Consider the following 42,128-nt stretch of genomic DNA (forward strand, 5'->3'; position numbering starts at 1 on the left):
TCAGGGGCGCGGGGAACTGCGCGAGCAACCAACGACAACCCGCACCCGCCATACAAACCCCACCCCCCCCGAGCTCTCAGGCGAAGCGGGGTCGAAGGGGCAGCCACCCCTGGGGGACGGGAACGGGTAGGGGCGGCGGGGGCGAGGAAGCTGCCCGGGGGCTACGTGCGGAAGGAGTCGTCCGGGTCCGGCTGGGACTGGCCCGGAATCGTCGCCAAGGGGGCGGAGGGGCGGGCGGCCGCGGCCGACGGGACGGGGTGGCGGGCGGACAGGGGCACGATGGCCGGGGTGGAGGTGTCGCCCAGGACCACCCGCCGTACCACCCGCTCCGCCGCCCTCCCGTCATCGAAGGGGCAGAACCGTTCCCGGAAGGCGGCCCGGAGCTGCGCGGAACGCGACCCCCGCCAGTGGCCCGTCGCGAAGATGTCGATGAGCTCGTCCTCGCTGCGCGCCACCGCGCCCGGCGGGAAGGACCGCGGATCGAAGTACGTCCCGCGCGCCGCCTCGTACGCCTCCCAGTCCGGCGCGTGGATCACGATCGGCCGGTCGAGGTTGGCGTAGTCGAACATCAGGGACGAGTAGTCGGTGATCAGGGCGTCGGAGGCGAGGCAGAGGTTCTCCACGTTCGGGTACGCGGTGACGTCCAGGAGGCGCCCGTGGGCGAGGTCCGTGAGCGGGGCGTCGTACGCGTGGTGCGCGCGGGCCAGGATCACGAAGCGGGGGCCGAGTTCGCGCAGGACCCGTTCGAGGTCCAGGTGGGCGCACTGGGAGTGGCGGTAGTCGCGGTGGGTGGGGGCGTACAGGACGGCGACCGCGCCCTCGGGGATGCCGAGGTGCTCGCGCAGTCGGGCCACATCCGACGAAGTCGCCTTGAGGATCACGTCGTTGCGCGGCGAACCGTATTCGAGGGTGGTGTATGCGGACGGGTAGACCCGCTCCCAGACGAGGGTGGAGTGCCGGTTGGCGGACAAGACGTAGTCCCACTGGTCGCTGCCGCGCAGTACGGCGGTGAAGTCCGTGCCGCGCGCGGCCGCCGGGCGGTCCTTGAGGTCGAGGCCCATGTGCTTGAGCGGCGTGCCGTGCTGGGTCTGGAGGAGGACCTGACGGCGACGTTTGACCAGGCGCTGGTCGAAGTCCACGTTGCTCACCAGGTACTTGGAGCGGGCGAGCGCCGTCCAGTACGCCATCGAGCCGGGCAGCACACGGCGGGTCGCGACCGGGAGCGTGTGGTGGTGCTCGGGGCGCGCGACCCATGAGGTGCGCATTCCGGGGGCGTACGTGCGGAACGCGTTCTCGAGCGCGGCGGGGCTGCACACATAGCCCCGGCCGCCGTACGCGGAGAACACCGCCCGGTCGGCGCGCAGCGGGAGAAGGCGCTGGACGCGGTAGTGGACGCGGAGGGCGACGGCGCGCAGCAGTCCGGCCGGGCCGCGTAGCAGGCGTCCGGCGCCTCGGACCAGCCGTGTCGCGGCCCACAGCGCGCGGTAGACGCGGTGGCTGCCCAGTCGCAGGAGCGCGTGCCGCAGCCGGGCGCGGGCGCGGAGGGGGGCGCCGGGGGTGCGGTAGCGGACGCAGTGCGCGCGGAACGTGCGCAGGAACTCGGCGCGCGCCTCGCGGGGGAGCCGGTGGCGCTGGGAGAACACCGAGGTGAGGTGGTTGACCATGCGGCGGAAGAGGAAGGGGCGCCAGTGTGCCAGTTCCGGGCGTTCGTCGACGTACGCGAACACCCGGTCGTACTGCTCGAACACGTCGAAGTGTGCCCGTGTGGTCGCCCCGAGGAGGCTGCCGTGGCGGCGCCGGCGTCGGTGGACGCAGACCCGGTCGAGGGTGGCGATGGACTCGGCGGCCATCAGGACCGGGTACGTCCAGGGCATGTCCTCGTAGATGCCGGGCGGGAAGCGGAAGCGGTGGTGCTCGACGAACTCCCGCTTGTACGCCTTGTTCCACGCGACCGGGGTGACGTTCAGGAGGCCCGGGCGGTCGTCGAGGGGGAAGGGGGCGGGGCCCTGTTCGGTGAGTTGGAGGGCGGCGCGTTCGTTGCGGACGGGGTGGGTGGGGGTGCCCGACCAGGAGATGTGGGCGAAGTCGTGGACGAGGACGTCCGGTTCGCCGGTCTCCTTGATGCGGTCGGCGATCGCCTGGAGGGCGTCCGGGGTGAGGGTGTCGTCGGCGTCGAGGAAGAGGAGATAGTCGCCTGTGGCGTGTGCCATTCCCCTGTTGCGGGCGGCGCCCGGGCCCGTGTTCTCGGGCAGGCGGACCGGGGGGCGTACGCGGGGGTCGTGGGCCGTGAACTCGTCGGCGATCGCTCCGCAGTTGTCGGGGGAGGCGTCGTCTACGACGATCAGTTCTAGGTCGGTGAAGGACTGGGAGAGCACGGAATCCAGGCATTCGTGCAGGTACGCCTGGACCTTGTACGCGGGGACGATGACACTGAACCTGGGCAAGGGGGACATCCGTGGGTCGGCGTGGGCATACTGCCCGGAAACGGCCGATGGGATGATTTGGTTACGGTGCGTGTTCCATACGGGGGATTCGGCTGGGGGGAGGGGGCGTGTGGGGGTGAACTGGTGCGTGGGGGTGGCTTGTTCGCGCGGCTTTCTCGCCCCCGCCGCCCCTACCCGTCCCTCCCCCACTCTCGGCACCCCCTTCGCCTGATAGTTCGGGGGGATGGGGTAGTGGGGCGGGTGCGGGTTGTGTGTGGTTGATCGCGCAGTTCCCCGCGCCCCTGAAAGGCACGGCCCTTCGGGCCGAAAAGCACGGGGCGCAGCCCCTGCTTTTCAGGGGCGCGGGACTGTGTCGATGTGCGGCTCCGCCGCGTGGGCGCGACCAGCCCCCACTCACCCGCACCCGCCACACAACACACGCACCCGAGCTCTCACGCGCCCGGCCCCCTACTTCACCGCCCCCGCCATCACCCCGGACACGAACTGCCTCTGGAACGCGAAGAAGACGGCCAACGGGATCACCATCGAGATGAACGCGCCGGGCGCCAGGATTTCGATGTTGCTGCCGAACTGGCGTACCTGCTGCTGGAGGGCGACCGTCAGGGGCTGGGAGCCGGAGCTGGAGAAGACCAGGGCTACCAGCATGTCGTTCCAGACCCAGAGGAACTGGAAGATGCCCAGGGAGGCCAACGCCGGGGCGGCGAGGGGGAGTACGACCGTGGTGAACAGGCGTACCTCGCCGGCCCCGTCCAGGCGGGCCGCTTCCAGCAGCTCGCGGGGGATCTCCGCGAAGAAGTTGCGGAGGAGGAAGATCGCGAACGGGAGGCCGAAGCCGACGTGGAAGAGGACGACGCCGATGATGTCGCCGAAGATGCCGAGGTCGCGGAAGAGCCCGGACAGCGGGATCAGCGCCACCTGCACCGGCACCACCAGCAGCCCCACCACGACCATGAACCACCAGTCGCGGCCCTTGAAGTCCATCCAGGCGAAGGCGTATCCGGCCATGGCGCCGATGAGGACGACGAGCAGCGTCGCCGGGACCGTGATCCAGATCGTGTTGAAGAGGGCGTTCGTGATGTCGTCGTTTTCGAGGAGTGACTGGTAGCTCTGCGTGGTGAGTTGGGCCGGGGCCGAGAACACCTTCCACCATCCGGAGGTGGAGATGTCGGTCGGGTCGCGGAACGACGAGACCAGCAGGCCGAAGGTCGGGACCAGCCAGAACACTGCCACCAGGAGGAGGAAGACGCGCAGGGCGCCGCCCGCCGTGCGGCTCGCCACCCGAGCTGCCACGGAGCGCTTGGCGCGTACGGGTGTGTCGTCCACGGGGGGCTTCGGCGCGGGGGTTTCGACGGTGGTCACCGCTGGCGCTCCTTCCGCAGTCGCCGGATGTTGACCCACATCACCGGCAGCACGAGCAGCAGCAGGACCACACCGATCGCGCTGCCCAGCCCGAAGTCGCCCCCACCGCCGTACGACACGAGATAGAGCTGCAGGGCGAGGACGTTGGCCTCGTCCTGGGTGGGTTGTGGCGCGATGATGTAGACGAGGTCGAAGACCTTCATCACATTGATCATCAGCGTGACGAGGACGACGACCAGGACCGGTGCGAGAAGCGGCACCGTGACCTTGCGGAACACCTGCCACTCGTTCGCCCCGTCGACCCGGGCCGCTTCCAGCAGGTTCCGGTCCACACCGGCCAGTCCCGCCGCGATCAGCACCATCGCGAAGCCGGCCCACATCCACACGTACGAGCCGATCACGGCCGGGGTGACCAGGGTCGGGCCCAGCCAGTCGATGCCGTTGTACGGCGCCGCGAAGTTCGAGCCGGGGAGCCGCAGTCGGGCTCCCTCGGCCGACGTCGGCAGGCTGAACGTGCCGTCGGCGCCGCTGGTCGCGGTGGCGACCACCTCGCCGTCCTTCACCGCCTCGACCTTGACGCCCTCCAGCGCCTTCTCGCCCCGGTCGACGGCGCCCTTCTCACCGCCGCCCCCGAGCCGGAAGTCCAGCCAGACCGTGCCGGTGATGCCGCTGCCGCTGCCGCCGCCGGTGGCCGCCTCGGCGTCCTGCGGGTCGCCGGGCAGGCGGCCCGGGGCGATGCCGACGAGGGGGAGGAGGGCCGGGGTGCCGGCGCGCACGGTGCCCTCCGTGGTGAAGGAACCGCCGCCGGACGGCCGTAGGTCGCTGACCTGGGCGTTCGGACGGGCCTTCGGATAGACGGACTCGTCGGCGAACGTGTCGTGCACCGAGGTGACGATCGCGTTCGCGACCCCCTGGTTCGGGTCCTGCTCGTACACCAGCCGGAAGATGATGCCCGCGGCGAGCATCGAGATCGCCATCGGCATGAAGACGATCAGCTTGAACGCCGTTCCCCAGCGCACCCGTTCGGTCAGCACGGCGAAGATCAGACCGAGGGCGGTGACGAGCGCCGGGGCGACCGCGACCCAGATCGCGGTGTTGCGTACGGCGACGAGGGTGGAGTCGTCGGAGAAGATCTCCGCGTAGTTGTCGAAGCCGACGAAGCCCGAGCCGCTCGCGTCGAACAGGCTCCGCCAGATCGAGTACCCGATCGGGTAGACCACGAGCGCGCCGAGCAGCACCAGCGCGGGCAGCAGAAACAGCACCGCCACCCACAGCCGGGTACCCGTCACGCTCTTGCGCGGTGCGGCGGGGGGCGTCGGCGCGTCGCCGGAGCCCCCCGCCGTCTTCGTCACGGCAGCGGACGACATGGAGTCGCCGTCAGCCGTTCCCGTAGGCCTTCGCCGCGTCGGCCTCCAGCTTCCGCTGGGCGCCGGCCACGTCGTCGGGGTTCTTCAGGAAGTCCTGCAACTGCTTCCACTCGCCGACGCCCTGGGTGCCGCCGAACGCCGCCGGGGCCTGGTCGGACATGTCGAAGCGGAAGTCGTCGCCCGCCGCGAGCAGCGCCTTGGAGATCTCCCGGGTGACGTCGTCCTTGTAACTGCCCTCGTCCATCTCCTTGTTGGGGGAGAGGAAGCCGCCCTGCGCCGCCCAGATCTCCGCCGCGTCGGTCGAGGCGAAGAAGGTGAGCAGGGCCTGCGCGCCTTCGCCGTCCTTCAGCGCCACGGCCGCGTCTCCGCCGGTGACCACGGGGGACTCGTCGCCGACGGCCGGGAACGGGAAGACCTTGGCGTCGGTGCCGATCTTCGCGTCCGTGTCGCCGTTGATGGTGACGGCCACGAAGTCGCCCTCGAAGACCATGCCGGCCGGTGTGTCACCGCCGAACGTCTGCGTGATGGACTTCGGATACTCGGTCTGCAGCGCGCCGGAGGCTCCGCCGGCGAGCAGGTCGTCCTTGCCCCACAGCTCGGCGAGCGTGGTGAGGGCCTCCTTGACGGAGGGGTCGGTCCACTTGATCTCGTGCTTCGCCAACTGGTCGTACTTCTCCGGGCCCGCCTGCGACAGATAGACGTTCTCGAACCAGTCGGTGAGCGTCCAGCCGTCGGCGCCGCCGATCGAGACGGCCGGGGAACCGGCGTCGGACAGCGTCTGCGCGGTCTGGACGAACTCGTCCCAGGTCTTCGGCTCCTCCGCGATCCCCGCCGCCTCGAAGGACGCGGTGTTGTACCAGACGAGGGACTTGTTGGCGGCCTTCACATACACGCCGTACTGCTCGCCCTCGTACGCCCCCAGGTCCTGCCAGCCCTGCGAGAAGTTCTTCGCCAGCTGCGCCTGGGCCTCGCTGCCGAGCGGTTTGACCCAGCCCTTCTCGGCGAACTGGTGCAGTACGCCGACCTGGGGCAGGAACGCGACGTCCGGCGGCTTGCCGCCCTCGATCTTCGTCCCCAGGAAGGTCGACGTGTTGTTGCCGGTGGGTACGAAGGTCACCGTGGCGCCGGTGCGCTTCTCGAACTCGTCCAGCACCTTCTCGAAGTTCTCCAGCTCCGGGCCGGTGAAGACGGCCGCGACCTCCAGCTTCTGACCGTCGAGCTCGGGGAGCTGGACGGAGGGTGCCGATCCGTCGTTGTTACCGGTTCCGCCATCGCCGCCATCCCCGCCGTCGTCCCCGCCGCACGCGGTGAGGGAGAAGGCGAGGACGCCTGCGGCGAGGGCCGCGAGGGCTTTGGTGGACTTGGCATTGGGTTTGCGTGTACGAAGTGTGCTGCGCATCACTGACCCCGTTCTCCGTGCGTCGTCGAACGTTGGATCGCTGTCCCGTGCGCTCTGGTCTACGCCGCGTGCCTTTAAGCGGCAAGAGCGCCTGTCGTGTCAACTGGGTGATCGTGACCGCGTCGTGACCCGAATGGCCCAGCTGCGGGCAGTCGTGCCGCTGGGGCGATGGGGGAGGGTGGGCGCAGCGGCACCTCGTAGCGCCGAGGTGCGCAGCCGACCCCCGCTCAGCCCCGGCGCCGGGTGCCTTACACGCGGACGGTCACAACAGCGACGGCACCCTCACCGCCGACACCTCCCGCGCCGCCCGATCCAGCGCACTGGCCAGCAACGCCAGATCCGTAGGCCCGTTCCCCAGCTCCCGTACGGACCGCCGAGCCGGCGGATCCCCCATCCGCGCCCAGTCCAACGGCACGACCGTGGGCCGCAGGGTCGCCGTACGAGGAATCCGCCCCGTCACCCGCCCCGCCTGGAAGGCGGTCACCCGCCCCCCCTCGCCCCGCAACTCCCCCCGCCCGGGCGCTGGTTCGTCCGGCCCCGGCACCGGCGCGCTGAGCACGGCCCGCGCCCCGGCGGCCCGCCCCAGCTCGCTCCCGTCCACGCGCCCACCCGCACCGGCGGCGACGAGATGCACCCCGAGCCGCTCGCCGTCCCGGGCCACGGCTTCCAACGCCCGTACGACCGACCCGGCGGCCGGCCGCCCCGTGGAGCCGAGCGCGGGCGACAGCAGTGCGTCGAGGTCGTCGACGATCACGACGAGCCGAGGCAACTCCGATGCCTTCCCGGCGGCCCCCTTCCCATCCTGCTCGCCGCTCTTGCGCCCGGCGCCGGCGCCCGGCCGCAGCCGCAGCGTGGAGCTGGAGGACGAGTCGAGGTCGGCGGCGCCGGCGGCGGCCGAGCGCTGCGGAACGATACGGCCCGACAGCTCACGCCGGGTGTGCCACTCCACGAACCCGAGCCCGCCGAGCATCTCCGCACGCCGCTTGAGCTCGGCGCTCAACGACTGCGCGAACTCCCGCATCCGGACAGGATCGCTGGCCACGAGATAAGTACCGACATGGGGCAGGTCGGTACATACCGCCAGCCCCTCCTGGCCCCGCGCACCGGCCCCGCCCACGCCGTCCCGCCCGTCGACGAGCGCGATCCCCAGCCGGTCGGGCCGCTCGGCGGCGGCCAGCGACGCGGCGATGGACCGCAGCAACTCCGTACGACCGCTGCCCGGCGGCCCCTCGATGAGTAGGTGAGGGCCCTCGGAGACGAGGTCCACGGACACCGGCCCGCGCGGGCCGGCGCCGAGCACGGCCCAGGCCCGCCCGCCGAGCGCCGCCGTGTCGTCGGCCGCGTCCGCCCAACGCGCCATCAGCGACGCCGGGGTGGCCCGCGCCAGCCCCAACTCGTCCAGCAACCGGGCCGACTGCGGCAACGGCGCCGACACCCGCGCCGACCGGTCCCCGGCCGCCCCGTCCGTACGCAGCGGCGCGAGCGCCCGCGCGAACCGCTCCGCCCATGCCACGGATACGGCGTCCAACGTGGCCACCGTGCCGTGGTTCAGCAGTCCGGGCCGGTCCGGCGCGAGCGCGGCGAGGTCCTCGGTACCGGGGCGCGTACGCTCCTCGGCACTGGGCCTGGGCCGCGCGGCTCGGGCGAGGTTCGTGTGCGTACGACTCACGGAACCGGGGTCCGCCTCGGCAGGGTGCCCGGCGCGGGGCCGATCCGCCGCGACGCCGGGGGCGCTGACGCGCGCGTGCTCGGCGGAGCCGTCGCCGTACCCGGGTGCGACGCGCAACAGCCGTAGCGCCGTCGCCACATCACCGCTGAGCAGCGCCACGGCCCCGCACGCGCGGAACGCGGGCGAGACCTCGCAGGCCGCCGCGTACGTCTCCGTCACCGGCGAGGCGGGCGACGCGGCCTCCGCCTCGGCGAGGCACACGACATGGATACCGGCGGCGGGCCCGTCCTGCGCCAGCCGCACCACGGCCTCCCGCACATCCGCACCCCCGGGGTCCCCGTCCACGACCACCACGGTGTACGGCCCCTCGACGCCGTCGCCCGCTGTGTCGTCCTCGCGAGCCCAGGACGGCCGCCGCACGGCTCGCCCGCCGGGGGCGCCGCCGACTTGGCGCCCCCTCGGTTCCGCCGTGTCCGCCGCGTGGTCCTCCAGGCGGCGCAGCAGCTCGTCCAGGCGGGCCGTCGCCTGTTCGCGGTCGTAGGCGAGGAGGAGGCGGCAGTCCTGGCCGTGGGCGGGGCGGAGGTGGGGGAGCCAGCCGAGCCAGGACCAGTCGGCGGTGCGTTCCTCGGCGGGGCGGGAGCGGTCCGCGCTGATCAGGACCAGTTCCAGGGTGTCGGGGGAGTGCAGGGCGGCGAGCTGGGCCACGACCGCGCGGGTCAGCCCCATCAGCCGGGGGCGCGGCCCAGCAAGGCCCAGCGCGCCGACCTCCCGCAACCCCGTGGTCACCGGCACGGCCGGCAACAGCCCCGAACCGTCCGGCGCGGCCCGGTCGGCCGTGCCCAGCCGCACCGTCAGCGCCTCCGGGTGCCCCGGCCCCCGCTCCCACAGCCGGGCCCCGGGCCCCAGCGCGGTGAGCAGCAGCGCGGCCGGATCCGGCCAGGTCTCCGGCAGCCGCTCCCCGTCGGCCGGGAGCGCCGACGTCATCGCGCCGCGCTCGTCCTCGTCGTACTCGGAGTCGTACTCATACGGATCGTGCTCGGGGCCCGTCTGCCCCCGCGCCCCGGCCAACCGACGCGCCCACCGCCCGAGCCCACCCCGTTTACGCACCCCACGCGGCACATCCGTCCCCCGGAGGGGAGTGTTTTTCCGATTGCCGGAGTCACCGACCCCGGCCACGTCATCGCCGGCCCCCACGTCACCGGAATCCACCGCCCCGGCCCCGGCGCCGAAGGCCTCCGCCCCCATCTCGCCCGTCGCCATACGAACGCTGTCCCGCCCGGCCCCCTCGCCGGACGCGACCGCCCCCCTGGCCGTACCGGACACGGACCCGGCACTCCCCGTGGCCCTCGCATCCCGGGCCGTCCGCTCGATCCCCGGAGCCCCGCTCTGCCCCGGCACGATCCGCCGCTCCGCCCGACCGTGACCAGTAGTTCCTTCCGGCCCGGGCCCGAGCGCGCCCCCATGAGAGACGCTCCCCGAGCGGGATCCGGAGGCAGAGCCAGAGGTCGCGCTCGTGACGCCGCCACCAGAACCTGCATCGCCTCCCGAGCCCGTACCACCCCCCGACCCCGCCCGGACTCGCACCCGGACATGCCCTTCCCCGTCAGGCGTCGTCCCGACCCCCCGCGCCCCCGAGGAGGAGGCCAGCCGGAGGGCGGACTCGCCGATGCGGAGGAGCGCGCCCGGGGCCAGTCGCACCGGGCGGTCGCCCACGCGGGTGCCGTCGAGGGTCGTGCCGTTGGTGGAGCCCAGGTCGACGACCGAGACGCGGCCGTCGGCGGAGAGGGTGACCGCGCAGTGGAGGCGGGAGACGTCGGGGTCGTCCAGGGGGACGTCCGCGTCGGCGGAGCGGCCGATGTGGATCTTGCCGCCGTGCAGCAGGTGGACGCCGCCGGCGTCGGGGCCGGCCACCACGTGCAGCTGGGCGGCGGCCTCGTCGACCTCGGGGCCCGGCTCGGCGGGGGCGCCCAGACAGAGCACGGCGCCGTCGATGAGGGGCGGCTCGCCCAGGGTGCAGCGCTGGGCGTCGAGCCGCTCGGCACCGGCGTACAGCACGACCTGGCCGCCGCCGACCTCCCGGCCGCGCTCCAGCCGGTCGGCGCCGCCCTCGCCGACCGCGGAGGCCAGGCCCGAGGCCACCGCGGCGAGGGCCGTCCCGGCGGGCGCCGTGACCAGCACGTCGCAGGCCGTGGCGCGTCCTCGGGGCTCCGAGGCCGGTCCCAGCGGGTCTACGACGGTCAGCCGGATCTGCATCGCCGTCAGCGGTCCCTTCCGCGCGGGCACCCGGGACGACGAGGACGAGACTGCGCGGTCCCCACCGCAGACTTCCCCCACCGCTCACGGGCACGTCGGCCAGTACTGGAGGCATCCTCGCACCTGCCACTGACAACACGCCCGCCGCCCACCACCAAGTGATCTTGATTGGTCGGCTCTGCCCCCAAAAGTGCCTGACCAATGCCCGGCAGTTGATCACTTGAGATCGGTCACGTCCGTCTCATGTCCGCATTCGGGATCGGTCGCGTCCGCTTCGGCAACCAACAGCCCATGGGTGAGCGTCTTTCCATCGAACACACTTGGGTACGCGTACGTACTCGCGTGGACGGACGCCACAGGAAGACGACAGCCGGTCAACGCGGACGGCCCCACTACAGTGGGTCAGAACGTCCGAATGACGAGGACGGACCAGCCAAGCGAGCAGCAGGGAGCGCATGACGTGCGGCCGGTAGGGAGCAAGTACCTCCTTGAGGAGCCGCTTGGACGCGGCGCCACAGGCACTGTCTGGCGCGCTCGCCAGCGGGAGACCGCGGGGGCCGAGGCGGCGGTGCCGGGACAGCCCGGCGAGACCGTGGCGATCAAGGTGCTCAAGGAGGAGCTGGCCAACGACGCGGACGTCGTGATGCGGTTCCTGCGGGAGCGCTCCGTGCTGCTCCGGCTCACCCACCCGAACATCGTGCGGGTACGGGACCTGGTGGTCGAGGGCGATCTGCTCGCCCTGGTCATGGACCTGGTCGACGGCCCCGACCTGCACCGCTATCTCCGTGAGAACGGCCCGTTCACGCCGGTCGGCGCCGCCCTGCTCACCGCCCAGGTCGCCGACGCGCTCGCCGCCAGCCACGCAGACGGTGTCGTCCACCGCGACCTGAAGCCCGCCAACGTCCTGCTCAAGCAGGACGGCGGCGAGATGCACCCGATGCTGACCGACTTCGGTATCGCCCGCCTCGCCGACTCCCCGGGCCTGACCCGGACCAGCGAGTTCGTCGGCACGCCCGCGTACGTCGCCCCCGAGTCCGCCGAGGGGCAGCCGCAGACCTCCGCCGTCGACATCTACGGCGCCGGCATCCTGATGTACGAACTGGTCACCGGGCGCCCGCCGTTCAGCGGCGGCTCCTCCCTCGAAGTGCTGCACCAGCACCTCAGCGCCGAGCCGCGCCGCCCGTCCACCGTCCCCGACCCGCTGTGGACGGTCATCGAGCGCTGTCTGCGCAAGAACCCGATGGAACGGCCCAGCGCCGTCAACCTCGCACGCGCGCTCCGCATCGTCGCCGAGGGCATCGGCGTGCACTCCAACTCGATGCAGATCGCCGCCGCCGAGGGCGTGGGCCACCTCCTCGCCCCCGACCCGGCGCCCGCACAGGTGCCCGGCGCCCCGGAGCCGTTCGGTTCGGCCGACCCGACGCAGGTACTGCCGCAGGGCGCCGGCTCGTACGACCCGAATGCCGCGACCAGCGTGCTCCCGCACACCTCGGGCCCGGGCAACCAGCCCGCGGGCGCGGCCGACCCCACCGCCGTACTCCCGCAGACCGGCGGCCGGCCCGGCGGCGGGCCGGGTGGCGCCGACCCGACCTCCGTCATGCCGCCCGTGCCGCAGCACGACCCGGGCGAGCAGCCGCACCCCTGGCAGAACCAGCTCCGCGCCGCCCGCGACCGCAACGAGCAGACCCAGGTCCAGTACCTCGACCCCAGCGAGGACCCGCTGCGCCGCCGCCCCCAGCGGCAGGCAGGGCGACCGCCCCAGCAGCCCCAGCAGCAGCCCCGCCGCCAGCAGCGCCCGCCGCAGGGTGCCCCCGCCGGCTACGGCCAGCCGCAGCAGCAACAGGGCTACGCGCCCCCGCAGCCCCAGCGTCAGCAACCGCAGCGTCAGCAGCCCCAGCGCTACGCCCCCGCCCCGCAGCCCCAGCAGCCCGCCCCGCGCCCGCAGCGCGAGCCCCGGCCGCCCCGCGAGCCGCGTCAGCGCAGCGCCAACCCGATGAAGATCCCGGGCCTCGGCTGCCTCAAGGGCTGCCTCTTCATGATCGTCCTGCTCTTCGTCGGCGGCTGGCTGATCTGGGAGTTCACGCCCCTGCAGGAGTGGGTCGGCACCACCAAGAGCTGGTGGGCCCAGCTCACGGACTGGTTCAACACCGCGAGCGACTGGATCGGCGACCTGGGCAACGACCCGGGCACGGGCACCGGCGGCACGGGCCAGTAACCCCCCCAACCCCCCGCGCCCCAATGTCTTTCAGGGGCGCGGGTCCGCCTTTTAGGGCGCGGGTCCGACGGGGCCGAGGTTGGGGACTTGTCGACATCTGAGGGGTGATTTCCGCCTCGGCGGTGAACGTCGGCTCCTCGGGCGCGTAGCTTTGTCGCCAACACGCGGCCTGTAGGAGCAGTCTTGGGACGGAAGATCGGAAGCCGGTACACCGCGAACCAGATTCTGGGGCGGGGCAGCGCCGGCACGGTGTGGCTGGGTGAGGGCCCGGAGGGCCCCGTCGCCATCAAGCTGCTGCGCGAGGACCTCTCGTCCGACCAGGAACTCGTCAGCCGCTTCGTCCAGGAGCGCACGGCACTCCTGGGCCTCGATCACCCGAACGTGGTGTCCGTACGCGACCTCGTCGTCGACGGCAACGATCTCGCCCTCGTCATGGACCTCGTCCGGGGCACCGATCTGCGTACCCGCCTCGACCGGGAGCGGCGCATGGCCCCCGAGGCGGCGGTCGCCATAGTGGCCGACATCGCCGACGGCCTGGCGGCGGCGCACGCGGTCGGGGTCGTGCACCGGGACGTCAAGCCGGAGAACGTGCTGCTGGACATGCAGGGGCCGCTGGGCCCCGGCGGCGCGCACCCGGCCCTGCTGACCGATTTCGGTGTCGCCAAGCTGATCGATTCTCCGCGCCGGACGCGCGCGACGAAGATCATCGGGACGCCGGACTATCTCGCCCCCGAGATCGTGGAGGGTCTGCCGCCGCGGGCGGCCGTCGACATCTACGCCCTCGCGACCGTGCTGTACGAGCTGCTCGCGGGGTTCACGCCGTTCGGCGGGGGCCATCCCGGGGCGGTATTGCGCAGACATGTCACCGAGACTGTCGTCCCTCTCCCCGGTATCCCCGAGGAGCTCTGGCAGCTTCTCGTGCAGTGTCTGGCCAAGGCGCCGGCCTCGCGGTTGCGGGCGTCCGAGCTGGCGGCGCGGTTGCGGGAGCAGTTGCCGTTGCTGGCGGGGATGCCGCCGCTGGATGTCGATGAGCCGGGGGCGGAGGGCGGGGACGGGTACGAGGAGGCTCCAGTTTCCCCTTCCGCTTCCGGTGAGGCCGCCGTTCCGCCGGAGCGGGTGCGGCGGGGGGCCGTGCCGCTTGTGCCAGGGGCGAAGCCGGACTCCAACCGGGATACGCATACGTCGATGCGGGTGCCGGGGCCGGATGAGCTGGCCGGGGGGGCGCGGGGGACCGCTCGGGTGCCTCGGGCGGCGGGGGCGCCTCGGCCGGGGTCCGCGCGGAATCGGGCGATGGCCCGTCGGCGGCGGATCACGTTGAGCGCGGCCGCCGTCGCGCTGGCTGCCGCGGTGGGGGTGGGGGCGTGGGCGGTCACCTCGGGTGACGATGGTGGTACGGCGCCGTCCGACACGAAGAATTCTGCGCCGGGTTCGCCCTGATTATTCTCGCCCCCGCCGCCCCTACCCGTTCCCGTCCCCCAGGGGTGGCTGCCCCTTCGACCCCGCTTCGCGTGAGAGCTCGGGGGGTGGGGTTTGTATGGCGGGTGCGGGTTGTCGTTGGTTGCTCGCGCAGTTCCCCGCGCCCCTGAAGGCACGGCCCTGCGGGCCGCTTTTCAGGGGCGCGGGGCTGTGTCGATTTGCGGCTCCGCCGCGTGGGCGCGACAAGCCCCCACAACCCGCGCGTACAAACGAACCGCAGGCACCCCGTCTCCCCCCAGTAGGGGTCTGGGGGCGGCAGCCCCCAGTGGCGGACCGGCGCCGGGTGCCTCGCCCGACTGCGGTCACCCCTCCTTGGCCACTCGGCGGAGCCGTTACGCTGGGGGCGTGGCAGTCGTCGATGTATCCGAAGAGCTGAAGTCCCTCTCCTCGACCATGGAGTCGATCGAGGCCGTTTTGGACCTCGACAAGCTGAGGGCAGAGATCGCCGTGCTCGAGGAGCAGGCGGCCGCGCCGTCGCTGTGGGACAACCCCGACGAGGCGCAGAAGATCACGAGCAAGCTGTCCCACCTCCAGGCGGAGGTGCGGAAGGCGGAGACGCTCCGCGGTCGTATCGACGACCTCGGTGTCCTCTTCGAGATGGCCGAGGAGGAGGACGACCCGGACACCCGGGCCGAGGCCGAGACGGAGCTCGCCTCCGTCAGGAAGGCGCTGGACGAGATGGAGGTCCGGACACTCCTCAGCGGTGAGTACGACGCCCGTGAGGCCCTCGTCAACATCCGCGCGGAGGCCGGTGGCGTCGACGCCGCCGACTTCGCCGAGAAGCTCCAGCGGATGTACCTCCGCTGGGCGGAGCAGCACGGCTACAAGACCGAGGTGTACGAGACGTCGTACGCGGAGGAGGCCGGCATCAAGTCGACCACCTTCGCCGTGCAGATCCCGTACGCGTACGGCACGCTCTCCGTGGAGCAGGGCACCCACCGGCTCGTCCGGATCTCGCCCTTCGACAACCAGGGCCGCCGCCAGACCTCCTTCGCCGGTGTCGAGGTGCTGCCCGTCGTGGAGCAGACCGACCACATCGAGATCGACGAGTCCGAGCTGCGCGTGGATGTGTACCGGTCGTCCGGGCCGGGTGGTCAGGGCGTCAACACCACCGACTCCGCGGTGCGGCTGACCCACCTCCCCACCGGCATCGTCGTCTCCTGTCAGAACGAGCGGTCGCAGATCCAGAACAAGGCCACCGCCATGAACGTCCTCCAGGCGAAGCTCCTTGAGCGGCGCCGGCAGGAGGAGCAGGCCAGGATGGACGCGCTCAAGGGCGACGGCGGCAACTCCTGGGGCAACCAGATGCGTTCGTACGTCCTGCACCCGTACCAGATGGTCAAGGATCTCCGCACCGAGCACGAAGTCGGTAACCCCGAGGCTGTGTTCAATGGCGAGATCGATGGCTTCCTGGAGGCCGGAATTCGCTGGCGCAAGCAGCAGGAGAAGTAGTAATTCAGCGCTTTGTCGACAAGGCAACTGCCGTCCATCGGGCGGCAGTTGCCTTTTCTGTATGAGGATGTCTGGGTTTTACGTCACACTCACATGGCCTTGCCGAGGTCAAAAGCGGTGAACGGGACATCGCGCACGCAACGACCTTGACGTTGCTGCAAAAAGTGGGAAGGCTGGCGTGTGGCATGCGCATTACTGGGGCGCATGTGAACCGGGGAACTTCGAGAACAGGCGACTGCCCCCGTTGATCGCGGCCCCGGGCGCTGCACCATCTACTGATCAGCTACTGGGGGTAGCAGCCATATGACGAAGAAGACGCGGATCCGCGTGGCGCGTATAGCCGCGGGTGCCGTGATCGCCGCCGGCGCGTCACTGACCGCCGCGGGTGTCGCTTCCGCGCTGGACCTCGACGCCGGTATCGGTGTCGGTACCGGCGACGGCGCCTCCGCCAACGTCGGTGTCTCGGTCCAGACCGGGGGTGACAACGAGGGCAACACCATTATCGGTGCGAGCACGACCACCGTCGGCGGGAGCACGGCCGATGGTGGTGCGACCACGGATGGCGGCGCCACGACCGATGGTGGTGCGACCACGGACGGTGGTGCGACCACCGATGGCGGGGCCACGGCTGACGGTGGCGCCACGACCGACGGTGGTGCGACCACGGACGGTGGCGCCACGACCGATGGTGGTGCGACCACGGACGGTGGTGCGACCACCGATGGCGGGGCCACGACTGACGGTGGCGCCACGACCGACGGTGGCACCACCACCGATGGCGGGACCACGACCAGCGGCGGCTCGACCTCGAACGGCACGTCCAACGGGACCTCCAACGGCACGTCCAACGGCACGTCCGAGGGCAGCTCGTCCAACGGCGCCTCCGGGGGCAACTCCTCCAACGGCACCTCCGGCGACCAGAGCACCGGCGGCGGTTCCTCGACCACCACCGGCGGCGGCGAATCCACCTCCGGTGGCACCGACCCCGACGGCGGCAACGACGAGGTCGTTCAGGAAGAGGGCTCCTCGGCGCTGACCGACACCGGCTCGGAGACCGAGGCCCAGGGCACCGGCGGCGGCGAGCTCGCCGAGACCGGTGCCGCCGAGACCACGTTCCTGCTGGTCGGAGCCGCCACGATGATCGCCGGCGGTATCGGCTTCCGCATGCTGCCGCGCCTCATGGCCGGCCGCGGCGCCGCGGCCGCCTGACGCATCCGCGTACAGCCGCAGAGACAGACGTGAGGCCCGGGGCAGCCAGCCCCGGGCCTTCGTCGTCGTACGTCTGGCCCGTTCTATGCCGTCTGGTGGGCCAGTAGCGCCAGTGCCGTTATCAGGATCGCCAGCAGGGCGATCAGGGTCATGGGGCTCAGGTTCGCGAACAGGTTCTCCTGCTGGAGTCGCTCGCGACTGGCCCGGCACACGTGGCAGCGGCCCTCGGCGACGGGCGACGCGCAGTTCGCGCACACCAACCGGTCGTACGTCATGCGCCTCGCCCTCCTTGCAGTGGCCTCACACACACCTCAACGCTTCGCGGAACCTGGACGTTCCTCTACCCACTGTGCCAGGTTCCCCCGGAGGTTGCGCGGGCGCCTACGAAAACCCGTGCCCCTTGCGGGGCGCGGGTACCGGTACAGTCACCGTCATCCATTCCCGACGGCCTGTGGTGCATCCGTGATCCGATTCGACAACGTGTCCAAGGTCTACCCGAAGCAGACCCGCCCCGCACTCAGGGATGTGTCCCTGGAGGTCGCGAAGGGCGAGTTCGTGTTCCTCGTGGGGTCCTCCGGCTCCGGAAAGTCGACCTTTCTGCGGCTGATCCTCCGGGAGGAGCGGTGCAGTCAGGGGCAGGTGCATGTCCTGGGCAAGGATCTCGCGCGCCTGTCCAACTGGAAGGTGCCGCAGATGCGCCGCCAGCTGGGGACGGTGTTCCAGGACTTCCGGCTGCTGCCGAACAAGACGGTCGGCGAGAACGTCGCCTTCGCGCAGGAGGTCATCGGCAAGTCGCGCGGTGAGATCCGCAAGTCCGTACCGCAGGTGCTGGAGCTGGTCGGGCTCGGCGGCAAGGAGGAGCGGATGCCCGGCGAGCTGTCCGGCGGTGAACAGCAACGTGTGGCGATCGCGCGGGCCTTCGTGAACCGGCCCAAGCTGCTGATCGCGGACGAGCCCACCGGCAACCTCGACCCGCAGACCTCCGTCGGCATCATGAAGCTGCTCGACCGGATCAACCGGACGGGCACCACCGTGGTGATGGCGACCCACGACCAGAACATCGTGGACCAGATGCGCAAGCGCGTCATCGAGCTGGAGAAGGGCCGCCTCGTCCGCGACCAGGCGCGCGGCGTCTACGGCTACCAGCACTGACCGCGTCTGATGACGACTGTCCACGGAAAGGCTTGACCAGACGCCATGCGCGCCCAGTTCGTACTGTCGGAGATCGGAGTCGGTCTCCGCCGCAACCTCACCATGACCTTCGCGGTCATCGTCTCCGTAGCCCTGTCCCTCGCCCTGTTCGGCGGCTCGCTGTTGATGAGCGATCAGGTCAGCCAGATGAAGGGCTACTGGTACGACAAGGTCAACGTGTCGATCTTCCTGTGCAACAAGAGCGACGCGGAGTCCGACCCCAACTGCGCCAAGGGCGCGGTGACGACGGAGCAGAAGAACCAGATCAAGTCCGATCTGGGCAAGATGTCGGTCGTCGACAACGTCGCCTACGAGTCGCAGGACGAGGCGTACAAGCACTACAAGGAGCAGTTCGGCGACTCGCCGCTGGCCAGCAGCCTCACGCCGGACCAGATGCAGGAGTCGTACCGCATCAAGCTGAAGGACCCGGAGAAGTACCAGGTCATCGCGAGCGCGTTCAACGGGCGTGACGGGGTGCAGTCGGTGCAGGACCAGAAGGGCATCCTGGACAACCTCTTCAAGCTGCTCGGGTATCTGAACTGGGCGGCGCGCGGTGTGATGGCGGTCATGCTGGTGGTGGCGCTGCTGCTGATCGTCAACACGGTGCGTGTCTCGGCGTTCAGCCGTCGTCGTGAGACCGGGATCATGCGGCTGGTCGGCGCCTCCGGCTTCTACATCCAGGCGCCGTTCATCATGGAGGCCGCGGTCGCCGGCATCATCGGCGGCACGCTCGCCTGCGGCTTCCTGGTCCTCGGGCAGTACTTCGTGATCGACAACGGAGTGTCACTGTCCACGAACCTTCCGCTCATCAATTTCGTCGGCTGGGACGCGGTCCTCACCAAGCTGCCGCTCATCCTCGCGGCGAGCTTCCTGATGCCCGCCTTGGCCGCTTTCTTCGCGTTGCGCAAGTACCTGAAGGTGTGACGCACGCCAACAGGGCCGTACCGGCAAGCTCCGGTACGGCCCTTCGCCTTGTCCTAGACTCGCCGACATGTCAGGCCCGGACCTCTTCACCCGCCCGTCGCCCGCCACCGCCCCATCCGACGCGCTGCGCGCGACCCCTTCTGATTCAACCCGCCGCATCCGCCGCGGGGCGGCTCTGACGTTGGTCTTCGCGACCGTGCTCGGCACGGGTGCCGCTACCGGCTCCTTCGACGGCACGTACGGCCCGTACGGGGCGACGACCGCCGCAGCGGGTGCGCCGGCCCCCGGCGACCGGCGGCAGGACGTCGCCGACGCCGCCGCCGAGGCCATGGCCGAGGGCAAGTCCCCCATGGAGGCCGCCAAGAGCGCCGTCAGCCGCAGCGGCGACCGCTGGGGCGCGGTCTACTCCGAGGGCGAGTACGAGGAGTTCCAGGAGGCCCTCGACGGCGAGTACACCGGCGTAGGCCTGTGGGCCCGGCTGGAGCGCGACGGCCGTATCGAGGTGACCCGGGTCCAGGACGGCTCGCCCGCCGCCGAGGCCGGGATCCGCTCCGGCGACCGGCTGGTCAGCATCGACGGAGAGAAGGTCGACGGACGCCCCGTCACCGAGGTCGTCTCCTTACTGCGCGGCGACGCGCGCGGCGACGAGGCCGAGGACGCGAGCGCCGGCACGGAGGTGTCGCTGGGCCTGCGGCGCTCCACCCGGACTTGGACGGAGACCTTGCGCAGGGCCCGGCTGTCCACCGAGGATGTGACCGTCAGCAGGCTCGGCCACGGGGTCAGCGTGATCAAGGTCGACGCGTTCACCAAGGGCTCAGGCGACATGGTGCGGGCCGCCGTCGAGCAGGCCGCCGAGGCCTCCGGCTTCGTCCTCGACCTGCGGGGCAACTCCGGCGGCCTGGTCACCGAGGCCGTCACCACCGCCTCCGCCTTCCTCGACGGCGGCCTCGTCGCCACGTACGACGTCGACGGCGAGCAGCACGCCCTGCACGCCGACGCCGGCGGCGACACCACCAGACCCCTGGTCGCGCTCGTCGACGGCGGCACGATGAGCGCGGCCGAACTGCTCACCGGAGCCCTCCAGGACCGCGGCCGCGCGGTGGTCGTGGGCTCGCGCACCTTCGGCAAGGGCTCGGTCCAGATGCCGAGCCGCCTCCCCGACGGTTCCGTCGCCGAACTGACCGTCGGCCACTACAGCACCCCCTCCGGTCGCGGCGTCGACGGCCGCGGCATCACCCCCGACCTCGAAGCCGACGAGGACGCCGTGCAGCGGGCCGAGACCGTACTGAGCGGGCTGGGCGAGGCCGAGTAGCCCGTCCCGGGGCCCAGCCGGTTAATCGGCTTTCCGCCGACCCCCTCCGTAGTGCGAAAATGGACGGCACTATGAGCAAGGGAATGTACGTACCGAAGGAGTCCCAGCCCAAGCAGGGCGGGACGGCCGCCAAGGCCAGGGACGGCGAGAAGGGCGGCAAGAAGAAGATCGTCGCCCAGAACAAGAAGGCCCGGCACGACTACGCGATCATCGACACCTACGAGGCCGGCTTGGTGCTCATGGGCACCGAGGTCAAGTCGCTGCGCGAGGGACGGACCTCGCTGACCGACGGCTTCGTCCAGATCGACCGGGGTGAGGCGTGGCTGCACAACGCCCACATCCCCGAGTACCACCAGGGCAGCTGGACCAACCACTCCGCGCGCCGCAAGCGCAAGCTGCTGTTGCACCGCGAGGAGATCGACAAGCTGGAGGTCAAGGCCCAGGAGACGGGCCACACGATCGTGCCCCTCGCCCTGTACTTCAAGGACGGCCGCGCGAAGGCCGAGATCGCCCTCGCCCGAGGCAAGAAGGAGTACGACAAGCGGCAGACCCTGCGGGAGAAGCAGGACCGCCGGGAGTCGGACCGCGCGATCGCGGCGGCCAAGCGCAGGCAGCGCGGCTAGCCACAGGGAATACAGTGGCACGCGCTCGCGTTGGTCACGTACGATGGCACCAACACCGGGCAAGTACCGGTGTGAGCATTGATAAAACAACATGGGGATGATCGGTTTCGACAGCGGATGTCGAAGCAGGGGAAGCGTGTCGAGGAAGCGGCCATGATCTCGTAAACCACAGGCCGAAAAAAATAATCGCCACTGTTAAGAGCGATTCTCCTCAGCAGCAGTTCTCCCTCGCCGCCTGATCTCAGGTAGCGACGAGACTGCTCCTGGTTAAAAGGAGTGTCAGCCCGGGGGTGTTCCCGACCCGGATCCTGGCATCAGCTAGGGGACTAAACCTTGATCCCGGTCACGGGGTGAAGAGGGAAATCAAACAGTGACTGGGCCCGTCGGCGACTTGTTCGCGTGATCGCCGGGGCCGAGAAAAGCGCAGCGAACTGCACACGGAGAAGCCCTGATTCCGCACCGTTGGACGCGGGTTCGATTCCCGCCATCTCCACCATCACCATGTGGGCGAAGGCCCCGCTGCTCTCGGGCAGCGGGGCCTTCGTCATGTGTGCCTCAGCGCAGGGTGAACGTCGACAGGCGCAGGCCCTTCGGGAGTACGAGGTACACGTCCTGCCGGTTCTTTGCTGAACTGAGTCGCGCGGTCACCGTCTCGTACGTGTACGGCGATGACGTGCCGTCGAAGCGTGCCGTGCCGAGCAGGGTTCCGGTCGGCGAGCCCAGGCGGATCTGCACGTCACCGGCGGATCCGGCGAGCCGTGCCGTGAACTCCGCCCGGCCGGAGCCGAGTCGGGCGTCCTTGAACTTCAGCCAGGCGCCGTCGGCGGAGGCGCCGACCGCCGTGCCGTGGGTCTTCGACTCGTCGACCAGGCGTACGGAGTCGTAGTCGTCGAAGTTCTCGGCGCGGGTGACCTTCGACAGGTCCCGGGGCGGGATCGTCTCGCCGCGCGCCTTCAGGGTCGTACGGGCGCGGATGTCGGTGGACGAGGCGCCGGCCAGGACGTCGTACGTGCCGGTCTCGACGACCCACTTGGAGCGGGTGACGTCCCAGTGGGCGAGGTCCCGTTCGCGGAGGTCGAGTTTCACGGTCTTCGTCTCGCCGGGCTTCAGGGTCACCCGGTCGAAGGACTGGAGGCGTTTGAGGGGCTGTTTGTCGCGGGAGACGCGCTGGTGGGTGTAGAGCTGGACGACCTCGTCGCCGGTGCGGCGGCCGGTGTTGGTGACCGGGAGTTCGTAGCCGCCGGGGACGCGCTTCAGGGTGCCGTAGCGGAAGGTCGTGTAGGAGAGGCCGTAGCCGAACTCGTGGAGCGGGTCGCCCTTGAAGTACTGGTAGGTGCGGTCGTGCTTGATGTTGTCGTACTCCAGGATCGAGGGCAGGTCGGCCTCCGACCGGTACCAGGTCTGGGTGAGGCGGCCGGCCGGGTTGGCGTCGCCGAAGAGGAGGTCGGCGAGGGCGTTGCCGGTCTCCTGGCCCGCGTGGGTGGTCCACAGGACGGCCGGGACCTGTCGTTCGAGGGCGCCGAGGGTGGTCGGGTAGCTGTTCTCGACGATGACGACAGTGCGGGGGTTGGCCGCGCGGACCGCCTTGACCAGGGCCTCCTGGGCGGGGGCGAGGGCCAGGGACTCGCGGTCGTCGTTCTCGCGGCCGTTGATCGCGGGCATCGAGCCGACGACCACGACCGCCGTGTCCTTACCCTTCACCGCGGCCACGGCGTCCGCGACACCGCTGCGGACCACGTCCTTCGTGTAGTGGGCCGCCCGCTCCTTGGTGACCAGGCCGAGGGTGCCGTCGGGGCCGGTCGGGCCGAGGTAGACGGGGTTCGACCACCAGGGTTCGCGGGTCTCGTAACCGGCGTAACGGAGCAGGTACGTGCCGTCGGGCTGGTCCTCCAGCGCGAACTGCTGCTGGACGAACCAACCGCTGGGCTGTACCTGGTCGTTGACGAAGTTCGACCAGTTGTAGCCGACGTATTTGTCGTTGGCCGCCGACTTCAGGGTGACGATGCCGGCGCCCCAGTCGTAGACGTCGAACTGCGTGCTTGCTCCTTCGGCCGCTGTTTCTTTCAGGGGTTCGCCGTCCGCGTCCGTGCCGGCCGTCACGTAGGCGCCGGTATCCGTGTTGCGGAGGGTGATGCGGTCCACGCCCTCGCTGCTCGCGACGGTGGTGCCGAGCTTGGTCTCTATGCCGTCCTTGGGCGTGACGGCGTAGGGGAGGGTGCCGGAGTACCAGTCCGTGTAGAGGGTGTCGGAGAGGGGGCCGACGACGGCCACGTTCTTCTGGGAGGGCTTGAGCGGGAGCGACGTCTTGTCGTTCTTGAGGAGTACCGCCGCCTCGGTGGCCGCCTCGCGGGCCAGTCTCTGGTGGGCCGGGCTGTTGATGACCGACTTGTCGATCGCGCCGTACTTGCCGCCGCCCGGGTCGAACTCGCCCAGGCGGACGCGGAGGCTCAGGATGTGCCGGACCGCGGTGTCGACGTCCGACTCCTTCAACAGGCCGGTGGACAGGGCCGACTTGACGGCGTCCGTCGTCTTCGCGGAGTTGGTGTCGTCCGAGGTGAAGCTGTCGATACCGGCCTTCAGGGCGGCGGCGTCGCCCTCGGCGAGGGTCGCGTAGTAGTTCTGCTGGGCCGGGTCGGCCAGGTTGTTGGGCGCGTAGGCGTCGGTGACGTTGAGGAGGTCGTACGTCGACCAGGTGCGGACGTCGTTCAGGGCTGGGTTCACTGTGGCCGGGCGGCCGTTGACGAGGTTGTACGAGGACATGACGCCGGTGGCCGCGTTCGCCTCGATGGCCGGCTTGTACGCCGGCTCCTCGTACTCCTTGAGGACGCGGGGGCGGAGGTCGGAGGAGGTTGTCGTGCGGTTGACCTCGTTGTTGTTGCCGAGGAAGTGCTTCAGGGTGGGGGCCGTTCTGAGGTGGTCGGGGTCGCCGCCGGTCAGGCCTGTGCCGTATGCCGTCGCCATGGCGCCGGTGAGGAGGGGGTCCTCGGAGTAGCCCTCCTCGTTGCGGCCCCAGCGGGGGTCTCTGAGCGGGTTGACGACTGGGGCCCAGAGGTTCAGGCCCCAGCCGGGTGGGCGTTCTTGCTGGAAGCCGCGGGCTTCGTCTCCGACCGCTGAGCCGACGCGTTGGATCAGCTGTGGGTTCCAGGTTGAGGCCAGGCCTATTGCCTGGGGGAAGACCGTGGTTTCGCCGAGCCAGGCCACTCCGTGGAGGGCTTCCGTGCCGGTTTTGAAGGGGGCGATGTCGAGGCGGGGGATCGCGGGTTGGTGCTGGTGGAGGAGGGAGACCTTCTCGTCGAGGGTCAGGCGGGAGAGGAGGTCGTTTACGCGTTGGGTTGTTGGGAGTTGGGGGTTGCGGAAGGGGTACGTGGGGTCGGCTGCGGTTGAGGGGGCTGTTGCTGTGAGGCCTGTCAGCAGGGCCAGGGTGGTTATGAGTGTGGTTCTTCGCTTGCCTTTCATGTCAGGGCTCCTTTGGGCTTTGCCTAGTAGCTCGGGTGGACATGTTTCGTTGGCGGGTGCGGGTTTGTGGGGGCTTGCCGCGCCCACGCGGCGGAGCCGCAAATCGACACAGCCCCGCGCCCCTGAAAGGCGCCTCCGGCGCCCCTGGTACCAGCCCCGTTTACATCGTCCTCGGGGCCGTGCTCGCCCTCGCCGTCAAGCGGGGTCTCAGTAACGTCGCGCTCGGGACCGGGGTGTTGTCCAGCTTGGACATCAGGAGGTGTACCGCCTGTTCGCCCACCTCCCTCGACGGGATGGCGATGGACGTGACCGGGACCGGGAGGGTCTCGGCGAGTTCGTCGGGGCAGAGGGCGGTGAGGGAGAGGTCGGTGGGGATGCGCAGGCCGAGGTGTTCGAAGGCGTCGATCAGGGGTTCCAGGATGGCCTCGTTGTGGATGACGACGCCGGTGAGGGCGGGCTGTTCGCGCAGGAGGCGCTCGGCGACCGTGCGGGCGGCGGCGGGGGTGGCCTCGCAGGGGTGGACCGTGGACGACATGCCGAGGCGGGCGGCGGCCGCGGTGAAGCCCTGGACGACGCGTTGCGCGAAGGCGGTCTGGCGGACGTAGACCTCCGGGGGTGAGCCGATCAGGCCGATCACGCGGTGGCCGAGGCCGGCGAGGTGCTCCACGCACAGTTCGCCGGCCGCCTTGAAGTCGAGGTCGATGCAGGTCAGGCCGGCGGGGTCGGCGGGGAAGCCGATCAGTACCGAGGGGCGGTCCAGGGCGCGGAGCAACGGCAGGCGGGGGTCGTGGAGTTGGACGTCCATCACGATCAGGGCGTCCACCAGGGCGGTGTCCGCCACACGCCGCAGGCCCTCCTCGCCCTCCTCCTGGGTGAGGAGGAGGACGTCGTGGTCGTGCTCGCGAGCCGTCGTCACGACCGAGACCGCGAACTGCATGACCACCGGGACGTTGATGCCGGCCCGTAACGGCACCACCATCGCCAGGACGTTCGACTTGTTGCTGGCCAGGGCGCGGGCGCCCGCGTGCGGGCGGTAGCCGAGTTCGCGGATGGAAGCCTCGACCCGGGCCCGGGTCTCCGCCGAGATGGGGCGTTTGCCGCTGAGGGCGTAGGAGACGGTGCTGGGGGAGACGCCCGCGTGCCGGGCCACATCAGTGATCTTCACCATCAGGCTTCACCCACCGTTTCCAGATCCGGGTCGAGGTCCATGGTCAGGAAGCCGGTGCCGGCCTGGGCGCGGACCTCGCGGCCCTGCGCCGACAGGCCCCACGGTGCTCGCGGGTCGCCGCACGAGGCCCGCAGCACGTTTCCCTCCCGTACAACCGTGAACGTCGTGTCGCCCACCGGGACCGTGACCTGGGCGCCGCGTTCGAGGCCGTAGGCGTGCAGGGTGACGTCGTCGGCGTGGTCGTAGTCGGGGCGGTCCGCCGTCGCGCCCACGGGGATCACCGCCCCCGGCCGTACCAGCAGCGGCACGCTGAGGAAGTCGTGGCGCTCGCGGATCCAGCGGGGGCCGGTGACCGTCTCGCCGGTCAGGAAGTGGGTCCAGGTGCCCTCGGGGACGTAGTACGTGACGTCGCCCTCGTCGCTGAACACGGGGGCGACGAGGAGGTCAGGGCCGAGCATGTACTGGCGTTCCAGATGGGCGCAGCCGGGGTCGTCGGGGAACTCCAGGACCATCGCCCGCATCATCGGCAGGCCCTCGGTGTGGGCGGTGCGCGCGGCCTCGTAGAGGTAGGGCATGAGGCTGAGCTTCAGACGGGTGAACGTGCGCAGGACGTCCACCGACTCGTCGTCGAAGAGCCAGGGGACGCGGTACGAGGACGAGCCGTGCAGGCGACTGTGGGAGGAGAGCAGGCCGAAGGCGATCCAGCGCTTGAACAGGGCCGGTGTCGGGGTGCCCTCGAAGCCGCCGATGTCGTGGCTCCAGTAGCCGAAGCCGGACAGGCCGAGCGAGAGGCCGCCGCGCAGGGACTCGGCCATCGACTCGTAGGTGGCCTCGCAGTCGCCGCCCCAGTGCACGGGGAAGCGCTGGCTGCCGGTGGTGGCCGAGCGGGAGAAGAGTACGGCCTCGCCCTCGCCGCGGTGTTTGCGCAGGACGTCGAAGACGGTCCGGTTGTATAGGTACGTGTAGTAGTTGTGCATCCGCTCCGGGTCCGAGCCGTCGGCCCAGGCCACGTCCGTGGGCACCCGCTCGCCGAAGTCGGCCTTGAAGCAGTCGACGCCCTGGGCGAGGAGCGCTTCGAGCTTCGCCGCGTACCAGGCCCGGGCGGCCGGGTTGGTGAAGTCGACCAGGGCCATGCCCGGCTGCCACAGGTCCCACTGCCACACGCTGCCGTCCGGGCGCTTCAGCAGATATCCGGCGGCCTTGCCCTCCGCGAACAGCGGGGAGCGCTGGGCGATGTAGGGGTTGAGCCATACGCAGATCCGCAGCCCGCGTGCCTTCAGCCGCGCCAGCATGCCCTCCGGGTCGGGGAAGACGCGTGGATCCCACTGGAAGTCGCACCAGTGGTACTCGCGCATCCAGAAGCAGTCGAAGTGGAAGACGGACAGGGGCAGCGCGCGCTCCCGCATGCCGTCGATGAAGGAGGTCACCGTCTCCTCGTCGTAGGAGGTGGTGAAGGAGGTGGAGAGCCACAGGCCGAAGGACCAGGCGGGCGGGAGCGCCGGGCGGCCGGTGAGGGCCGTGTACTTGCGCAGGATGTCCTTCGGGGTCGGGCCGTAGATGACGTAGTACGTCAACTCCTGGGCCTCCGCGCTGAACTGGACCCTCGACACCACCTCCGACGCCACCTCGAACGACACCTTGCCGGGGTGGTCGACGAAGACGCCGTAGCCCGCGTCCGTCAGGAAGAACGGCACGTTCTTGTACGCCTGCTCGCTGCACGTGCCGCCGTCGGCCTGCCAGATGTCGACGACCTGACCGTTCTTGACCAGCGGGCCGAAGCGCTCGCCGAGGCCGTAGACGGACGTGCCCACCCTCAGATTCAGCTGTTCACGCAGGTAGTGCGCCCCCGTCGCGTCCCGCATGATGCCCATGTTCTTGGCGCCGCTGGTCGTGAGGGGGTGGCCGTGGGCGAGGAAGTCGACCTGCCAGGGGCCGCCGCGCGCGACCCGGACCGACAGCGCGCCCGAGGTGAGGGTCGCGTGCTCGTCGTCGTACGAGACCTGGGGGGTGGTCTCGTCCTCGGTGAGTTCGAACTCGGGACCGCGGGGCTGCTCGCCCGTGAGGTGGGTCAGGGTGAGGCCGATGACGTCGGGCATCGGGGTGTGCGCGTTGATCGTCACGACCGGTCCCTTCAGCAGGTCGCCGCGGCTGCGGACGGGTCTGGTCGGCGCGTGGATCTCCAGCACACCGTCCGACTCCGCGACGTCGAGGACCTCGGCCGGGTAGGCCGCGGTGACGCCCTCGCGGAGCAGCCAGTAACCATCGGTGAACTTCATGTGGGGGGTCCTTACTTCACGGCGCCCACGGCGATGCCGCGGGTGAGGGTGCGTTGGAAGACGAGGAAGAACACGAGGGCGGGCAGGACGCCGAGGAGGGCGGCCGCGTTGGTCATCGTCGCGTCCATCAGACGCTGGCCCTGGAGGACGCCGAGCGCCACCGACACCGTCTGGTTGTCGTTGGAGATCAGCATGACCAGGGGGAGCAGGAACTCGTTCCAGGTCCAGATGAAGAAGAAGACCAGCAGGACGCCGAGGGTGGGGCGGCTGACGGGGACGACGATCCGCCAGAGGACCTGCCATCGGCTCGCCCCGTCGATCCGGGCGGCCTCGATGATCTCGCGGGGGAACTGGCCGAGCACGGAGGCGAGGAGGTACGTGCCGAAGGCCGCCTGGATCACCGTGAAGACGATGATCACGCTCAACCTCGTGTCATACAGGCCGACTTCCTTGCTCAGGTAGTAGACCGGGTAGACCAGCGCCTCCTGCGGCAGCATGTTCGCCAGGACGAAGAACGCCAGCACCCAGGTACGGCCCCGGACGCGGCCGATGCCGATCGCGTACGCGTTGAGGATGGACAGGACGACGGCCAGGGCGGCGACGGAGCCGCTGATCAGGAGGGAGTTGAAGAGCTTCTGGCCGTAGTCGACGCGTTCCCAGAAGTCCTTCAGACCGTCGAGGTAGAGGCCGTCGGGGAGGCTGAGGGGGCCGTTCTGGGCGTACTCCGTCGGGGACTTGACCGCGTTGACGGCGACGATCAGGAACGGGACGACCATGAAGAGGGCGGCGATGACCAGGGCGATGAGCACCGGGTAGCGGCGTAGAGCGGTCGTCATGTGCGGAGCCCCTCCTCGGCGTCCTCGGCGCGGGTCTGGAGCTTGAGGCCGATGAGGGCCAGGGCGAGGATGATGATGGTCAGGACGGTGGAGATCGCGGCGCCGTAGCCGACCTGGGTCTTCTCGAAGAACGTGGTGAAGGAGAAGTACGACGGCACGTTGGTGGCGCCGCCGGGGCCGCCCTTCGTCAGGACGTACACCGCGCCGAACACCTTGAGCGCGGCGATCGTGCACCACAGCAGGACGACATAGATCTCGGGGCGGATCTGCGGCAGTGTGATGTGCCAGAAGCGGCGCCACCAGCCGGCGCCGTCCAGTTCGGCGGCCTCGTACAGCTGGGGGTCGACGCGCCCGAGCCCCGCCATGAAGACGACCAGCGGGAAGCCGAGCTGCACCCACACCATGACGCCCATGACGGACCACAGGGCGAGATCCGGGTCGCCGAGCCAGTCCTGCTGCCAGGAGCCGAGGCCGACGGCGTCGAGGAGTTCGTTGAGGGAGCCGTTCTCGGGGGCGAGGATCCAGCTCCAGACGATGCCGGCGACCGCGATCGGCAGCACCTGCGGCAGGTAGAAGCAGGCGCGCAGGACGGCGACGGCCTTCGAGCCGTGGTGCTTGTCGATGTAGTCGAACAGGGCGGCGGCGAGGACGAGTCCGACGGCCGTCGGTACGAGGGCCATGGCGACGACCATGAACAGGCTGTGCCGGAACGACGCCCAGAAGTCGGCGTCGTCCATCAGCTCCCGGTAGTTGGCGAGGCCCGACCACTCCGGCGTCCCCACGCCCTGCCACTCGGTGAAGCTCGCGCCCGTGTTCATCAGGAACGGGACGACGATCACGGCGAGGAAGGCGAGGACGCCGGGGAGGAGGAACAGGGCGTAGGAGTCGCGGGGGCGGTTACGGGGGCGGCGCGGGCCGCTGTGGTCGTGCTTGCCGACAGCCCGCGCGCCCCGGCTCCGGCCCCCGCCCCGCTCGGCGGTCACCGTCACTGTTCCGGTGCGTCCTTCTCGTACGCCTCCCCGATCGTGTCCAGGTAGGCGTCCGGCTCCGCGCTGCCGGTGATCAGCTTCTGGGTCTCGGAGACGAGGACGTCGTAGAAGCCGGGGACGGGCCAGTCGGGGTAGAAGGCCAGGCCATCCTTGTCGGAGAGGGTGTTGAAGTCGGAGATCAGCTCCTTGGCCTGTGGGTCGGTGATGGCGGCCGGGTCGGCGGCCACCGGGACACCGCCCTTGTTGCCGAGCAGGTTCTGGATCTTCTCCGACATGGTGATGTCGATGAAGTCGTACGCCAGTTCCTTGTTCTTGGCGCCCTTGGGGACGACCCAGAGGTTGCCGCCGGAGCCGAGGGTGAGGTTCGTGTCGGGCCACAGGAAGGTGCCCCAGTCGAAGTTGTTCTCCGCCTTGAAGCGGCCGTACCACCAGCTCCCCGAGAACAGGATCGGCGCCTTGCCCTGGATGAACGAGACGCCCGCGTCCTCGGCCTTCGTGCCGCTGGACTTCTCGCTGATGTACCCCTTCTTCACCCAGTCGGCGAAGGTCTCGGCCCCGTACGTCCAGGCCGCGTCATGGAAGTCCGCCTTGCCCTTGTACAGCTCGTACGAGTCCACCCAGGCACGGTCCGCCTTGCTCAGCGCCAGCTGGTACAGGTACTGCTGGGCCATGTACTCGGCGCCCGCGTTGGCGAGCGGGGTGATGCCCTCGTCGACGAACTTGTCCATGGCGGCGGTGAGTTCGGCGAGTGTGGTGGGCTCGGCGATGCCGTGCTTCGCGAAGAGGTCCTTGTTGTAGAAGACCATCGTGTACTCGGCGTAGTTCGGCACGCCGAACCAGTTGCCGGAGCCCATCACGCCGTTCGCGTCGTACTGGCTGGTCGTTCTGACGCCCGCGCTGAGCTTCTTGTCCCAGCCGCGCTTCGTGGCCTCGCCGGTGAGGTCGGTGAGGAGGCCCTGCTTGGAGAGCAGCCCGGCGGTGGCGTTGCCCTTGTTGTACTCCATCAGGTCGGGCGCGTCGGAGGAGTTGAGGACCATCGGGGCGGTCTTCTGGATCTGCTCGAAACCTTTCTCCTCGAACTCGACCTTGACGCCGGGGTGCGTTCTCTCGAACTCCTTGATGGCCTCCGCCCAGGCCACGCCCATCGCGCTGTCGGGGCTCTCGTAGTGCCAGAGGCGGAGGGTCTTGCCGTCGGAGGACCCGCTGTCCGAGTCACCGCAGGAGGTCAGGAGCAGGGCTCCGCTCAGAGCCACCGCGGCGACCGCCGTCACACGCCTTCGTGCCGTCAACATCCTGTGCCTCCAGGGGAGTCGGATGGGTATCGGGACGTATCTGGGACGTAACTGGACGTATCTGGGCGTCACGCAGCGGCCGTACGGTTGTCGAACGGCGTAGTCGAATCGTTTCGATGCGTGACGTCGAAGCGCTTCGACGGGGGAAGGTATGTGCGAGTCGGGGGTCCGTCAAGAGGGCCCGTCAGTGGGGCGCGGGCGAATCGGCGGTCTTGCCGCTCGTCCTGTGCGAGCGGCTGAACAGGGCGAGCAGCAGGGCCGTCCCGGCGGCGAGGATCGGTACCGCGAATCCGGCGGTGTCCGGGCCCGGCCCGTGTTCCACCATCCAGCCGCCGAGTGCCGATCCGCCCGCGATCCCGCCGAGCAGGCCGGTGACGGCGAGGGTCATTCCCTCGTTCAACTGGCCCTCGGGGGTGCGCCGCTGGACGATCGTCATCGCGGTGACCATGGTCGGGGCGGTGGCCATGCCGGCGAGGAGGACGGCGGGGGCCAGGGCGAGGAGGGAGCCGAGCGCGGATGCGGTGAGCCAGGGGAGGGCCATCAGGGCCGTCATCGCGGTGAGGCAGTAGAGGAAACGGCGGTCTGTCGACCCCTTCACTCTCAGTGCCCCGAACGCCAGTCCCGCCACGCATGATCCCGCCGCCTGGAGGCCGAGGATCACTCCCGCCGCCGAGGTGTTGCCGCGGGCGTCCGCGTAGGCGATCGTCACGACCTCCAGGGAGCCGAATATTGCGCCCATGGCGAGGAAGACGGCCACGAGGGAGGGGATGCCGGGGGTGCGGATCGGGGACCTCGCGGTCGTACGGCCGGCGGGGGGCGGCTCCGTCGTGCGCTGGGCGGCGAAGATCAGTACGCCGGTCATGCAGATCAGGCCGCCTATCAGGGTTCCGGCCTCGGGGAACAGGGTGGTGCAGAGGAATGCCGCCAGTACCGGGCCCAGCATGAAGCAGAGTTCGTCCGCCGCCTGTTCGAAGGAGTTCGCGGTGTGGAGGGCGGCCGGGTCGTCCTTCAGCAGGTGGGCCCAGCGGGCGCGGGACATGCCGCCGGTGTTGGGGACGGTGGCGGTGGCCATGTAGGAGGCGAACAGGGTCCAGGTGGGGGCGTTCCAGTGGACGCAGGCGATGAGGGCGAGGCTGCCGAGGAGGGCGAGTGCGGTTGCCGGGACCGCGATCTTGGCCTGGCCGTGGCGGTCGACCATGCGGGCGGTGTAGGGGGCGACCAGGGCGGTTGCGGCGAGGCCGGTCGCTACGACGGCGCCGGCGAGGGCGTAGTCGTGTGGGCCGGAGATCATGAGGATGGCGCTCACGCTGAACATGCCCATGGGGAGGCGGGCGAGGATGCCGCTGGCGGCGAAGCCGCGGGTGCCGGGGAGTTTGAAGAGGTGGCGGTAGGGGGTTTGGGCGCCTGATAGCTCGGGGGCGTCTGTTGGGTGGCGACCGCGGGTGATTCGTGGTTTCTCGCGCCCCGCGGCGGAGCTGCAAATCGACGCAGCCCCGCGCCCCTTAAGGGGCGCTCCCCTTGAGCGGCCACGAGGGTTGAAGTCGGCTGCCACCAGCGCGTCTGCGGTGACGGTGAGCATGGGTGGGTGGGCCCTCTCGGGCCTGGGCGGTTGGTGTGGCATGTGATCAACCGTCGCCCCTCCCGTGATCCACCGTCCAACACTTACTCCGTGGCGATTCACGCACCTCGGTTGTAAGTTCCCGGGGTGCCTGAATCCCGTCTTCTCCGCGCCTTCCTCGCCGTCGCCGAAGAGTTGCACTTCACTCGGGCCGCCGCTCGGCTCTACGTCGCCCAGCAGGCGCTCAGCCGGGATATCCGGCGGCTGGAGCGGGAGTTGGGGGCGGAGCTCTTCGTGCGGACCACTCGGCAGGTGATGCTGACGGCGGACGGGGAGCGGCTGGTGCCGTATGCGCGGCGGGTGTTGGAGGCGCAGGACGAGTTGGTGGGCGCGTTTCGGCAGGCGCGGCCGTTGCTCGTGGACCTCAACTCGTCGGGGCTGGCCACCGGGCGGCGGGTGTTGGAGCGGGCGCGGGAGCTCGTGCCGGAGCTGGAGTTGATGGCGCGGTACGAGAGCGGGCTGACGTACGCGGCCGCCGAGATCCTCGCCGGGCGGCTCGACGTGTCGTTCGGGAGGTTCGCCGGGCTCGAACCGGCCGTGCGGGCACGGCTCGAACAGCAGCCGGTGCGGTGCGAGCCGATGGCGGTGATCGTGCCCGAGGATCACCGGCTGGCCGCGCTGGACGCCGTGTCGATGGCGGAGCTCGCGGGTGAGCGCGTGTACGCGGGGGCCGGGAATCCCCGTACGCCGGAGTGGACGGAGCTGGCGGAGCTGCTGTTCGAGGGGCGGGGGATCGAGGTCGCGCCGCCGGTGCCGCTCGCCGTGGGGCCGGAGGAGTTCGGGCGGCTCATGGCGAAGACGGGCACTCCCGTGCTCGCCGTCGTGGACCTTCCTCCCCTGCCGCGCACCGTGTCACGGCCGCTCGTCGACCCCGTACCGCTGTCACCTGTCTCGATGGTGTGGCGGAAGGGGCTCGCGCATCCGGGGCTCGATGCGCTGCGGCGGGCGGCGGCCGAGCTGGCGCGGGCGGAAGTATGGCTTTCATATCCAGAGGAAGGGTGGATTCCGGCCACAGATGCACTCATCATGATGACCTTCTCCTGACATCACATCACCACACATTCCTCAAACGTTTACATGGGCACACGGGTGCGTGTGATGGGTGGGCGCCCCGGACAGGGTGGGGGCCCGGTCCGGTACAGGAAAGTGCGAGAGTCCGGCATCGAACACGTACCCGCTTCTGTCCCGTGGGGGGAAGTGCGTGCACGTGGAGAAGTGGCCGGAAGGCACCCGGGAGAACCGGTTCAACCTGCCGAAGCAGACGACGCGGTCGAGCGCTGCCGATGATGACGAGGCGTTCCTGCCCAGCAGCAGTGACGAGGTGGTCTGGCCCGACGCCGTCGGCAGAGGGGGATCCGTGTCCCAGGTGGACCGGGACTTCGGTGTGCCCCGGCAGACGGGTGCCGCCACCGGTCACCCGGCGGACCCCTGGGAGCAGCCCGATCAGCCCGGCCGCAACCACGACCCGCTGGAGGTGACCGTCCAACTCGACGGTGCCGGACGGGAAGTGGACGAAGGGCCGGGCGCGGCGGCGAAGGGCGGGCCGGGCCCGCAGGAGTCCGACGGTCCCGTCTTCGTGGACGAGTCGGGGCGGCGCAGGAACCTGTACCGGCGGCTCGGCATCGCCGTCGGGACCGCCTGCGCGGCGTACGCCGTGGTCATCGTCGGCACCCTGGTGTCGGGGAACTCGGACGCGCCCTGGCTGCCGGTGCCGATGCAGAAGGACGAGCAGCCGGCGGGCAAGGTGGACACACCGCCGCTGCCGGCCGAGTCGGCCGACGACCGGGACGACACCGCGGACGGGGTAGCGCCCGGCCCCGGCGCGGGGTCGGCCGTCCCGTCGGGCGAAACGACCGCGCCGGGGAAGGACGGCTCCCGGGACAAGCCCTCGGGCAGGGGCAAGGACGGCAGGGAACCGGCGCCGTCCACCAGCGCCAAGCCCTCGGCCGGGCCCAGTACCAGCGCCGCGCCCAAGCCGAGCGTCGTCGTGACGGACCCCGCGCCCTCCGTGTCGGTGACGCCACCGCCGGGCGGCAGCCCCAGCCCCTCGGTCTCGCCCTCGCCGCCCCCGCCCTCCGAGTCCAGCGGGCCAGGACCGGCCCCCGGCTCCGGCTCCGGCGACACGAACAACGTCGCCGACGGTCCGCAGACCCCGGCCCCGGTCGAGCCCGGCCCGGCCGCCCCGGAGAACCCGCAAGACCCGCAGAACCCGGAGAATCCCGCCTGATGCCCCGCACCCAGCGCGGCGGCACGCCCTCGCGTGCCGCCCGCCGTACGACCGCGCGTGCCGCCCGCCGCCGCACGCGTACGACGCCCCGCTTACCGCTCCGCCACATCCTCCCGTGCGTCATCCTCTTCGCACTGATGGCGATGCTGATGGTGCGCGGCTATGTGCACACCGAGATCCTCGCGGACCATCGGGTACGGCCGCTCGTGGCGAACGACCGCGTGCCGAAGAAGATCCTCGACGGCGGGCCGGTGATCGACACCAGGTCGAGGGCCAAGATCAGCCTCGAAGTCCCCGACCGCGAACTCGTCCTCACCTTCGACGACGGGCCGGACCCGACCTGGACCCCCAAGGTCCTCGACGTCCTGAGGAGGCACGACGCCCACGCCGTCTTCTTCATCACCGGCACGATGGCCTCCCGCCACCCGGACCTGGTCCAGCGCATGGTCGACGAGGGCCACGAGATCGGCCTGCACACCTTCAACCACCCCGACCTCTCCCTCCAGTCCAAGGCCCGCATCGACTGGGAGCTGTCGCAGAACCAGCTCGCCCTCGCGGGCGCCGCCGGCATCCGCACCTCGCTCTTCCGGCCGCCGTACTCGTCGTCCTCCGCACGCCTGGACAACCGGTCGTGGCCGGTGACGCAGTACATCGGCAGCCGCGGCTACATCACCGTCGTCAGCGACACGGACAGCCGGGACTGGAGCATGCCGGGCGTCGACGAGATCATCCGCCGGTCCATGCCCGAGGACGGCAAGGGCGCGATCGTACTGATGCACGACTCCGGCGGCGACCGCTCGCAGACCGTCGCCGCGCTCGACCGGTACATCACGGGGCTCCAGGACAAGGGCTACGCGTTCGACACCCTCACCGGGGCGCTCGACGCCCCCAGCGCCCACACTCCGGTCACGGGGGTGGGCCTGTGGAAGGGCAAGGCCTGGGTGGCGCTCGTCCAGGTCTCGGAGAGGACGACCGGCATCCTCGTCGTCGCCCTGGCCGTCATCGGCGTCCTCGTCATCGCCCGCTTCGCACTGATGCTGATCCTGTCGGTCGCGCACGCCCGCCGGGTGCGGCGCCGCGCCTTCCGCTGGGGACCGAACGGCCCGGTCACCGAACCGGCCTCCGTCCTCGTCCCCGCGTACAACGAGGCCAAGTGCATCGAGAAGACGGTCCGTTCGCTGGTCGCAGGCGACCACCCCATCGAGGTGCTCGTCATCGACGACGGCTCCAGCGACGGCACCGCCGGCATCGTCGAGGAGCTCAGCCGCGAGCTGGCCGCCGATCCCGCCGTACGCCATGACGTGCGCGTCGTACGGCAGGAGAACGCGGGCAAGCCCGCCGCCCTCAACCGGGGCATCGCCAATGCCCGGCACGACCTGATCGTCATGATGGACGGCGACACGGTCTTCGAACCGTCCACCGTCCGGGAGTTGGTGCAACCCTTCGCCGACCCGCGCGTCGGCGCGGTCGCGGGCAACGCCAAGGTCGGCAACCGGGACACCCTCATCGGCGCCTGGCAGCACATCGAGTACGTGATGGGCTTCAACCTCGACCGCCGGATGTACGACATCCTGCGCTGCATGCCCACCATTCCGGGCGCGGTCGGCGCGTTCCGGCGCGAGGCGCTCGACCGCGTCGGCGGCATGAGCGAGGACACCCTCGCCGAGGACACCGACATCACCATGGCCATGCACCGCGACGGCTGGCACGTCGTCTACGCCGAGAAGGCCCGCGCCTGGACCGAGGCCCCCGAGTCCGTCCAGCAGCTGTGGTCGCAGCGCTACCGCTGGTCGTACGGCACGATGCAGGCGATCTGGAAGCACCGGGGAGCGCTGTTCGACAGGGGCGCGTCGGGTCGTTTCGGGCGCGTGGGCCTGCCCTTGGTCTCCCTGTTCATGGTCGTGGCGCCGCTGCTCGCACCGCTCTTCGACGTCTTCCTCGTCTACGGGCTGGTCTTCGGCCCGACCGAGAAGACGATCGCCGCGTGGCTGGCCATCCTCGCCGTCCAGGCGGTGTGCGCGGCGTACGCGTTCCACCTCGACAAGGAACGCATGACACATCTGCTCTCGCTGCCGCTCCAGCAACTGCTGTACCGCCAGCTGATGTACGTGGTGCTGCTGCAGTCCTGGATCACGGCACTGACCGGTGGCCGGCTGCGGTGGCAGAAGCTGCGGCGTACGGGGGCGGTGGGGCTGCCGGGTGCGGAACCGCAGCCGCGTGAGCCGAAGGCGGGGAGCCCGGTCGCATGAGCACGCTCGCCCCGGACTCCAGCCCGGTCGTCGAGAGCAAAGCCCCCACCCGGGACCGCTACTTCGACCTCCTCCGCGCCGTCGCCCTCTTCCGCGTGGTCCTCTACCACCTCACCGGCTGGGCCTGGCTGCCGCTCCTCTTCCCCTCCATGGGCGTGATGTTCGCGCTCGCCGGGAACCTGATGGCCCGCTCGCTGAAACGCCTGCCGGGGCAGGTGATCAGGGGCCGAATCCGCCGACTGCTGCCGCCTGTCTGGCTGTTGGGGGCCGTGGGCGTGACGGGGATGGTGGCGCAGGGCTGGGGCCCGGACGCGGACGGGCAGCCCGGGTGGTGGTGGTTCCACCTCACCTACTGGATCCTCCCGATCAGCGACCCGCCGTACGCGGAGGGCCTGCCCGGAGTCCAAGGCTTCATCGGCGCGGACTGGGCCGTCGACTTCGCCGGACCCCTCTGGTACGTACGCGCCTACCTCTGGTTCGTGCTGCTGTCCCCGCTCCTGCTCCGCGCGTTGCGCGCGCGGCCGGCGGCGACGGTCCTCGCGCCGATCGCGCTGGCGGCGGCGTTCGAGCTCGGCTACCTGGACTTCCTCCCCGGCGAACGGTTCGCGTCCGGCCTGACGGACTTCAGCACGTTCGGCGCCTGCTGGATCCTCGGCATGGCCCACCAGGACGGCCTGTTGAAGCGCCTCCCGCGGTACATCGTCCCGTCCGTGGCCCCGGCCATCGCCCTCGTCGGCCTCTGGTACGCCCTGAAGCACGACTTCGGCGACGGCAACGACCTCGACAGCATGCCGTTCGCCCAATCCCTCTGGTCGTTCGGCACGGTACTGCTGCTCCTGCACATCAGCCCGTCGTGGTCCGGGTGGCCGGGCAGGCTGCGCAGGTGGCAGGGGCTGATCGCTCTTCTGAACTCCCGGGCGGTGACGATCTATCTGTGGCACAACACCTGCATCCTCATCGCCGCGACACAGTGGGACCGCCTCTGGAATGTGGTGTTCCTGGAGCAGCACCTCCCCTGGCTGCTGGAGAGCCCGTGGCCGGTGCTGGCCCTGACGTGGGTGCTGATCGCCGTCTGCGTCGCCGCCTTCGGCTGGGCGGAGGATCTGGCGGCGCGACGGAGGCCGAAGTGGTGTCCGACCGCTGTGTATTGACCCGGTAACCAACCGCGATACGCACTTGCGTACGACTGACGGCCTGGTGGATGTTGGGGCTTCGCTCGAGGCAGGTGTTCCTTGCCTCGCCGCGATGCGACCCGAGGAGTGACACCGCCGATGACCCAGCCGCCCGGCCAGCCGCCGTACGACGGTTACGGATCCCAGCCGCCCCAGCAGCAGCCCCCGTACCCCGGCCCGTACACGCCCCCGCCGGCGGCGCCCGGCGGCCAGCCGCCGAACCCGTACGCGACGGCTCCGCAGCAGCCGTACGGGGGTGGCGGCCAGCCGCCGTACGGCGGTGCGCCGGGAGCCCCCGGTGCGCCGGGCATGCCGGGGGCTCCAGGGGCGCCCAACTACGGTGGCCAGTACGGGGGTTACCCGCCCCCGCCCCCTCCCTCCGGGAGCAACGGCGGCAAGATCGCGCTGATTGTCGTCGCGGCGGTGGCGGCCATCGCGGTGCTCGGCGGCGGCATCTTCCTCCTCACGAGCGGTGGCGACGAAGAGGGGACAGCCAAGCCCCAGCAGAGCGTGTCGGCACAGGCGACCGAGTCCGAGAGCCCGACCGGCGAACCCACCGACGAGTACACCCCGACCCCGGACGAGAGCGCCCCCGACCTCGAGGCGACCGGCACCCCGCCCGCCAGCGGTGTCGAGGGCCAGTGGCAGGACGACCAGGCCAGGACCCTCACCATCGGCGAGGAGCAGACCTCCGGCGAGCTCGAAGGCCAGCACACCCTCTCCTACATCGACATGGTCGGCGGCAAGGGCCTCATGAACGGCGTCGGCGCCTACCGCGACAGCGACACCTTCCGCATGGCCCTCAAGCCCTTCGCCTCCCAGGACGTCAGCGACGAGGACATCACCTTCGCCACGGTCCGCCGCGACGGCGACGACGTGGTCATCACCTGGGAGGACGGCGGCGACACGGAAACGCTCAGCTGGGTGGGCGAGGCAGGCAGCTGACCCGAGCCCGTCACTCGACCGGAGGGCCGCCGAGACCGATCTCGTTGCCGTCCGGGTCCTGGTACGTGACCTTGCGTACCCCGTTCGCGTAGGTCTCCCGGCGCACGGGATCCAGGCCCCGGTTGGTGATCCCGGCGACCCGGGCGTCCAGGTCGTCGACGAACAGGGTGTGCAGGGCGTGGCCGGCGTGCCCGGGTCGGTGCTCGATGTACAGGTACCGGTGTTCTGCCAGCTCCCACACGGCCTCCGCGTCGTTCGGAATGAACGCAGGCGGCGACCCGAGCAGCCGCCTGTACCAGGACAGCGCTGCGTCGTAGTCGCTCACCGGGATGCCTGCGAAGAGATCGACGGCCATGGGCCCACCCTACGAGCCCGGAGGCCGCCCGGCTGCTTTGAGCGCCTGTATGAGGGAGCGGAGGGGGGGTGCGGGTGGTGGTGAGGATCATGGCCGGGGTGTCGCTTTCGCGGAGGTGGATGACTTCACCGCCGGTGGGGGTGGCGGCGACGTAGACACAGTTGATGCTGTCGCCGCTGTAGGTGGACTTCTGCCAGTCGATGGTGGGCACGTGTGGTCTCTCTCAGGTGTCCCGGTTGAGCCTATGGATGAAGTCGCGTGACTTGGCGGGGCTGAGCGCAACTGGCCCTTCTCGTAAGCCGGAAGCGCACCAACCCAGGCACTGCCACCGCTGAACCAAGGCCGTTGAGTATCCGCATCCGACTCCTCTCCTTCCCGGAGGCCTCGTGGTCACCGTATCCCCGCTCGACAAGCCGCTGCCCGCCTGCTGGGAGTACTTCCTGCGGCTGCCGTACGACCCCCGGTCCGTCCGTGTCGCCCGGATGACCGTGCGGGCGGCGCTCACCGCACACGGCATGGACGAACTCCTCGACGTCACCGAACTGTTGACGTCCGAGCTGGTCACCAACGCGTACCAGCACACCCACGGCCCCTCCACTCTGCGTCTGCTCGCCTTCCCGGAAGGCCGGCTCAGGGTCTTCGTAGGCGACTACGACCCCTACGTCCCACCCCCGTTCAACGAGCCCACCCCAGACTCGGTCCCGAATCCGCCTCCCCCCGCTCCCACGGACACCGAACACGGTCGCGGTCTCCTCCTCGTCCGGCAGTGCGCCGACCGCTGGGGTTGCTGGCCACTGGAGGGCGGGAGCCTGGGGCGGGGCAGGGGGAAGCTCATGTGGTTCGAGGTGGGCGGGAAGGGGCGGGGGCTCGATGCGTAGCCGCCTGATCAAGGAGCGAGCCGAACCGCCGCCCATGCTCGGCATCGCCCGGCTGCACCACCTCGGCAGCTCAGTCGATACAGAACTCGTTGCCCTCGATGTCCAGCATCGGGATGCACGAATCATTGCCGTCATACAGCGTTCGCACGTGGACCGCGCCGAGCGGGACCAGTCGTGCGCACTCGGCCTCAAGTGCGGCGAGGCGCTCTTCACCCACGAGTCCGGTGCCGACCCGCACATCAAGATGCAGCCGGTTCTTGGCGGCCTTCCCCTCGGGGACACGCTGGAAGTACAGTCGCGGGCCCACACCTGAGGGATCACTGCAGGCGAACCATGAATCCCGCTGCTCAGGTGGCTGGGAGCGCTTGAAATCGTCCCAAGTGGCAAACCCCTCCGGTGGCGACGGTACGACGTACCCCAACACCTCGCACCAGAAACGAGCGAGGCGCTCAGGTTCCGCGCAGTCAAAGGTGACTTGGAACTTCTTGATCGCTGACATCGGCGCACCATACCAACGGGGCTCTGCCGCTCAGGGAACGCCGTGCGATTGGCGGATTCGTTCCACTTCCGCCGTCGCGAGGAGCTGGTCGCAGGCCCCGGACCTGGGACGAATCTGCCAATTACCGTGCCGGGCCGCGCTGTCGGCAGTGCACGTACACCGTTAGGGGGCGGGGCGGCCGGATTCGAACCGGCGTCCTCCGAGATGCTGTCGCGGCGCACTACCTCTGTGCTACGACCCCGCCTTGCTCGTGATCATAAGCGCCGCGTGCGGCGGTCGGCCACCGTGTTTCGATTGTGGGACAGACTGCCGGGGCAAGAGCCGACAGAGAGCGTGGAGGTTGGAAATGAGCGGTTTCCTCGACCGGGCCAAGGAGCAGGCGCAGAGTGCGTTGCAGCAGGGCAAGCAGAAGGTGGACGAGGTTCAGCAGCAGCGGGTCGGTGGGGAGTTGTTGAAGAGGCTCGGGGCCGCGTACTACGCGGAGCGGCGCGGGTCGGGCACGCCGGACGCCACCCAGCAGGCGCTCTCCGCGCTGGAGGCGCACATCGCCGCGCATGGGGACGGGTTCCTGCGGGGTTGATCGGGCCGTCCGGGGTGGGGCGGGGGAACCGGGGGTGGTCCGTGGTCCCGCCCCGCCCCGGACGACCGCTACTTTCCCGTCGACGCCGACCACACCGTCACGGCCAGGGCCGTGCAGGATGTGATCGCCGCCAGGGACGGCAGGGGCCAGCGGGTGCGTTCGAGGGCGTCCAGGCGGTCCTCGTGTTCGGAGAGGGTCTTGTCGGTCTGGTCGGCCCGTTGGAGGAGGAGGGCCAGGTCGCCCCGGGTGGTGGCGAAGCCCACGTCCACGGCACGCCGCAGGCGCTCCAACTCCAGGGCCACGCCCGCGCGTTCGTCTTCACTCACCATCGGCGCCCTCTTCGGTCTCGGCCCTGAGCCACGGCGGAAGCAGGCGCTCTACCGACGGCATCGACATCAGCCGGCTCAGCGCCGTGGCCGCGACGACCAGCGTGGCGTAGCCGGGGAGGTCGGCGATCCCGGGGGTGTCGAGCAGGTGGCAATCAGGGACACGCGAGCGTGTTCTGGTGGTGCGGGAGTGAGTCTCCGGCCGGCGGCAGGAGCACTCCCGGGGGAGGGGAACGGCAGTTCTTGCATCGAATGTGTGACCTTCGCGGGTGGTGGTTGTTGGGTGTGGTGAGGGGTTTTTGCAGCAGTCGGGGTGGGGGTGACGGGGTGGGTGGGCTGCGGGAGTTGGCGGCGCCGTTCGTGGTGCCC

31 protein-coding genes, 1 tRNA gene, 1 other RNA gene and 1 pseudogene are annotated in these 42,128 nt (G+C 70.3%); 16 read left to right on the forward strand and 18 right to left on the reverse strand.

Going from position 1 to position 42,128, the window contains the following annotated elements:
* Positions 1–161 precede the first annotated feature (161 nt).
* The 5 genes from F3T56_RS38975 to F3T56_RS38995 all read right to left on the reverse strand — a co-directional run bounded on the left by F3T56_RS38975 (position 162) and on the right by F3T56_RS38995 (position 10,491).
* On the reverse strand, positions 162–2,453 hold the full coding sequence (locus tag F3T56_RS38975) for a bifunctional glycosyltransferase/CDP-glycerol:glycerophosphate glycerophosphotransferase (RefSeq protein WP_149830206.1): 2,292 nt from the start codon (positions 2,451–2,453) through the stop codon (positions 162–164).
* Between the two features lie 438 nt (positions 2,454–2,891).
* Positions 2,892–3,803, reverse strand: coding sequence for a carbohydrate ABC transporter permease (locus F3T56_RS38980; RefSeq protein ID WP_149830207.1), 912 nt, complete (start codon positions 3,801–3,803; stop codon positions 2,892–2,894).
* Entirely contained in the window at positions 3,800–5,170 is a 1,371-nt protein-coding gene (locus tag F3T56_RS38985; RefSeq protein WP_246204308.1) for a carbohydrate ABC transporter permease, read from the reverse strand. Before F3T56_RS38985 ends, F3T56_RS38980 begins: the two co-directional genes overlap by 4 nt.
* Positions 5,171–5,180: 10 nt before the next feature.
* Positions 5,181–6,569, reverse strand: coding sequence for an ABC transporter substrate-binding protein (locus tag F3T56_RS38990; protein ID WP_149830208.1), 1,389 nt, complete (start codon positions 6,567–6,569; stop codon positions 5,181–5,183).
* Between the two features lie 262 nt (positions 6,570–6,831).
* Entirely contained in the window at positions 6,832–10,491 is a 3,660-nt protein-coding gene (locus tag F3T56_RS38995; protein WP_149830209.1) for an FHA domain-containing protein, read from the reverse strand.
* A 460-nt stretch (positions 10,492–10,951) separates the two neighbouring features.
* Here F3T56_RS38995 and F3T56_RS39000 point away from each other — a divergent pair, with 460 nt between their 5' ends.
* The 4 genes from F3T56_RS39000 to F3T56_RS39015 all read left to right on the forward strand — a co-directional run bounded on the left by F3T56_RS39000 (position 10,952) and on the right by F3T56_RS39015 (position 16,843).
* Complete coding sequence (locus F3T56_RS39000; RefSeq protein WP_172639354.1) at positions 10,952–12,706, forward strand: serine/threonine-protein kinase; 1,755 nt, start codon at positions 10,952–10,954, stop codon at positions 12,704–12,706.
* A 183-nt stretch (positions 12,707–12,889) separates the two neighbouring features.
* A complete protein-coding gene (locus tag F3T56_RS39005; RefSeq protein WP_149830211.1) occupies positions 12,890–14,143 on the forward strand; it encodes a serine/threonine-protein kinase in 1,254 nt (417 codons plus the stop codon).
* Positions 14,144–14,527: 384 nt separating this feature from the next.
* Complete coding sequence (prfB, locus tag F3T56_RS39010; protein WP_149830212.1) at positions 14,528–15,634, forward strand: peptide chain release factor 2; 1,107 nt, start codon at positions 14,528–14,530, stop codon at positions 15,632–15,634.
* 303 nt (positions 15,635–15,937) lie between these two features.
* Entirely contained in the window at positions 15,938–16,843 is a 906-nt protein-coding gene (locus tag F3T56_RS39015) for a hypothetical protein (protein ID WP_149830213.1), read from the forward strand.
* An 83-nt stretch (positions 16,844–16,926) separates the two neighbouring features.
* On the opposite strand, the gene F3T56_RS39020 is transcribed toward F3T56_RS39015, so the two are convergent.
* Positions 16,927–17,118 carry a hypothetical protein gene (locus tag F3T56_RS39020; RefSeq protein WP_149830214.1) on the reverse strand — a complete coding sequence of 64 codons (192 nt, stop codon included), beginning with the start codon at positions 17,116–17,118 and terminating at the stop codon, positions 16,927–16,929.
* Between the two features lie 187 nt (positions 17,119–17,305).
* Between F3T56_RS39020 and ftsE the strand changes: the two genes are divergently transcribed.
* The 5 genes from ftsE (at position 17,306) to ssrA (ending at position 21,389) form a co-directional block, all read left to right on the forward strand.
* Positions 17,306–17,995, forward strand: coding sequence for a cell division ATP-binding protein FtsE (ftsE, locus tag F3T56_RS39025; protein ID WP_149830215.1), 690 nt, complete (start codon positions 17,306–17,308; stop codon positions 17,993–17,995).
* Positions 17,996–18,040: 45 nt separating this feature from the next.
* Positions 18,041–18,958: a permease-like cell division protein FtsX gene (gene ftsX / locus F3T56_RS39030; protein WP_149830216.1), complete on the forward strand. Its 918-nt coding sequence runs from the start codon at positions 18,041–18,043 to the stop codon at positions 18,956–18,958.
* 67 nt (positions 18,959–19,025) lie between these two features.
* Complete coding sequence (locus F3T56_RS39035) at positions 19,026–20,270, forward strand: S41 family peptidase (protein WP_149830217.1); 1,245 nt, start codon at positions 19,026–19,028, stop codon at positions 20,268–20,270.
* Between the two features lie 83 nt (positions 20,271–20,353).
* Positions 20,354–20,893 carry an SsrA-binding protein SmpB gene (smpB, locus tag F3T56_RS39040; RefSeq protein WP_149830234.1) on the forward strand — a complete coding sequence of 180 codons (540 nt, stop codon included), beginning with the start codon at positions 20,354–20,356 and terminating at the stop codon, positions 20,891–20,893.
* 93 nt (positions 20,894–20,986) lie between these two features.
* Positions 20,987–21,389, forward strand: a transfer-messenger RNA (tmRNA) gene (gene ssrA / locus F3T56_RS39045).
* 59 nt (positions 21,390–21,448) lie between these two features.
* Here the strand turns inward: ssrA and F3T56_RS39050 are convergent.
* The 7 genes from F3T56_RS39050 to F3T56_RS39080 form a co-directional block, all read right to left on the reverse strand.
* Positions 21,449–24,349 carry a glycoside hydrolase family 3 protein gene (locus F3T56_RS39050; RefSeq protein ID WP_149830218.1) on the reverse strand — a complete coding sequence of 967 codons (2,901 nt, stop codon included), beginning with the start codon at positions 24,347–24,349 and terminating at the stop codon, positions 21,449–21,451.
* 160 nt (positions 24,350–24,509) lie between these two features.
* The gene (locus F3T56_RS39055) at positions 24,510–25,517 is read right to left on the reverse strand and encodes a LacI family DNA-binding transcriptional regulator (RefSeq protein WP_172639355.1); all 1,008 of its coding nucleotides are present in this window, start codon (positions 25,515–25,517) and stop codon (positions 24,510–24,512) included.
* Positions 25,517–27,793, reverse strand: a complete 2,277-nt coding sequence (yicI, locus tag F3T56_RS39060; protein WP_149830220.1) for an alpha-xylosidase — start codon at positions 27,791–27,793, stop codon at positions 25,517–25,519. Before yicI ends, F3T56_RS39055 begins: the two co-directional genes overlap by 1 nt.
* 11 nt (positions 27,794–27,804) lie before the next feature.
* A complete protein-coding gene (locus tag F3T56_RS39065; RefSeq protein ID WP_149830221.1) occupies positions 27,805–28,629 on the reverse strand; it encodes a carbohydrate ABC transporter permease in 825 nt (274 codons plus the stop codon).
* Positions 28,626–29,618: a carbohydrate ABC transporter permease gene (locus F3T56_RS39070; protein WP_246204309.1), complete on the reverse strand. Its 993-nt coding sequence runs from the start codon at positions 29,616–29,618 to the stop codon at positions 28,626–28,628. The genes F3T56_RS39065 and F3T56_RS39070 overlap by 4 nt, the downstream gene beginning before the upstream one ends.
* Positions 29,615–30,910, reverse strand: coding sequence for an ABC transporter substrate-binding protein (locus F3T56_RS39075; RefSeq protein WP_149830222.1), 1,296 nt, complete (start codon positions 30,908–30,910; stop codon positions 29,615–29,617). Before F3T56_RS39075 ends, F3T56_RS39070 begins: the two co-directional genes overlap by 4 nt.
* A 184-nt stretch (positions 30,911–31,094) precedes the next feature.
* Positions 31,095–32,531 carry an MFS transporter gene (locus F3T56_RS39080; RefSeq protein WP_425473724.1) on the reverse strand — a complete coding sequence of 479 codons (1,437 nt, stop codon included), beginning with the start codon at positions 32,529–32,531 and terminating at the stop codon, positions 31,095–31,097.
* Positions 32,532–32,615: 84 nt separating this feature from the next.
* On the opposite strand from F3T56_RS39080, the gene F3T56_RS39085 reads away from it, so the two are divergent.
* The 5 genes from F3T56_RS39085 to F3T56_RS39105 all read left to right on the forward strand — a co-directional run bounded on the left by F3T56_RS39085 (position 32,616) and on the right by F3T56_RS39105 (position 39,121).
* Positions 32,616–33,572, forward strand: coding sequence for a LysR family transcriptional regulator (locus F3T56_RS39085; RefSeq protein WP_149830223.1), 957 nt, complete (start codon positions 32,616–32,618; stop codon positions 33,570–33,572).
* Between the two features lie 163 nt (positions 33,573–33,735).
* Positions 33,736–34,755 carry a hypothetical protein gene (locus F3T56_RS39090; RefSeq protein ID WP_246204310.1) on the forward strand — a complete coding sequence of 340 codons (1,020 nt, stop codon included), beginning with the start codon at positions 33,736–33,738 and terminating at the stop codon, positions 34,753–34,755.
* A complete protein-coding gene (locus F3T56_RS39095; RefSeq protein ID WP_172639356.1) occupies positions 34,755–37,004 on the forward strand; it encodes a bifunctional polysaccharide deacetylase/glycosyltransferase family 2 protein in 2,250 nt (749 codons plus the stop codon). Before F3T56_RS39090 ends, F3T56_RS39095 begins: the two co-directional genes overlap by 1 nt.
* A complete protein-coding gene (locus tag F3T56_RS39100) occupies positions 37,001–38,155 on the forward strand; it encodes an acyltransferase family protein (protein WP_149830225.1) in 1,155 nt (384 codons plus the stop codon). Before F3T56_RS39095 ends, F3T56_RS39100 begins: the two co-directional genes overlap by 4 nt.
* Positions 38,156–38,275: 120 nt before the next feature.
* Entirely contained in the window at positions 38,276–39,121 is an 846-nt protein-coding gene (locus tag F3T56_RS39105; protein WP_149830226.1) for a hypothetical protein, read from the forward strand.
* Positions 39,122–39,131: 10 nt separating this feature from the next.
* Here F3T56_RS39105 and F3T56_RS39110 read toward each other — a convergent pair whose 3' ends face one another.
* A complete protein-coding gene (locus F3T56_RS39110; protein ID WP_149830227.1) occupies positions 39,132–39,476 on the reverse strand; it encodes a VOC family protein in 345 nt (114 codons plus the stop codon).
* 130 nt (positions 39,477–39,606) lie between these two features.
* A pseudogene (locus F3T56_RS48750) lies at positions 39,607–39,687 on the reverse strand (DUF397 domain-containing protein); the annotation flags it as partial.
* A gap of 175 nt (positions 39,688–39,862) precedes the next feature.
* On the opposite strand from F3T56_RS48750, the gene F3T56_RS39120 reads away from it, so the two are divergent.
* Positions 39,863–40,354: an ATP-binding protein gene (locus F3T56_RS39120; RefSeq protein ID WP_149830228.1), complete on the forward strand. Its 492-nt coding sequence runs from the start codon at positions 39,863–39,865 to the stop codon at positions 40,352–40,354.
* Between the two features lie 70 nt (positions 40,355–40,424).
* Here the strand turns inward: F3T56_RS39120 and F3T56_RS39125 are convergent, their stop codons facing one another.
* Together F3T56_RS39125 and F3T56_RS39130 are read right to left on the reverse strand one after the other, a co-directional pair.
* A complete protein-coding gene (locus F3T56_RS39125; protein WP_149830229.1) occupies positions 40,425–40,853 on the reverse strand; it encodes a VOC family protein in 429 nt (142 codons plus the stop codon).
* Between the two features lie 168 nt (positions 40,854–41,021).
* A tRNA-Leu gene (locus F3T56_RS39130) sits at positions 41,022–41,096 on the reverse strand.
* Between the two features lie 103 nt (positions 41,097–41,199).
* Here F3T56_RS39130 and F3T56_RS39135 point away from each other — a divergent pair.
* Positions 41,200–41,433: a hypothetical protein gene (locus F3T56_RS39135; RefSeq protein WP_149830230.1), complete on the forward strand. Its 234-nt coding sequence runs from the start codon at positions 41,200–41,202 to the stop codon at positions 41,431–41,433.
* 68 nt (positions 41,434–41,501) lie between these two features.
* Here F3T56_RS39135 and F3T56_RS39140 read toward each other — a convergent pair whose 3' ends face one another.
* The gene (locus tag F3T56_RS39140) at positions 41,502–41,762 is read right to left on the reverse strand and encodes a hypothetical protein (RefSeq protein WP_149830231.1); all 261 of its coding nucleotides are present in this window, start codon (positions 41,760–41,762) and stop codon (positions 41,502–41,504) included.
* Positions 41,763–42,128 lie beyond the last annotated feature (366 nt).

The sequence above is a fragment of the Streptomyces tailanensis genome, from assembly GCF_008386495.1.
GTDB lineage: Bacteria > Actinomycetota > Actinomycetes > Streptomycetales > Streptomycetaceae > Streptomyces > Streptomyces tailanensis.

What these genes read in the sequence shown, in the direction of transcription:
- ftsX (WP_149830216.1), top strand. Translation starts at nt 18,041, where the DNA reads ATGCGCGCCCAGTTCGTACTGTCGGAGATCGGAGTCGGTCTCCGCCGC.
- F3T56_RS39095 (WP_172639356.1), top strand. Translation starts at nt 34,755, where the DNA reads ATGCCCCGCACCCAGCGCGGCGGCACGCCCTCGCGTGCCGCCCGCCGT.
- F3T56_RS39140 (WP_149830231.1), bottom strand. Translation starts at nt 41,762, where the DNA reads ATGGTGAGTGAAGACGAACGCGCGGGCGTGGCCCTGGAGTTGGAGCGC.
- F3T56_RS39105 (WP_149830226.1), top strand. Translation starts at nt 38,276, where the DNA reads ATGACCCAGCCGCCCGGCCAGCCGCCGTACGACGGTTACGGATCCCAG.
- F3T56_RS39015 (WP_149830213.1), top strand. Translation starts at nt 15,938, where the DNA reads ATGACGAAGAAGACGCGGATCCGCGTGGCGCGTATAGCCGCGGGTGCC.
- F3T56_RS39125 (WP_149830229.1), bottom strand. Translation starts at nt 40,853, where the DNA reads ATGTCAGCGATCAAGAAGTTCCAAGTCACCTTTGACTGCGCGGAACCT.
- F3T56_RS39065 (WP_149830221.1), bottom strand. Translation starts at nt 28,629, where the DNA reads ATGACGACCGCTCTACGCCGCTACCCGGTGCTCATCGCCCTGGTCATC.
- F3T56_RS38985 (WP_246204308.1), bottom strand. Translation starts at nt 5,170, where the DNA reads ATGTCGTCCGCTGCCGTGACGAAGACGGCGGGGGGCTCCGGCGACGCG.
- F3T56_RS39035 (WP_149830217.1), top strand. Translation starts at nt 19,026, where the DNA reads ATGTCAGGCCCGGACCTCTTCACCCGCCCGTCGCCCGCCACCGCCCCA.
- F3T56_RS39135 (WP_149830230.1), top strand. Translation starts at nt 41,200, where the DNA reads ATGAGCGGTTTCCTCGACCGGGCCAAGGAGCAGGCGCAGAGTGCGTTG.
- F3T56_RS39080 (WP_425473724.1), bottom strand. Translation starts at nt 32,531, where the DNA reads ATGCCACACCAACCGCCCAGGCCCGAGAGGGCCCACCCACCCATGCTC.
- F3T56_RS39055 (WP_172639355.1), bottom strand. Translation starts at nt 25,517, where the DNA reads ATGGTGAAGATCACTGATGTGGCCCGGCACGCGGGCGTCTCCCCCAGC.
- F3T56_RS38990 (WP_149830208.1), bottom strand. Translation starts at nt 6,569, where the DNA reads ATGCGCAGCACACTTCGTACACGCAAACCCAATGCCAAGTCCACCAAA.
- F3T56_RS39110 (WP_149830227.1), bottom strand. Translation starts at nt 39,476, where the DNA reads ATGGCCGTCGATCTCTTCGCAGGCATCCCGGTGAGCGACTACGACGCA.
- F3T56_RS39100 (WP_149830225.1), top strand. Translation starts at nt 37,001, where the DNA reads ATGAGCACGCTCGCCCCGGACTCCAGCCCGGTCGTCGAGAGCAAAGCC.
- F3T56_RS38975 (WP_149830206.1), bottom strand. Translation starts at nt 2,453, where the DNA reads ATGTCCCCCTTGCCCAGGTTCAGTGTCATCGTCCCCGCGTACAAGGTC.
- F3T56_RS39075 (WP_149830222.1), bottom strand. Translation starts at nt 30,910, where the DNA reads ATGTTGACGGCACGAAGGCGTGTGACGGCGGTCGCCGCGGTGGCTCTG.
- F3T56_RS39050 (WP_149830218.1), bottom strand. Translation starts at nt 24,349, where the DNA reads ATGAAAGGCAAGCGAAGAACCACACTCATAACCACCCTGGCCCTGCTG.
- yicI (WP_149830220.1), bottom strand. Translation starts at nt 27,793, where the DNA reads ATGAAGTTCACCGATGGTTACTGGCTGCTCCGCGAGGGCGTCACCGCG.
- F3T56_RS38995 (WP_149830209.1), bottom strand. Translation starts at nt 10,491, where the DNA reads ATGCAGATCCGGCTGACCGTCGTAGACCCGCTGGGACCGGCCTCGGAG.
- F3T56_RS39020 (WP_149830214.1), bottom strand. Translation starts at nt 17,118, where the DNA reads ATGACGTACGACCGGTTGGTGTGCGCGAACTGCGCGTCGCCCGTCGCC.
- smpB (WP_149830234.1), top strand. Translation starts at nt 20,354, where the DNA reads ATGTACGTACCGAAGGAGTCCCAGCCCAAGCAGGGCGGGACGGCCGCC.